This is a genomic window from Orbaceae bacterium lpD04 (genome assembly GCA_036251935.1).
Lineage (GTDB): Bacteria > Pseudomonadota > Gammaproteobacteria > Enterobacterales > Orbaceae > Orbus > Orbus wheelerorum.
The window spans coordinates 2,593,972-2,651,642 of sequence record CP133967.1 but is presented as its reverse complement, the minus strand read 5'-3'; the positions used below and the strand labels follow the sequence as shown (position 1 = coordinate 2,651,642).

Here is a 57,671-nt window from a genome sequence, read left to right as displayed (position 1 = left end):
ATACGATAGTGGTAACTGCTTCTGGATTTGAACAACAAATAAAAAATGCACCAGCAACAATTTCAGTGATTACTAAAAAAGAGATTGATAATAAGCCGTATCGAGATGTGACTGATGCCTTAAAAGATATCCCAGGCGTCAATATTTCAGGCGGCGGTGATGGTACAGATATTAGTATCCGAGGTATGGACGCTAAATATACTTTAATTCTAATTGATGGGAAAAAAGTTAATACTCGGGAAACAAGGCCAAATAGTGATGGATCTGGTTTTGAGCAAGGCTGGTTACCGCCACTATCAGCAATTGAGCGTATCGAGGTGGTTAGAGGGCCAATGTCTTCTTTGTATGGCTCTGATGCAATGGGCGGCGTTATTAATGTTATCACTAAAAAAGTGTTAGACAAATGGCAAGGTAGTGTTCGATTAGAGTCAGTTTTTCAAGAAGATTCTGACGCTAAGAATTATTACAATAGTAATTTTGCATTAGCCGGGCCATTAGTTGCCGATATGTTAGGGTTACAACTTTATGGGCAGTACTCGGATCGCGGAGAAGATGAGTTTGTAAATGGCCATGCAGAGCAAAAATTACGCAGTTTAAACGGTAAATTATTCTTACAAGCGACCGATAATCAACTATTTCAATTAGATTTTGGCCGTTCATTGCAAAATACTTCAGCAACAAGAGGTAAAACGAGAGCACTTACTCGCAAAGATGATTTTGATCGTGATAACCGCCGTAATTCGTATGCTTTAACTCATGAAGGGCATTGGAACGGATTTACCTCAAAAACGTTTTTCTCTTACGAAGGTAATGATAACCCAAAAAGAGATATGAAAGTGGAAAACAGTGATTTTGATAGCCAGTTTTTAATTCCACTCGAAAACCATATGTTAACCGTTGGCGGTCATTACACTTATCAAGAGCTTAATGATAAAGGTAATCAATTTAGTCCCTCAGTAAATAAAATCGATCGCTGGAATTATGCATTATATGCCGAAGATGAGTGGCAAATACTTGATAATTTTGCCCTAACGGGTGGTATTCGGTTTAATAAAGATGAAAATTATGGTACGAACTGGAATCCGCGTATTTATGCCGTATGGGACATTACTGAAAACTATACCTTAAAAGGCGGGTATTCATCGGGTTATGCAACGCCATTATTACGTTATGTGGTTGCTGACTGGGGGCAAGTCACGGGCGGAGACTCTCGGGATGGCGTTATTATTGGTAATCCTAATTTGAAGCCGGAAAAATCGGATAATATTGAATTAGGTTTAGATTATAGTAACGAAAGTGGACTAAATGCCAGTGCGACTGTTTTTTATACAAAGTTTAAAGACAAAATTCAATCTTATTACCTCTGTGATGATGCCACAAACAACGGTTTATGCTCAATAGGAGCCCGCCGCTTTGATTTTGTTCAATCGCGTGAAAATGTGGATAAAGCTGATATTAAAGGAATTGAGCTATCGTTGAAAACGCCTTTATTTGATAAACTCTTATTAAACACAAGTTATACATGGACAAAGTCCGAACAAAAAAGTGGTATTAATAAGGGATTATCATTAAATCGTACGCCAAGGCAAAAATTTAACTCTCAGCTAGATTGGTTTGTTACCGAGCAATGGGACTTGTGGGCAAAAGTCGCTTATTATGGCGAGGAAACCGCCGCGGGCAGTAAAGGCGTGCAAGGTAAAAAATACCCAGGTTATACTTTTTGGGATTTAGGGGCTTCTTATTCTGTTAATAAGCAAACTAAATTATTTACCGGCATTTATAATTTATTTGATAAAAAGGTTGAAAATACTGATTTTGGTAAGACGCTTGAAGGTCGCCGTTATTGGGTTGGGACTGAAATCAGTTTTTAGTGTTTAATTCCCTTCGTTTTTTATTATTGCCTATTCAAATAGATAGAATAGGCATTTTCATTTTAATCCTCTATAATTTAGCTAACACTTTCTTATATGATGATTTATGTTCACAATTTACCATTCTAACCAACTAGATCTATTAAAATCATTGACAGCGCAACTGATCAAACGACAGCCTTTGAGCTCGGTTTTTGATAAAGAGGTGATTTTAGTTCAAAGCCAAGGAATGGGGCAGTGGTTACAAATTCAGTTAGCCGAAGAACTGGGGATCTGTGCCAATATTGATTATCCTTTCCCGACTCAATTTGTATGGGATATCTATCGGATCTTTTATCCTGATTTACCTAAAAAAAATAATTTCAGTGCTGATTTCATGTTTTGGGTATTATTTGCCATTTTACCTGATCTCGTTAAAACCCCCAATTTTATTGCTCTTAAACACTATTTTAAGCAACATAATGAACAGAAATATTACCAGCTTGCCAGCTGCATTGCCGACTTGTTTGACCAATATTTGGTCTATCGGCCTGATTGGATCAAAGCATGGCAAGAAGGTAAGCAAGTTGCTGAGCTTGGTAATGAGCAAGAATGGCAAGCAATATTATGGCGCGAGCTTGTAAATTATAGCGGTAGACTGGCAGATATATCATCACATCGTGCAGATATTCATCAAGACGTTATCGATAAGCTAAATGCAAAAAAATTAACCCGATCACAAAAAAATCAGCTACCTCGGCGTATTTTTATTTTTGGTATTGTCTCCATTCCGCCGTTATATCTAGAGTTATTTAATGCGTTAAGTCAGCATATTGATGTGCATTTTATGTTTATGAATCCTTGCCGGCAATACTGGGGCGATATTGTTGATCATTCATTTATCAACAAATATGTCGATAATGAACAAATGGCAAGTATGATGTTACAAGAATCTCATCCATTGTTAGCATCTTGGGGTAAGCTGGGTCGCGATCATTTAATCTTATTACAAAATTATAATAAACAAGATGTTGATGCTTTTTTTGATTATGAAGAGACATCATTGCTCGGGCTTGTGCAGCAGTCCATTTTAGATATGCAAAATAATAACATCGCCCAGACTGATATTAAAACGTTAACTACAAATAAAGATAAACAACTAATTTTCGCTAATGATAACTCTATTTCTTTACAGGCTTGTCACAGTGAGCAACGAGAAGTGGAAGTGCTTTATGATTATTTGCTGACTATTTTAGATGATAATCCAACCATTACGTTAAATGATTGCGTTGTGATGGTTGCAGATATTGATCACTATGCACCTTATATTCAAGCCGTATTTGATAATGCACCGAAAAATCGACAATTACCTTATACTATTTCTGATCAAAAATTTCGTTATATTGATCCCATTATTCAAGGTTTTTTCTTACTACTAGAATTGCCACAAAGCCGATTAGATATTGAGTATATTTTCGATTTACTTGAAATTCCAGCTATTAGTAAACATTTTAATCTAAATGAAGATAGCTTAAAGCAGCTTCAACGCTGGATTGTCGATTCAGGTATTCGATTTGGATTAGAATCGGCTGTTGATGAACCTCATAGTTGGCTATCAGGCTTAAGTCGGATGTTACTTGGCTACAGTATGGAAAGTAAGCTCGATAGTTGGCAAGATGTATTGCCTTACGACGGGGCAACCGGGCTTGACGCTGAGTTGATAGGTTACTTATCTGATTTTATTATGGCAATTGCCAAATGGCGCGATTTATTAACTCAGTCTTATCTAATTGAGCAGTGGCAAAGCCTTTGTGGGCAGTTGTTAGAGACCTTTTTTACTCTAGATGCGCAAACTGAACCCTTATTATTAATGGTACAAGAGCAGTGGCAAAAAATTATTGAGCAAGCCGTATTATCCGATTATTGCGCTGAAATTAGTAGTAAAGTGTTAAGCGATCTATTACAGGAAAAATTTGAACAGCAATCCATATCTCATCGGTTTTTGATTGGCAAAATTAACTTTTGTACCATGATGCCAATGCGCTCAGTACCATTCAAACTTGTTTGTTTGCTCGGTATGAATGACGGCATATACCCGCGAAGTATTTCACCCATCGGTTTTGATTTGATAGCTAAACATAGCAGAATTGGTGATCGAAGTCGAAGAAGCGACGATCGGTATCTATTTTTAGAAGCATTATTATCCGCTCAACAAAAACTCTATATTAGCTATATTGGCTATGATATACAGACGAATGATGTTAGGTATCCTTCTATTTTAGTTGATGAATTATTAGATTATTTAAAACAAAACTATCTATTAGCAACAGATGAAGATTTAGCCGATGAATTAAGTGCTAGCCGCCTGCTATCACATTTAATTACAACCCATACCCGAACGCCCTTTAATATTAAAAACTATTTAAGTGATGCAGCAAAAAGAGCAAGCTACGCCGATGAATGGTTACCTGCCGCAAAATATCAAGGTCAACAAGCTTCTTTTATTAAGCCATTAACTAAAAAAGAAATTGAGACTATTCGTATTGATGAGCTAAAACAATTTTATTTTCATCCAATAAAGGCTTTGGCAAAATACCGACTCGGCTATTTACTTAACTATATTGACGATCAATTGCCTAATAGTGAAAACTTTAATCTTAATAGTTTAGATCGCTATAATATCAATAATCAAATTATCGATATTCTTTTACCTCATAATGATACTGGTAGTGATTTAAATGCGCGTCTCTATCAAAAAATGCTTAGAAGCAATCAATTACCTTATGGCGCTTTTGGGCAAATATTATATAGTGAGCAGCAGTTATTAATGCAGCCATTAATAGCCACAGTGAATAGCGAAAAGATTGGCGATTTTTCATCGTTAGATGTGAATTTGAATATCGGAAATACGACGTTAATTGGGCGAATAAAAAATATTCAAGCCGATGGTATATTACATTGGCGAAGTGCAAAACTGACGATTAAAGATGGTGTCTCGCTCTGGATTGAACATTTGATTATATCGCACATACAATCAGATAGCACCGATAGCCGTAATCGAATTTATGGCCGCGATGGCAGCGAATGGTGTTTTCAATATTTATCAAAAGATCAAGCATTCGAATTTTTATCTGTGTGGGTCAAGGGTTTCTTAGCCGGAGTCAATCAGCCACTGTTTATGCCACTAAATAGCTCATGGTACTGGCTTGAAACTGCCTATGATACAAATTCACAAAATATCACTAATGATGATGCGGTATTAATGAAAGCCAAAAATAATTTTATCACCCGCTGGCAAGGAAGTATTGGTATCTCGGCTGAATGTGATGATTATTATTTAAGGTTGTACCCACAATTAACGGACCAATTAATTGATAGTGCAATTGAGGCAACAAAAACCTATTTATTACCGATTATGCAATACAGGATGATTGATGATGCTAATTGATACTCATTGTCACTTTGATGCACCGCCCTTTATTGATGAATTGGCAAGTTCAGTGCAGCGCTTTGAGCAAGCTGGTGTGTCGAGCATTATTGTTCCAGCCGTTGCAAGTCAAAATTTTAGTATTGTGCTGGAATTAGCCAAACTGTATCCCTCAATTTATTGCGCATTAGGCTTACATCCTATCTATACTCATCAAAAAAATGATCTTGAATTATTAGCAATACAGCTTAATGCGCATCATGACAAGGTTGTTGCTATCGGCGAAATAGGACTTGATGGTTATATTGATCACATCGACATTCGCGAGCAAACATTTTTTTTAACCGCGCAACTCGATTTAGCAAAGCAATATCATTTTCCGGTCATTCTTCACTCTCGTAGGGCTAACGCTTTGTTACACAAAGCGTTGAAAAAAGCAAAGTTGCCAGCGGTTGGCGTTATTCATGGTTTTGCTGGTAGCTATGAAGAGGCGATGCAATTTGTTCGCTTAGGGTATTATATTGGGGTTGGTGGCGTTATCACTTATCCTCGGGCTAATAAAACGCGTCAAGCGATTAGTCGTATTCCTTTATCATCAATTTTGCTTGAAACCGATGCGCCAGATATGCCATTAAATGGCCTGCAAGGTCAAGCAAATAGACCTGAAAATATTATAAAAGTATTTGAAGAACTTACAAAACTAAGAGTTGAAGCACCATCACAAATTCTTAACACAATCTTAACGAATACCTTGACGCTATTTTCTAGAATCAATACAATGAAAGTTGTCTAATATTTTACATGTAATTAAGCTATTTCACATATCGATAAAGACTTCATATTAATCGTTTAATCGATACTTATTTTAACTATTACCGTGGATAGCCTTGATTGATTTTCATTGATTCTTAAATGCGAGTATTACTATGCCAAAGCGATTTAGCCAGCTATTTGTTCAAACTATTATTTGTTTAACTAAAATGTTCCCGCTCTGGGCTATTTTATGTGCCGGCTTGGCTTATTTATCCCCAGGTGTTTTTACGCCGATAAAATCTTATACTCCCGAATTATTAATGTTTGTTATGTTTACGATGGGGGTAACATTAAGTATTGATGATTTTAAACGGGTAATTGTGAAGCCTAAAGCCGTTATTGTCTGTACTTTACTGCATTATATTGTGATGCCTCTTACCGCATTAATCTTAGCTAAACTATTTATGATGCGAGTTGAACTTTTGGTTGGAATGGTATTAGTTGGTAGCGTGGCAAGTGGCACGGCGTCAAATGTTATGATCTATTTAGCCAAAGGTGATGTGGCGTTATCCATTACCATCTCTTCTATATCAACATTAGTTGGTATTATTGTAACGCCACTACTGACGTTAATGTTACTCGGTGCTAATGTTGAAGTTCCATTTATGGGAATGTTTCTTTCAATAATCAAAATCGTTTTCATTCCGATTGTTGCTGGGTTAATCGTTCATCACTTATTTATTAAAATAGTTAAAAAATGTGAGTGGTTTTTCCCTATTTTATCGATGCTGTGTATTCTTGCGATATTAAGTATTGTGGTCGCTGAAAGTCGCGATCAGATTTCGCAAGTTGGGCTGACTGTTATTTGTGCGGTGATCCTTCATAACGGTATCGGTTTACTTGGTGGGTATTGGGGCGGTCGATTACTTGGTTTTGATGAAGCAACATGCCGCACCATGTCGCTTGAGGTTGGTATGCAAAATTCAGCGTTAGCAGCGACCCTTGGCACAACTTATTTCACCGCATTAACTGCATTACCAGCTGCTGTATTTTCAGTATGGCATAATATTTCAGGGTCATTATTGGCTGGATATTGGCAAGGAAAACCAATTAAGAATAAAAAAATAGTAAAAAATTAGCACCAAATTTAAATCTTAAGTTTAATAGTCGTATTTGTTACGACTATTAAATTTGCATATTGATAAAAAGTAAATTTGTCGTATATCAAGATCATTCCTTTAATTTAACATAAATTGATAATTATATTTTGCTCAAAGCAAAATATAATAACAGCAATATATTATTTTATAGAATCACAATTATGACTGATAATATTTCTATTTCGCCTTTAATGTATAAAATGATGCCGTGGATAGCGGCAGTTGCCTTTTTTATGCAAACGCTTGATACTTCGATTCTAAATACGGCGCTTCCTTCCATTGCAAAAGATCTTAATGAATCACCATTAAATATGCAATCTGCGGTAATTAGCTATGCATTAGCTGTTGCATTATTTATTCCAGTGAGCGGCTTTTTTTCAGATCGCTTTGGTACGCGTAATGTGTTTGTCATGGCGGTATTTTTATTTTCCTCAGGCTCATTATTATGTGCATTATCATCATCTTTAATTATGTTAGATATCTCTCGAGTAATTCAAGGTGTGGGCGGCGCGATGATGGTTCCGGTATCGAGGCTGGCGCTAATTAAATCATTTAAACGTAGTGACTTTTTAGCGGCACTAAATGCCTCAACCATTCCAGGTTTAATTGGCCCTGTCATTGGGCCCGTTTTAGGTGGCTATCTGGTTGAATATTCAAGTTGGCATTGGATTTTTCTTATTAATATTCCAATTGGTATTATTGGCATGATCAGTGGCTGGAAATTTATGCCAAATATTAAAGGCGGTTTATCTCGTTTTGATCTTTCTGGGGTATTCTTTATTGCTATTGCAGTTATCAGTGCAACATTAGGGCTTGAGTTTATAAATGAAGGGCTCAATATCTATTTTTCCTTAAGTTTAATTTTGTTGTGCTTTATGTTGTTAAGTCTGTATGTTCTTCATGCTAAAAAATCATCATCGCCAATTTTTCCTTTAAGCTTATTTAATATCCACACCTTTCGAATCGGAATTATCGGCAATCTAATTAGCCGTTTAGGAATATCTGCCACACCATTTTTGATCCCACTATTATTGCAAGTGGCTTTTGGCTATTCGGCTATCTATGCTGGCTGTATGTTAATCCCTATGGCGATAGCATCATTAACTATGAAAACATTTGTTCCGCCTATTTTACGACGCTTTGGTTACCGGCGGGTTTTGATGACTAACACGATAATTGTTGGCTTAATCATTATGGCAATGTCTTTACTTAATAAAGATTCATCAATGATACTATTTGGCGTATTATTGTTTTGTTTAGGTGCGACCAATTCGCTACAATTCACATCAATGAATAGTATTACATTGGCTGATTTACCCAATGAATTAACCAGTAGTGGTAATAGTCTAATGGCGGTTAATCAGCAGCTTGCTATTAGTTTTGGGATCGCATGTGGGGCAGTTTTAGTACGCATTTTTAGTTATCAAGCAGAAATGGTAACTCAAGACATTACTCATGCATTTAAAATGAGCTTTATTATATTAGGTACATTCACGTGCTTTTCAAGTCTCATTTTTAGGTGCCTTTATCCGCAAGATGGTCAAAATTTGACGGTTAAAAATAAATCCAATTAAAGGAAGATAATAATGCAATATCAAATTATTCCTGTTACTGAATTTCAAGAAAATTGCTCTATTATATGGTGCGAATCCACCAATGAGGCAGCAATTGTCGATCCTGGCGGAGAGGCTGAATTATTAAAAAAAGCGGTTGAAAAATTAGCCCTTAAGGTGACGAAAATCCTTTTAACACATGGTCACCTTGACCATGTTGGTGCAGCTAAGGAATTAGCTGATTTTTATCAAGTTAACATTTATGGTCCACAGCAAGAAGATAAATTTTTATTAGATATCTTACCTCAGCAATGTGTTCAGTTTGGATTTCCATTTACTGCGGCATTTGAACCTGATACTTGGTTAAAAGATGAAGAAATTGTAAAAGTAGGTGATATCGTTTTTGATGTTATTCATTGTCCAGGTCATACACCTGGGCATGTAGTATTTATCAATAAAGCCGATAAAATAGCCTTTGTTGGTGATGTACTATTTAATAATAGTATTGGCCGAACTGATTTTCCACGAGGTAACCACCTTGATTTAATTACGTCAATTAAGAACAAATTATTTCCTTTAGGTGATGATATTCGGTTTGTTCCTGGGCATGGGCCCATGTCAACTTTTGGCTATGAACGAATGAATAATCCATATTTAGTTTAATTTAGCTATTGACATTAGCGCAATAAATTTATATTATGCGCGCTACTTCTGTTCCTCCATAGTTCAGTCGGTAGAACGGCGGACTGTTAATCCGTATGTCACAGGTTCAAGTCCTGTTGGGGGAGCCACTTATTTTAAGAGCCTGCTTTTTAGCAGGCTTTTTTTATGGACAATGCTAAGCGATTAATCCTCCTATTTGATATTTATGAATTTATTCATCACGCTAACTAGCTGAATATTCGATTAAAACTATACTCTCGCAATACCGACCATTTTTTACAATAAAATAGATGGTTACAACAATATTTTAACGAATGTTTCATTAAGTCGTTCTATTATTGCGATATCGCGCTCAATATGCTAAAAATTGATGATATTGTAATTATTTTAAGAGCATTATATAAAAATAACTTGATACTGTATAATAATACAGTATAATTATTACTATTATTTATGATTAATAAATTATTAGGATCCGATTATATGAATGAGAATAAACAACGCGCATTGACAGCAGCTTTAAGTCAGATCGAAAAACAATTTGGTAAAGGTTCTATCATGCGTTTGGGCGATACCCAAACCTTAGATGTTGATGCGATTTCTACTGGTTCATTAGGACTTGATATCGCACTTGGTATTGGTGGTTTACCAATGGGCCGTATTGTTGAAATATTTGGGCCTGAATCATCGGGTAAAACAACATTAACACTATCGGTTATTGCTCAAGCACAAAAAGAAGGTAAAACCTGTGCATTTATTGATGCAGAGCACGCATTAGATCCAATTTATGCGGCTAAATTAGGTGTCCAAGTTGATGATTTATTAGTATCACAGCCAGACACGGGTGAACAAGCACTTGAAATTTGTGATGCTTTAGTCCGCTCAGGCGCGGTTGACGTCGTTATTGTTGACTCGGTTGCTGCATTAACACCAAGAGCAGAAATCGAAGGTGAAATGGGTGATTCTCATATGGGATTACAAGCCCGTCTGATGTCTCAAGCATTACGTAAATTGACCGCAAATATTAAAAATGCGAACTGTTTAGTGGTGTTTATTAACCAAATTCGTATGAAAATTGGTGTTATGTTTGGTAATCCTGAAACGACTACTGGTGGTAATGCGCTTAAATTTTACGCTTCCGTTCGCCTTGATATTCGCCGCATCGGCGCCGTAAAAGAAGGCGAAGATGTGATCGGTAGTGATACGCGCGTTAAAGTAGTGAAAAATAAAGTCGCAGCACCATTTAGGCAAGCTGAATTCCAAATTTTATATGGTTGTGGGATTTCTAAAGAAGGTGAACTTATTGATCTAGGCGTCAAACATAAGTTAGTCGATAAAGCTGGTGCTTGGTATAGTTATAATGGTGATAAAATTGGCCAAGGTAAAGCGAATTCTATCAAGTATTTACAAGAGCATACCGAAATTTCTAAAGAGCTAGAAGCTAAATTGAGAGAGCTGTTACTGAGTAATCCGGCTGTTTTTAATGCTGATGAAGCTGCTTCTGCTGCTGATGATGGACTCTAATTCCCTCCACAAAAATCTATTGAATAAAGCTGTGCAACTACTTGCACAGCGCAATCATTCTTCGGTTGAGTTAAAACAAAAATTATCACTTTTTTATGTTAAAAAATATGCTGATGATTTAACTATTGATAATAATGCCCTGAGTAGCTTAATTGATACAATTATTCAATACTGCATTTCGCAAAGCTGGATTGATGATATCCATTATATTGGGCAATATATTGATATGCGCTCACGTAAAGGATATGGTCCAAATCGAGTGATTGGAGAATTAAAACAGCGAGGACTCGATTCAACCTTAATTAAAGAGGTATTTAGTCATAAAAATATAAATTGGTGTGAGATTGGCTTAATACAAGCACAAAAAAAATTTCAACAATTTGATAAAAAAAATTTTCAACAAAAAGCAAAATTATTTCAATTTCTTGCTTATCGTGGTTTCCAACAAGATGAAATTAATCAGATTTATTCCCTATTATAGTCATTATTTTCTAATTAACATTTAATAAAGTATTTTAAACAGGTATACTAAGTTATTAGTATATTATTAGATATCAAGTGTCCTTCTTAGAAATGTGATCGTTTGTGATCTCATTTTTTTGTTTGAATAATGATTAATTTTATCCGTCTAAACAATAACAAATCGATAGCGATAAAATTTATAAAATGATTTCAATTTGGATACTTGAATACTCGTGATGTCATAAACTATATTAACTAAATTATGGATAATAATCGGAAGTATATATGAAAAGTACCGCAGAAATTCGCCAAATGTTTCTCGATTTTTTTCATGGCAAAGGTCATGAAGTCGTCGAAAGTAGTTCACTTGTTCCGCATAATGACCCGACATTACTCTTTACTAATGCTGGAATGAATCAATTTAAAGATGTTTTTCTTGGTATGGATAAAAGACCATATTCAAGAGCAACAACTTCACAGCGCTGCGTTCGAGCCGGTGGTAAGCATAATGACCTTGATAATGTCGGTTATACTGCGCGTCACCATACTTTTTTCGAAATGTTGGGTAACTTTAGTTTTGGTGACTATTTTAAACGTGATGCGATTCATTTTGCGTGGGAATTATTAACCGGTGAAGGTTGGTTTAATCTACCGAAAGAAAAATTACTTGTTACAGTTTATGCAACTGATGATGAAGCTTTTAATATCTGGGCTGACGAGATAGGAATTCCTAAAGATCGTATAATTCGTATTGGTGACAATAAAGGTGCACCTTATGCATCAGACAACTTCTGGCAAATGGGCGATACAGGGCCTTGTGGTCCGTGTAGTGAAATTTTCTATGATCATGGCGATCATATTTGGGGTGGCCCTCCAGGAAGCGCACAAGAAGATGGTGATCGATTTATTGAAATCTGGAATATTGTCTTTATGCAGTTTAACCGCTTGTCAGATGGGACAATGGAAGCATTACCAAAGCCGTCAGTAGATACTGGGATGGGGTTAGAGCGAATTTCAGCGGTGCTTCAGCATGTTAATTCAAACTATGATATCGATCTATTTAAAAAATTAATTAAAGATACCGCACAAATTATTGGCGCTAACGATCTTGAAAATAAATCATTGCGAGTCATTGCCGATCATATTCGTTCATGTGCATTTTTAATTGCTGATGGCGTTATGCCATCAAATGAAGGTCGAGGTTATGTTTTAAGACGTATTATTCGTCGGGCGGTAAGGCATGGTAATATGCTTGGCGCAAAAGAGATATTTTTCTATAAGTTAGTTTCATCATTAATCGAGGTTATGGGTGATGCGGCAAATCATTTAGCAAAGACACAAAAACTTGTTGAAGATACCTTAAAGGCGGAAGAAGAACAATTCTTAAAAACCTTAGAAAGAGGTTTGTTGCTCCTTGATCAAGAATTAGCAAAAGTAACAAATCATCAATTATCTGGTGAGGTTGCCTTTAAACTTTATGATACTTTCGGTTTTCCATTAGATTTAACGGCTGATGTTTGCCGAGAAAGAGATATTACTATTGATGAAGCGGGTTTTAATCGATGTATGGATGCTCAGCGCCAACGTTCGCGTGAATCAGATAGTTTTACTGTCGACTATAGCAGCGCCATTAAGCTTGATGGTAAAACAGAGTTTTTAGGCTATGAGATGAGTGAATCCGTTGCAACTGTCATTGCTATTTTCCAGCATGGTAAAAAAGTTGATGCCATTAAGCAAGGCGAAGATGCTGTCGTTATTTTAGATAAAACCCCTTTTTATGGTGAATCGGGCGGACAGATAGGTGATAAAGGGCGATTAACTTCACCAGCAAGTATTTTTGATGTCAAAGATAGTCAAAAATATGGTCAGAGTATTGGTCATGTTGGCTCTTTATCTAAAGGCCAATTGAGTGTTGGTGATAAAATTACAGCGGCAATCGATACCGAATTACGTGAACGTATTCGTCGTAACCATTCAGCAACGCATTTATTACAAGCTGCGCTGCAACGAGTATTAGGTGAACATGTTGCTCAAAAAGGCTCACTTGTTAATGATGGTTATTTACGTTTTGACTTTTCTCATATGCAGGCAATTAGTTCAGCACAAATTCAAGAAATCGAAAATGTGGTAAATCAACAAATTCGTCGTAATCTCGATGTTTCAATTGAGCTAATGCCAATAGAGCAAGCTAAAAATAACGGCGCAATGGCCCTTTTTGGTGAAAAGTACGATGATATCGTACGCGTTTTAACGATGGGTGATTTTTCAATAGAATTATGTGGTGGTACTCACGTTGAAAGAACCGGCGATATTGGCTTATTTAAGATTATTTCAGAGTCAAGTATCGCATCTGGTGTAAGACGAATTGAGGCGACAACCGGTCAAATGGCAATTGATTTAGTTCATAGTGATGATAATAGTCTTAACGAGATTATGTCGTTATTGAAAGTGGATAAGATGAATATTGTATCGCGCTTATCAGTGCTAGTTGAACAGACAAAACAATTAGAGAAAGCGATAGAGCAATTAAAATCAAGCCAAGCGGCTCAAGAAAGTGCCCAGTTAGTTAATCAAGTTGAAATTGTTAATAACAGAAAATTACTGATTGCAAAAATTGATAATACGGAAGCGAAAGTTTTACGTGAAATGATTGATGATTTAAAGAATCAGTTAAAATCAGCTGTTATTGTTTTAGCATCAGTTAATGGGGATAAAATTAGCTTAGCTGTTGGCGTAACCAAGGATTTGACAGAACAGGTTAAAGCTGGCATTTTAGTGGCTAAGTTAGCTGATAAAGTAGGTGGAAAAGGCGGTGGACGCCCCGATTTTGCACAAGCAGGTGGTACGGATATTACGGCATTGCCTGGTGCATTATTGTATATCAAGGACGAGCTAGTCGACGAATTGAAAGCAATATAAGCTGAATCATAGAAGAATAGGAGGTCTAATGTTAATTTTAACCAGGAGAGTAGGTGAAACCCTTATTATAGGCGATGATGTTGTCATTACCGTATTAGGTGTTAAAGGAAATCAAGTCAGGATCGGAATTAACGCACCTAAAGATGTTTCTATTCATCGTGAGGAAATTTATAATCGGATCCATCAAAATCAAGATGATCAGCTTGATGATTTAGAGAAAGAAAAATAGACAATTGAGTAGGAAATACACAACTAAACGGCTTAAATGCAAAAACTGATTGACATATTTTCTGTAAAACGTAATATGTGCGCCACACATTGTGTATTTATACTTGTGTTTTATAAAACGGTGAGATGGCCGAGCGGCTGAAGGCGCTCCCCTGCTAAGGGAGTATAGGGTCAAAAGCTCTATCGAGGGTTCGAATCCCTCTCTCACCGCCATTTTATATATTGTGCATCCGTAGCTCAGCTGGATAGAGTACCCGGCTACGAACCGGGCGGTCAGGGGTTCGAATCCCTTCGGATGCACCACTTTTTTATCGTTTTATGTGCATCCGTAGCTCAGCTGGATAGAGTACCCGGCTACGAACCGGGCGGTCAGGGGTTCGAATCCCTTCGGGTGCACCATTTTCATATTTAAACCTGCATCCGTAGCTCAGCTGGATAGAGCACTCGGCTTCGAACCGAGCGGTCAGGGGTTCGAATCCCTTCGGGTGCACCAAGTTTAATATTGCTATTTAAGTCATTAGTCTCTTCTTCTATTTTATTCTTATCTATCCATATACCTTCTATCATAATCATTAACTCCCTTATGTAGTTGTTACCTTCTTGCTGTAAACTTTAATATATCATCAATCCTGCGTCTAACACTAAAGTTGACTTTTCAGTTAATTAAAGTTAACATTATATAACTTTACTAATAAAAATAAATTAAGTTATCACACTTTTCGAAATGGCTATTTTATAAAGTGTAAAAAATATCATAATACAATAAGGGCTAGTTAATGATCGCGGAAGAATTATATCAAGAAGTATTTGAAGACGATAATCAAATCGAATTAACTCAAGTAGAGATAAACGCATTCGTTGCAAATCGTGATATTACCTATATTCTAAATTTATGGGGGGCTTATAATCGTTCAGAGCTTGAACATTTAGGTTTTTCAGGGACATCAGCTGGATTTCGTCATTTATTAGTTGCAAGAAAACAATCTGCAAAGTGTAGTGAAGATGATGCAATTATCATTGATTCAATTGTATCGCGATTACAAAACAGCCAAGATAATGAGAAGAAAATAATGGCAACAATCATTAAATATTTTTATGTTGGCGTAACAACGAAAGAAATGGCAAATCCAATACCATTGCGAAATATTAAGATGATCGGTGAGCTCGTTGGCTATGGTGAAACTAAAGTGAAAAAATTAAAAGAATCGGCAGAAAACTATATTTGTGGTGGTTTAGATTCTTTAGATAAGGTTTTAGATTGTGAGCTTTATAGAGTGAATTACCATTTTTAATAAAATATAAATTAGTTGTTGACTTGGCGCCGAAAAAAGAGTAATATAAATCCAGAGTCAATAATTGAACAAAAAAGCCCCAGATAAATCTGGGGCTTTTTTGTTTCTGCATTATACTAACCATATTGTTAAGGCTCAGTTGCTATATCTCAAATACCCAAGCCATTGATAATTTTATTTTTTATCGTCACGGCATTTCAATGCTATTTACATCTGCATCAGTTATCTGCTGATCGCTATAGCCAAAATATATTAATAAATAAAACAACTAAGCATAAAGCCATTTATTTAATTATAAATTGGCGCTTCTTATCTATCTAAAAATCACTAAAGGAAATAACAATGGATGATGTTATCACAATAGGGCGATTATTATGAAAATAACGACGGTCAGTCAATTTGATATCAATAAAATCAGGCAATTAATTGCTGATATTTTATCTCTTCCTAATTACCAAGTTATTGATATTAGTCAGCCTCATGATCTAACCACTTATTCACAATTTATCACCGTGTTAGTTAAATCTCAATATGAGATTGGTTGTGAAGTTGATTATGACCCCAGTAAAGAAATAGAAACTATTAGCAGCTTAAATGAATTGACGTTATCGGTTAATGCTTATGGCTCTAATGGTTATGATGAAATTAATAGATTAGTTTCATCCATGAATTTAACGTCAGTTTGGGAGCGCCTAAAAACGATGAAGGTCGGTTATTTGCGATCATCCCAAATTCAAACTCTGTCGACTGATACATCTGACGTTAAAGAGCCTTGTGCTCAAGTCGACTTAATCTTTTCCATCAACAACGTGACTCAAGCTGACGTCAAACGTGGCGAAAGCGTTCAAATTATTACAGAGGTAAATTAATGAGTTTATCAATTAATCAAGTCGTTAATGTGTCGGTCGAACAATCATCTAGTGGAGCAAGCAAACGTGATATGAGCGTTATTGCTATCTTTACCGATGAAATGTGTGATGACTTTTACGATATGAATTCTCGCTATGTTATTGTTTCAAGTGCTGATGATGTAGCAAATTTATTTGGTACAAAATCAAGAGCATATAAAGCCGCTCAAGGACTATTTTCTGCTAGACCAAAATTAAAATCGGCTTTAATTGCTAAATATGTCAAAGCAGATCTAGAGGTTACAGCGACACCTTATAAAGTAGCGGGATCAGCTGTTTCAACTAGTTATGTGAGTTATAAGCAAATTACCGATGGCTATTTTAGCTTTATGTTAGGTGAGCAGATGGTAACTATCGATAAGTTATCATTTAAAACGGTATCATCACTTAATGATGTAAAAACAATTATTAATGCAGCATTGAAAACAAAAACCAATGACAAAATCACTGTTGCATTTGATGAAATTGGCAACCGTTTTATTCTACAAGCAATTGCCCTTGGAAGTGATAGCAGTGTAAAACTCGGTTATGTTAATGACCAATCATTAGACGGTACTTATATCGGTCAATTATTAAATTTGACTGATGGCAAAGCGACCATTTATAACGGTACAGATGCTACAACGTATAAAGCTGAAAGTGTTGCTGATGCAATGACCGCACTTGAAAACCAATATCAAAACTGGTACGGCGCATACTTTGCAAGTGTTATCACCGACAGTGAGCTATTAGAAGCTCATGATTGGGTGGTTAGTGCTGATTTAAAAGTTCTTGGTTATACGGAAACACGCAGCGCCAATATTGAATACCTTGATGCAAATATCCTCAAAAAACTGGCGAAAAAAAATAGCGGTCGCTTGATGGTGCAATATAACAATACGGGTGATGAATTTGCTGGAATTGAGATGATGGCAATCGCATTATCAACAGTTTGGGCTGGTAATAACACAGCAAAAACCGTTAAATTTAAGCAACAAGCGAGTGTGACAAGTGATGATAAAATCACCCTAAATGAAGCGACTAAATGTAAACGTTTAGGTATTAATTATTACACCGACTATTCTGGTGTCAATATGCTTGCTGAAGGCACAATGGTTGGCGGTACTTTTATTGATGTAACAACTGGCCTTGATGCATTTACTAATGCGCTACAAGTTCAATTGTTCAACAAATTACAAGGTGCATCATCTAAAATTCCACAAACCGATCGTGGTCAAGAAATCTTAATTGCTTCTGCCAAAGTGATTGGTGAGCAATTTAGAAATAACGGCTTTATTGCAAGTGGTAAATGGACTGGAGATGACCTTGGTAATCTTACCTATGGTGATACATTAGAGTCTGGATACTATTTTTATTCAGACAGCTTTGATACGCAAGATAGTGCTGATCGAAACTCACGCAAAATGATGCCAATAATGACTGCATTGAAACTCGCTGGTGCAGGCCATAGTGTTGACGTTGTTGTTAAATATAATATTTAGGAGAACATATGAGTAATGCTTTCGCTTTAAGAGATGCCGTACTAACGATTAACGGTATTGAAATTACAGGTTTTGAAAATGCACAAGATGCGATCTCTATCGCGCCAATTGGCGATGATGGCGATATTACTTACGGTATCGATGGCAATGGTGTATTTGTTCACTCTTGTAACCAAGGCGCTACTGTATCAATTAAAATTTTACAACATGCGCAGGCCAATAAAATGTTTATGGATCTACGCAATTATCAGGTGAAAAATTCTTTAAGAGCGGTAAGTAATACGATTGCATTTAAAGATTTACGTAATGGCGATGAGTTTTTACTAACTGACTGCTGGTTTACAACACCACCAACTCATGCTCGTGGAACGAGTCATAATGGTTATACATGGACGTTAAAAGCTGTGCTATCTAACTTTAACTTAACAGAGGGCAAATAATGCAACCAGAAGATAAAATTATCGGTGAATGTACTTATCATTTACGCAAAGCAAATTTTATCGAAGCGAAAGCTGAAGCCTTCAAATTAACAACCCTTTTAAAGGGTTGTTTTACTAATGATGGTAAAGCAGGCTTTGATATTGGCCAATTTTTAGCAAATTTAAATTCGCAAGAAATGGAAGGCGTTGAGCGATTTATTTGTAAATATGCAACAGTCACTAATGAAGATGGTACGAAAGTCCTTTTACAAAATCCTAAAGAAGCTAATGATTTTTTCAATGAGCACCGTGAACAATACTTTGAATTTATTTTTGAGGGGGTAAAATTCCATTTTTTGGGTTTTTTACCAAATGGGATCGCATCCAAAGTAAATACGCTGGGCTTGGAGACGCTGTCGGATTTAGTGACGTAGATTGGTTCACCTGGACGCCTATTGTTAGGCGTTTTGCTTCACTCCATGAATTAAGGACAGTTTATTCGCTTGATGATGTACTTGATATGCATGAAGTGATTGCTGAACAACTATTGGCCGAAAAGCAAAAGGAATAACAATGTATATAGATAAACTTTTAATTTCAATTGATATTGACACTACACAAGTTGAAAAATTAACTCAGATAGTTGAAAAGTTAAATAAGAGCATTGAAAATTTAGGTAAAGCTGTAAAAAATATAAATACTCATTTAAGCACCATAATTGAGAAAGGAAAAGAATCAACCGATAGTATTAGTAAAAATGCTTTATCAATAGAAGAAAGAATAAATAACTTAAAAAAAACTTTCCTTTCGTTAAATTCAGTTGCCGCAAAAATTGAGAGCTTTTTTGATAGGGCATTTAGGAAAGAAGAGAAAACTTCTTCTAAATCTAATAGCGGGAGTAGTAAAACTTCTTCTAAATCCCATAGGAAAAAAACGGAATCTTCAAAACCATTAGCAAAAGATCTAGATAAAATACAAATTAATGATAAAACACTTACTAATTCAAAAACTAACATTGAAAAGACAATAACTCAAGTTAATAATTTAAAAAAAGCTTTTCTTTCTTTAAGTTCTGTCTCGAAAGTTGTTGGTGATATTTTTTCCAAAATTTTTAATGATGCACTGGAAACTGTAACAAAGTTTTATAAGAAGAAAGATGCATTATTACAGATCTCAGATAAAGAGTTCCAACAAACTCAGCGATATGATAAAGCCATGAAAAAAGCTGGTGAAGCCATTGAAAATATAAGAGCTAAAATTATAGCAGGTCTGGCTCCAGCTATAACTAAAGTAATAAATTTTTTTCTCGATTGGCTTAATACAAATAAGGAACTTGTTACTAACGGCTTAGATAAAACAGTACGAGTGATAAGCAAGATTATTCAAGCGTTTAGCAACACAATACAATTTTTTGATAAAATTATTTCATCAACGATCGGTTGGAAGAACGCATTATTAATATTAGGTTCCATTTGGCTTGCTTTTAATGCTAAGTTCGCAATTAGTCCTATAGGCGCAATGATTGTGGCTATAACTACACTAATGTTTGTAATTGATGATTTTATGGATTCTTTAAGTGGTGGTGATAGTTTATTTGATGGTATGCTTGGCAAATTGCTCAGTATCGGCTTAGCTTTATTATCTTTGATTCAAATATTTAACGCCATCAAAACACAATTATTATTATTTAATGATGTTTTAAAACTGACAAGTACTATTATTACATCTGTTAAGGGGCCAATTTTTGAATTAGCTCAAACATTTTCGTCTGCACTTTTGTCAATGGGAAAGGCTTTAGTTAGATTTTCAATATTAATGATAACTACTCCTGTGGGTCAATTTTTGCTTGCAATAACTGCGATAGCAGCGATCGCTTATCTAATTTATGATAATTGGGATTGGCTTAAAGAGCAGTTTATTGGTATTTGGGATTCAATTACATCAGCTTGTAATGATGCTTGGGACTCCATTGCATCATATTGTAGTAATGCGTGGGATAATATTGTTAATGTCTGTAAATCTGCTGGTAAAACATTATATGATTATATCATTAAACCATTCAAAGATGGTATAGCATGGATTAATACTAAAATTACAGAGTCAATTGGGTGGTTGGGCAAGAAAGCTAAAGGTTTTTTATCTTTTTTTGGTATTGGTAAGGATAATGATGAAAAGGATAAAGGTTTTGATGATAAATTTAATCCAGAGAGTATTAATAATGCCACTAAAACTGGTGCTAACATAAATCAAAATAAAACTATAAATCTAGGGGATACGGTTAATAATATCTCTATTAATTCCTCAGATACTGCTTTATCAGCTAAACAAGTGGGTGATACTTATCATAATCAACTGATCAATGCTCGTAATAATGCGACTTCGGCGATGGGGGCTTAATCATGGAACTAACAAGTCTTTTAAGTTTGCAACAAAATAATTCAGTTAGTCTTATTTCCAATTCTTTTGGTTCCTTTTACTTTGATGCGGTAACTAGCGAGCAACATTCATCGAAGTTAAAGATAGTTGAAAATCCGATCGAAAGTGGCGCTAATGTCGCCGACCATTCACTTTTAGAACCTAAAGAGATTAGTCTTAGTGGTTTAATGGTGGGGTATACACCTGCTTATAATCCATTATCTCGTCAGTTACAAAATTGCCCTATAGTTGATTATGTGCTGCCATTTGAGGTGAAAACGATGACAGCTCAAACGGAGCAATTAGCGAATAGAATTATGTCGGGTTATGAAGCAACGCGTAGTCAGGCGAGTAGTATTATCGCCGATTTTTTACCTGATTATTCTGATGTTCTGTTTGATAATACCTCGGTAGATCGCATTGCTAATGCATATGAACAGTTACTCGCGCTACAAAAAAGTGGTGAGGTGTTAACCGTGCAAACGAGCGCAAAGCAATATAGTAATATGCTACTGGTTTCAGTGCAGATGAGCCAAAAAACGAAAATGACTGGTGAGTTTTCATTAGCATTTAGGGAGGTTTTTATTGTTTATACTCAAGTTGCTGAGTCGGGAAGTAAAGCTAATTTGGGTAAGACACAACCAGAAGAAAAAAAAACTAATCAGATACCAATAGAGGCTGAGGCTAAAATAAATAAATTCTTGGGTTTTTAACCGATTATATAATATTTTTAAAAAAGGTAATTTATGTACAAGATACAAACCACATCAAATGATATCCAAGAACAATCATTTACCTTATACGGGATAAATTTAAAGCTTACGCTATATTATAATAAAGTGTTAAAAGGCTATCAATTTGATTTGTTTAATCTTGATACCAATCGTTATATCACCAAAATGAAAGGGCTATCAGTAAATAGCCCATCATTAATTGAGTTTAATTTACCTTTTGTATTTGTCCTTTATGATAAATCAGCATTAGGTATTGGTTCGATTAGTAAAATAGATTTTGCAAGTCGGTTTGAACTTTTAATTATGACTAAGGATGAATATCGTGAGGCAATTTGGCAGGGTTATACAGCTTAATATTGGTAATGCACAACAGAGCTTAGTATATAATAACTTAAAAATTACATTCGATGTGACTAAAACGATTTCATCAGAGCCTAATGACGCGAATATTACCATTTATAATCTAAATCAAAATAGCCGCAATCTGATCACCAGCAAAGTTTATGATCTTGTGGAGTTGTTTGTTAGTTACCGTGATGATGATCTAAGAATGATTTTTAAAGGCGAAATTAAAACGGTTGAAAATGAGTACTCTGGTTTAGATATCATTACAAAACTAAAATGCTCAGATGGCGGCCAAGCCTATACCGAAAAAGTCTTAATTAAGACTGTCGCTGCTGGGCAAAAAGATTCTGATGCGTTAAATGATTCGGCTAAAAGCTTTGGTATTTTAAAAAGCGATGTTGATTTACCCAATGATAAAGTGCTTCCACGGGGTCGTGTATTTTTTAGCGATGTTCGTGATGTGATGGATAAGATTGGCCTTAACAATGATGCTGATTGGTCAATTCAAGATAATCAATTAGTCGTTGTGCCCAAAAATAAGGCGATTCGCAATGATGAAGGCTATGTTATCTCGAGTAATACCGGCATGATTGGTAGCCCACAAAAAACTGATCAGGGATTAGAAGTCATCACATTATGTAATCCTCGCTTTAAAATCGGTTCACTCATTCGAGTTGAATCAAAATTTAACGAATATAATGGTGATTATAAAATCCAGTCGATCAATCATAGTGGTGATTTAACCGGTAATGATTGGAAAAGCAAACTTGTTTGTACTGGTGGTGCATATGAAGTGATAGGTGAAAAATAATCGCTTAAATCGCCAAATAAATGTCAAATTAAAGCTCCTAAATGGGAGCTTTTTTATTGCCTAAAATTAGGAGTTTAAATGAATGAATCATTAACAACGGTAATCAAAAAAAGCATAAAACAAGATCGCTCAAATGTTTATACCGCATTACCAGCTCGAGTGATTAATTTCAACGGCCATACCGTTACGTGTGAAATCATGATCACCCGAATTATGACAAATGGACAAGAGATTGAAATTCCGCCTTTAGTAGATGTGCCTGCACAATTTCCTCATGCTGGTGGTTTTTGCTTTACCGTTCCAATTAAAAAGGGCGATGAAGGGCTGGTTATCTTTTCAAGTCGTTGTATTGATGGTTGGTATATCAGTGGCGATAAGTCAAAGCCGCTTGATAATCGTATGCATGATTTAAGCGATGGCATTTTTATTGTTGGCGTAAATAGCGTTCCGAAAAAAATCACAGATTTTTATCATGATGGTGCCTCAATGCAAACGGATAATGGGTCAACGTATATTCGGCTTACAGATGGCAAGATATTGATCAAAGGTGATATCGAGCATACTGGTAATAGTAAGCAAACAGGTAATTTAGCGTTAATGGGCAATTACCAACAAGTTGGCTCATGGGCGCAGCAAGGTGGAGACGCCGCATCAAAAGGGACATTATCAGCAAGTAAAATTGTTGGTGGTGGTATTGATTTAGAAAATCATGTCCATGTTGAGACCGGCTCAATAACAAGGAAACCAAGTTAATGATTGTTCGAGAATTAGATAAAAATCATGATTGGACATTTGGACGAGGTAAGGCCAATTATTTAAGCCAATCAGATGCCATTAAACAATGTATTAAAACCAAACTTTTAGCCCTAAAAGGTAACTGGATATTAAATGCTGATGAGGGTATTGCGTGGTTTGATTATTTAACTAAAAACCCTAATGTGGCTCAATTAGAACGTGATGTTAAAAATGCGATCGCCAGTATTGATGGTGTAACAGAAATCATCAGTTTTGATATTGGGCTTGATAGCGTGACACGAGTTTTTTTAATTCAAATAACCTATTCCGATAATTACAACAATACAAACGAGGTAGAGTTTAATGTTACAAGTAACAGATAAAGGGATAACAGTTGATAGCTTTAATACGATTTATGCTCGTTTAGTTGATAAGTTTAAGCTGATATACGGCAATGATGTCAATCTTGATAGTGATACGCCAGATGGCCAATTATTGGCACTATTTTCACAAGAAATAGAGACAATACATCAAAACGTGGCTTTTATTGTACAAATGCTTGATCCATATCAGGCAACCGGGCAATGGTTAGATCAAAGAGCATTGTATGCGGGGATTATTCGAAATATGGCATCTTATTCATATATTGATGAGGCGATTATTACCGGAATTCCTAAAACAAATATCCCAATAAACTCGGTCATTATTGATTCAAATAAAAATAAATGGATTATTACTGAACAAGCTGTATTAAACGATCTTGGGAGTGCTCGAGTTAAATTACGTTCTGATGAACTTGGTGATTTTACGGTAAATTCTGGCGAAGCGTTTTCACTGGCAACAATTATTATTGGTGTTGAAAAAGTGATTGCTAATAGTGATAGCTACGGCGGGGCGGATGAAGAATCGGATGCAAGGCTACTTAGGCGATTTATGTTATCACATTCGATTAATAACTATGATGATAAATCAGGTATTAAGGCTGCACTATATAATATAACTGGCGTTACAAAATGCGAAGTATATGAAAATTACACGGGTGATATTGATGAGAAAGGTGTCCCTGCTCATACTCTTAATGCCGTTATACTCGGTGGTGATGATAGCGCTATTGCTGATGTGATTGGTAAGAAAAAAATCGGCGGGTGTGGATTATTTGGTAATATTAAAACCAGTACTAATTTAAGAGGCGCAGATCGAATTATCTATTTTGATCGCCCAGCTAAAATTGAAGTTGCTGTCTCCATGGTGCTTGGGCGTTATAAATCATTTGAAGATATTGATACTAAGGCGATTAAAGATAATTTAATGTCGCTTGGATTTGAAATCGGTGAAAATATTTATGCAACTAGGCTTATCTCAAGTATTAATCTAACTAATGGTTTTTATATTAAATCATTAACTGTCAACAAATCAAATATTGCTGAGATTGGCTATCGAGAGTATGGAGATATAACCTCGGTTGAGGTGCTTATTGATGAGTAGAAATTATTTAATCTGGCAATATCATGATAAGCCTAAAGCACTTTCAACTATCAAAGCGATTTATGCTATAACCGATGACTCATTTAAAACAGTATTAAATATTGCCGATATTTTAGATATTGACACTGCGAGCGGTTATGCACTCGATTTAGTTGGTCGTCATGTCGGAATAAAGCGGGTTTTAAGTCAAGCTATTGCCAAAGAGTTCTTTGGTTTTTTAGAGAGCGATTCTTCACTAGCCTTCGATGTCGGGGAATTTTATCAGTATGGTGATTCGTTAAATGCAACGGTAAGACTTAACGATGATGATTATCGTTTTTTTATTAAAGCGAAAATCTTAAAAAATTACCAAAATGGTACAAGCGAATTTATTGTTGATTCGATTCGATATTTGTTAGGTGGCACAGGTAATGCTATTGATAATTTAGATATGACCATGCACGTTATCGTTAATCGAGAACAATTAAATTCAATCAAACTTTATGCCATCAAAAATCTCGATATTTTAGCCCGCCCAGTTGGCGTTTTATATCGATTTTTAGTGATCACCAACAACACACCCTTTGGCTTTTATCGAGCTAACCGTTCTTATGGTTTTGGTATAGGCAAATTTGTTAGATTACAAGAAATAGGAAAATTTAATGAAAGTACAAAATAAACCTGATTATTTAATTTTTGCCAGTGACGCAAAAACTGGCGAGCTTCAAGCTTTCCCTAATATTTCTCGAGGTTGGGGATTAACCACTGATCAAACACAATCAAAGCCGCCGCTTAGTTGGATGAATGGTGCATTTAATCGTATCGATGAAAATATGTTGTATTTATTACAACAAGGCGTGCCACAGTGGGATAGCGCTGTTTTATATCCTATTGATGCAATAATTAAATATCAAAGCCAGTTATATGTTGCCATTACCGAGAATGATAATGTTATTCCATCAAGTAATACCGAAAAATGGCAAAAATTAATTAAAGATGCAAGTATTGAACAAAAGGGCATTGTACAGTTAAGTTCTGCAATTGATAGTGATTGTGAAATAACAGCTGCAACCTCTAAAGCAGTTAAGAATGTTATTGATGATTTGAAAAATAATATTAAGTGGTATTCAAAAGCAATTGGTGAGCTTTGTATGTTTAATAATATTGATAATCCGCCAACTAATTTATCTGATTGCAGGTATGTCCGTTTAACAGCTAATGATAATTATAATGATGGTATCTTAATAAATCAAAGTGTCAGCGGTATTGAGCCTTTAATTAATGCAACAGCTATGATCAACTTACCTAATAGCCCGTTGCATGGTAAGACAATTAATCTTCTTAATACTGAAGGTCGAGCAATTGTTGCTGGTACAACTAATGGCATACTGCGAGATGATGCAATACAGAATATACACGGATATATCGATGGTGTTTTTAACTTTGCAGACGCGGGTGGTGCATTTCAAGTCGGTAATTATTGTCCAACTGCTCATGCAGAAGTTTTTAAAAATGGTAATCATGGAATTGATTTTAATATATCAAGAGTTGCGCGGACAGATACCTCTACGCATCCTCGTGATATTTCAAAAATATTTTATATGAGAATTTTATAATCTGCAGTATCGATTACAACAGAAGTCTATTAGGTCTAGCATTATTATATGTAGTCTTAAAAATTAATTAAACCATAAATCATAAACAGTAAATAAATTGAATAGATTTTTAAGTAATAAAAAATAATATCAAGTTTAATCTAAATTATTTAATACATTTTAGTATTTAGTATTGTGCTAATTATCGTTCTGATTGAATTGGATATATTGTTATAGAAAATAAGGATCACTTATAATGAAAGTACAAGATAAACCCGATTATTTAATTTTTGCCAGTGATGCTCAAACTGGTGAGTTAGAGCCTTTTCCAAATATTGCAAGGGGTTGGGGCATTACAATTGAGCAAACAGAATCCAAGCCACCAATGGAGTGGATGAACGATGCCTTTAACCGCGTGGATAAAAATACGCTATATTTATTACAACAAGGTGTACCTGAGTGGGATAGTGCTGTTGTCTATCCAGTTGATGCCATAATTAAATATCAAAGTGTGTTATATATTGCCCTTACTGAAAATGATAACTCGACACCGTCAACAAGTACCACAAAATGGAAAAAAGTTGTTACTGATGTTCAAGACGGAACTATAGCTCAAAAAGGTGTCGTTCAGCTGGATTCTTCTGTCTCAAGCAATTCAGAAACGACAGCAGCAACATCTAAAGCTGTTAAGACTGCTTATGATTTAGCAGTGTTGGCAAAAGGAAATGCTAACGATGCATTACTTAAAACCGGCGGCACTGTAACTGGAGATACGAATTTTACTAAAAAGCTACAGCAGGCTGGTAGTGATGTTTTAACTATAGATGATTTAAACAATGTAGCAATAAAATACATTTATCCAAATGGTTCGGCATCATCACCAGCCCAGCTATCAAACAATAGTAGAGTAGTTGCTGTGAATACTACAGGGTCTAAAAATATTGAGCCATATATTGAGTTAAAAATCAATAATATCTGGTGCAAAGCGCCTGAGTTTGCATTTTATGCTACCACTGATTCAGCTTTGTTTGGTTTCGGGGCGTCTGTTGCGTTAAATAGTAATAATGAGATTGTAATTATTACTGGAAAATTGGGCATAGTGCCAGCCACATCGTCATGTCCGAACTTTTGGAACACAACAACAGTAGTGGCTAAGGCACCATACCGGATTGCTTATAAATAGCGAGGGATAAACATGAAAATCTTTGCAAAGATTAATGATGATTTTTACGAGGTTAACTACAATAATGATGCAGTACTTCCTGCTGGGTTTGTCGAAATGAAGGAAGAGAGACCAGATATAAAATATATTGCTAGTGAAAAAGGAGAGTGGATAAAACAACCAGATAACAACGAAAGCTTTAACATGGTTTAATTACTATTAATTATAACTCTGTTTTTCTTCTCAGTATAAATGTTGCAATTGTCTGGTATATCTTTATTGACAAAAGACATTGCACTAATTATTACATTATTTCCAATACTAATTTCACCACCAATTATTGTAGATCCAGCCCCAATTTTGGTGGTAAAGATAACTTGATTATCACAATAGCTAAGCAATTTGACTTATCAAGCGATGATATTGATAATTTATTTATCGAGGCAATAAAGTTATAATGGTCAGTAAGATCCCCTGTTAGCAGGGGATTTATTTTATAAAACTATCGCATTGTCACAAATTCTTCAGCGGCAGTTGGGTGAATGGCCATGGTGTTATCAAAGTCTTTTTTGGTTGCGCCCATTTTTAATGCAACGGCAAAGCCTTGTAGAATTTCATCCATACCAAAACCGATGCCGTGTATACCAACAATCTTTTCATCTTTACCGGCGCAGACTAACTTCATTTTACAAGGCTGCCTATGCTGAGTAACAGCAGTATACATCGCGGTAAATGATGATTGATAAACTTTGATATTATCTTTACCATAGCTTTCAATCGCTTCAGGCTCAGTTAAACCAACCGTGCCAATTGGTGGATGGGTAAAAATAACCGTTGGTACATTACTGTAATCTAAATGTTCATCAGGCTTATTATTAAATAACCGCTCAGATAGGCGACGACCGGCCGCAACAGCAACAGGCGTTAAGGCTATCGCACCAGTATCATCACCAACAGAATAAATACCTGCAATATTGCTATTTTGGTATTTATCAACTTCAATAAAGCCTGCATTATTTAGTTTTAACCCAGTTACTTCAATATTCATTTTTTCAGTAGCGGGTTTGCGTCCAACTGCCCAAATAAGGCAATCAACTTCATATTTTTCGCCATTTTCAAGTTGTAAACAGAGCGAACCATCACTATTTTTTTCAACTGATTTTGGGATAGCATTGGTATGAAGCTGCTGACCTTCTTCCTTAATAACGTCCATTAAGGTGTTAATAAGCATTGGATCAAAACTACGCAAAGGGGTATCTTTACGAATAAACTGGTGAACTTCGCTACCTAATGCATGAAGTACGCCTGCAATTTCACAGGCTACATAGCCAGCACCAACAATGGCAACACGCTTTGGTTGCTCGGTTAACGCAAAAAAGCCGTCAGAGTTAATGCCATACTCAGCGCCTGGAATATTGGGTATAGATGGTACGCCACCAACTGCGATTAAAATATGGTCGGCGGTATACTGTTCTCCATTAACTTCAATCGTTTTTTGGTCAACAAACTTAGCATACCCTTTAATAACATCAACGTTATTATTGGTTAGTACACGATCATAAGATTGGTGTATTCTCTCAATATAAGCGTTTCTACTTTCAATAAGCTTTTCCCAGCTAAATTGATTGATGGTTGTATCAAAACCGTAATCAGGACCGTAATTCTTAATTGCTTCTGCGATTTGTGCGCCATACCACATTATTTTTTTTGGTACACAGCCCACATTGACGCAGGTTCCACCAAGCTCTTTAGCTTCAATAATCGCGCATTTTTTACCATAAGATGCCGCTCGATTGGCCGAAGCGATCCCCCCACTTCCCCCACCAATTGCAATATAATCATAGTGTTTTGTTGTCATTTTGTTTATACCTTGAAATTAAGATCACATATTATTAGCTTGCCATAAAATAACAGATAAAAAAAGTCATATTAAAACAATTAAACAATAGGTTAAAACTATTGAAAATTAGTTGGATTTTATGAAATCATTCAGAGACTAATTCTTTTACTAATATGTGGCCCATATCTTGAGGGTCAAGTATGTTTTTTAACCAAGGAAGAATCTCTTGCATCTGCTGTTTTAGTTTCCAGGGTGGATTTACAACAATCATTCCAGAGGCTGTCATTCCTTTTTGATTATTATCCGGCCTTATTGCGAGTTCAATTTGTAAGATACGCTTAATACCTGTATTAATAATCCCATCTATCATGCCTTGAGTTTGTCTGCGGTTGACTACTGGGTACCAAATTAGATAAGTACCAGTTGCAAAACGTTTATAACCTTCTTTTAGCTCATCGGGTATTTTTTGGTAATCATCTTTTATTTCATAAGATGGATCAATTAAAATAAGCCCACGACGTGACTCAGGTGGTAGCTTTGATTTTAGTTGTAAAAAACCATCTGCACGGCTAACTTGAGCTCGGTCGTCTTTACTAAATTCTTGCCTTAAAAGTGGGTAATCCGACGAGTGTATTTCAGTTAATTGTAACTTATCTTGTGGGCGCAATAACTGCTTTGCAATTAAAGGCGAGCCCGGATAATATTTTAACGTTTCACTGCGATTATAATATTTTAAAACGGAAAGGTAAGAGCTTAAAATTTCTGGTATTTGTGGTTGTTCCCAAACTTTGGCTATTCCAGATAAGTATTCGCCGGTTTTCGCGGAATGTTCGCTTTGTAATAAATAGCGACCAGCTCCCGAGTGTGTATCTAAGTATAAAAAAGGTTTATCTTTCTCTTTTAGTGATTCAAGGCATAAGCTTAGTACGCAATGTTTTAATACATCGGCGTGGTTTCCTGCATGATAGCTGTGTCGATAACTTAACATTTTATTCTCTATATAAATTACATTTTTTTAGTATATACGAATTCATCAAAACGTAATGTGTTTAATTTCGTTAAAATTTTGTTGTAAGATGCCATTTTAGCATAAAAATCATGTTCAACTTATTTTAGGTCTTTGCCGTAGTAATGTTGCGCACTTTTTACAATAGTATTGGGCACATTTATTTTGAATTTTTTGATGTCGAATATTTGTGAGTAAATGGCTTTGGCATTCACAGTAATACTGATGGCGATTTGTTATTAAAGGTTGTGGCAGATTAAAATTATGGGTTCGTTTGGCATCTTGATGAAATATTTGTTCCATAATCCCTTGCCACTCTTTACCGTGCGGTTTCACAAGACCAAATTTTTTATAAGCAATTAAGTGAGCAAGCTCATGTGGGATAACTTCGTTAATAAATTGTTCTTTATTTTCAAGTAACATATTTAGGTTGAGTTGAATTTGCCATTTTTGTAATAGTGCACTACCTGCAATACTGCCTTTTTTTCGATAGATTAATTCTGGTTCATCAAATACTTGATTAAAGAACTGATTCGCGATAGATATATAATGCCTTAAACTGGCGATAACATTATTATGAAGTTGAATTGGGACTCTTTGTTTATTCATCAGTTAATCTATCTATCGCCACGGCACAGTGTGTACCGCGGCGATTAAGTACTATTTTAAATTAGCTGCATCGCGTAATAATTCAGCTTTATCTGTTTTTTCCCATGGAAAAATATCACGTCCAAAATGACCATAGGTTGCTGTTTGCTGATAAATTGGCTGAATAAGATCTAACATTTGAATAAGCCCGTAAGGTCTTAGGTCAAAAAATTGCTTAATTAAGGCAATTATTTGATGATGAGCAATTTTCTCTGTACCAAAAGTATTCACATAAATCGATGTCGGCTCGGCAACGCCAATAGCATAAGATACTTGTAGTTCGCATTTATCGGCAAGTCCTGCTGCCACAATATTTTTTGCAACATATCTGGCCGCGTAGGCAGCTGATCTATCTACTTTAGAAGGATCTTTACCTGAAAACGCGCCGCCACCATGATGCGCAGCTCCGCCGTAAGTATCGACAATAATTTTTCGGCCCGTTAAGCCACAATCGCCCATTGGGCCACCAATAACAAAGCGTCCTGTTGGGTTAATAAAATATTTAGTACGCCCCGTTAACCACTCTTTTGGTAAGATTGGTTTGATAATCTCTTCCATAATCGCTTCTTTTAAAGCTGATTGGCTAATATCTTCTGCGTGCTGAGTTGAAAGAACGACTGCATCGACACCTTTAATTTGATTATCTTCATAAATCAATGTTATTTGGCTTTTAGCATCAGGTCGTAACCACGGTAGTGTGCCATTTTTTCTTACTTCAGCCTGTTTTTTCATTAATTCATGGGCATAAGTAATTGCAGCTGGCATTAAATTCGGCATTTCATTGGTCGCATAGCCGAACATAATACCTTGATCGCCAGCACCTTGTTCTAAAGGATCACCGCGATCAACCCCCTGATTAATGTCCGATGATTGTTTACCTATTGCATTAAGTACGGCGCAAGAATTAGCATCAAATCCCATTTCAGAGCTGGTATATCCGATATTTCTAATTGTTTGGCGCGTTAATTCTTCAATATCTACCCAAGCTGATGTCGTTATTTCACCACCAACTAATGCCATACCCGTTTTTACATAGGTTTCACAAGCAACGCGTGCTTTAGGATCTTGTTTTAAAATCGCATCAAGTACCGCATCTGAAATTTGATCCGCAATTTTATCAGGATGACCTTCTGAAACTGATTCAGAAGTAAATAAAAATTCTGACATTGATATACCTTCTTTATTCTATGATTACTATATAAGATACATTACAGCTATCTATTTAGCAGTTTGACCATCTAGACGGCTATTCTAATCAACAAATTAATAAAAAGCTAGTTGTTACGAATATAAATACTATTTCTGCTTAGTTTCATATTATTTGTTTAATATTGTATTTAAATAGAGAGAAGCATGTTGCATTAAATAAAAATTCTCTTAGCATATACATATAGTTTTATATCCTTATAAGATAAAGCCGTCATGAAAAGCATTCCCAATATATTAGTCTTTGATTCTGGTATCGGTGGGATCTCAGTTTATAATGAGATTCGACAAAAAATACCGAGAGCAAATTATATTTACATATTTGATAACCAAGCCTTTCCTTATGGCGATAAATCAAATGAATTTTTAATTAAGCGAGTTAAGGACGTTATTAATAAAGCTATTTTAATGTTTGCGGTTGATATCGTTGTCATTGCCTGTAACACTGCAAGTACAATTTGTTTGCCAATACTTCGATCATCATTTTCTATTCCAATAGTTGGGGTTGTTCCTGCTATTAAGCCTGCAATAAAGATAACTAAGAATAAATGCATTGGTTTACTTGCTACAAAAGCAACGATACAGCGCGAATATACGCATAATTTAATTCGTGACTTTGCAAGCGGATACAAAATTGAATTATTGGGTTTATCTGAATTAGCTTTGATAGCAGAGCAAAAGCTACAGGGTGTGGCGGTTAACATTGATGTCTTAACTAAACTAATGAGCCCATGGTTAGAACTCAAAATTGTGCCAGATACTATTGTTTTAGGTTGTACTCATTATCCTTTCATTCAGCCAGAATTGGCATTAGTGCTACCTAATGCAACATTTATTGATTCTGGATATGCGATTGCTGCCCGAGTATATGAGCTATTAAAAGAAGAATTTAATCTTACAAGCATTAACCCTTTGTCACAAGTCACAAGTAATGTTGTCTGTAGTACTCTATATAATGAACAAGTTGAGAAATTAATTGGAACGCTCCAAAGATTTAATCTTATTAATTATCAATGCATTAAAATTTAGTGTGTTTAAGTATTGTGCACTCGATAAAATAAATGCATTTTTTTGCTTGATCAAATAAAAAAGATGTCTATAATGCGCACCACTGATTCGTTGAAGCAGAAAACAAAACGGATCGGGCAATATGATGAAAAAAATAACAAGTGTTAAGACGAAGTAAAAAAAAGTTAAAATTAGTCTTGACGAATTAAAAAGGAAAGCGTAGTATACGCAACCCTTGAGACAGCAAAAGCAACACGCTGTCAGCTCTTTAAAAATTAAGAACAGACAATCTGTGTGGGCACTGTCAGGACGAAGAAATTAAAGTCTACGGACTTAAAAAAATCAAGTCTTGATAAGTGACACTGAAGATTCATTTGAATATGTCAGAAACAGTTATTGAGCATCAAACTTTAAAATTGAAGAGTTTGATCATGGCTCAGATTGAACGCTGGCGGCAGGCTTAACACATGCAAGTCGAACGGTAACAGAAGAGCTTGCTCTTGCTGACGAGTGGCGGACGGGTGAGTAATGTATGGGGATCTGCCAAATGGAAGGGGACAACAGTTGGAAACGACTGCTAATACCGTATAATGTCGCGAGACCAAAGTGTGGGACCTTAGGGCCACATGCCATTTGATGAACCCATATGGGATTAGCTAGTAGGTAGGGTAAAGGCCTACCTAGGCGACGATCTCTAGCTGGTCTGAGAGGATGACCAGCCACACTGGAACTGAGACACGGTCCAGACTCCTACGGGAGGCAGCAGTGGGGAATATTGCACAATGGGGGAAACCCTGATGCAGCCATGCCGCGTGTATGAAGAAGGCCTTAGGGTTGTAAAGTACTTTCGGTAATGAGGAAGGTAACTATTCTAACAGGATAGTTAATTGACGTTAATTACAGAAGAAGCACCGGCTAACTCCGTGCCAGCAGCCGCGGTAATACGGAGGGTGCGAGCGTTAATCGGAATGACTGGGCGTAAAGGGCATGTAGGCGGATGATTAAGTTAGGTGTGAAAGCCCCGGGCTCAACCTGGGAATTGCACTTAAAACTGGTTATCTAGAGTATTGTAGAGGAAGGTAGAATTCCACGTGTAGCGGTGAAATGCGTAGAGATGTGGAGGAATACCGGTGGCGAAGGCGGCCTTCTGGACAAATACTGACGCTGAGATGCGAAAGCGTGGGGAGCAAACAGGATTAGATACCCTGGTAGTCCACGCTGTAAACGATGTCGATTTGGAGTTTGGGGGCATGACCCTTGGGCTCCGGAGCTAACGCGTTAAATCGACCGCCTGGGGAGTACGGCCGCAAGGTTAAAACTCAAATGAATTGACGGGGGCCCGCACAAGCGGTGGAGCATGTGGTTTAATTCGATGCAACGCGAAGAACCTTACCTGGTCTTGACATCCATAGAATCTTTCAGAGATGAGAGAGTGCCTTCGGGAGCTATGAGACAGGTGCTGCATGGCTGTCGTCAGCTCGTGTTGTGAAATGTTGGGTTAAGTCCCGCAACGAGCGCAACCCCTATCCTTTGTTGCCAGCACGTAATGGTGGGAACTCAAAGGAGACTGCCGTTGATAAAGCGGAGGAAGGTGGGGACGACGTCAAGTCATCATGGCCCTTACGACCAGGGCTACACACGTGCTACAATGGCGTATACAAAGGGATGCGAAGGTGCGAACTGGAGCGGACCTCACAAAGTACGTCTAAGTCCGGATTGGAGTCTGCAACTCGACTCCATGAAGTCGGAATCGCTAGTAATCGTGAATCAGAATGTCACGGTGAATACGTTCCCGGGCCTTGTACACACCGCCCGTCACACCATGGGAGTGGGTTGCACCAGAAGTAGATAGCTTAACCTTCGGGAGGGCGTTTACCACGGTGTGGTTCATGACTGGGGTGAAGTCGTAACAAGGTAACCGTAGGGGAACCTGCGGTTGGATCACCTCCTTACGAAGTGCCTGACAGTGTTCACATAGATTGTTTGTTTGAAAGTAAATCGTTTACGTCCCCTTCGTCTAGAGGCCTAGGACATCGCCCTTTCACGGCGGTAACAGGGGTTCGAATCCCCTAGGGGACGCCATTATAAAGACGGACGATTTACATTAATTTTTATTTTTGTATTTACTGTAAAGTAGATAGAAAAATAATGCTCTTTAACAATATGGAACAAGCTGAAAGAAACGAGTTCTCGTTTTATTTGAAGTTTGATGTAGATGAAAGTCTAGATTGATATTTTGGATAAGATAGAGAAAAAAGCGAAATTGAGAAAACTGAGACAACTGTAAGTTGTAAGGTTAAGAAATTAAGCGTACACGGTGGATGCCTAGGCAATCAGAGGCGAAGAAGGACGTGTTAATCTGCGAAAAGCGACGGTGAGCTGGTAAAAAGCGCTATAGCCGTCGATATCCGAATGGGGAAACCCAGTATAGGTAACTATACTATCCTTAACTGAATAAAATAGGTTAAGGAGGCAAACCGGGAGAACTGAAACATCTCAGTACCCCGAGGAAAAGAAATCAACCGAGATTCCCAAAGTAGCGGCGAGCGAAATGGGAGGAGCCCAAAGCGGGTAGCTTAGTGTGTAAATGGAAGCGTCTGGAAAGTCGCACGACAGAGGGTGATAGTCCCGTACATGAATATGCATTAAGTGGAAGCTTGAAGAGTAGGGCGGGACACGTGGTATCCTGTCTGAATATGGGGGGACCATCCTCCAAGGCTAAATACTCCTGATTGACCGATAGTGAACTAGTACCGTGAGGGAAAGGCGAAAAGAACCCCGGCGAGGGGAGTGAAATAGAACCTGAAACCGTGTACGTACAATCAGTGGGAGCATCTATATGGTGTGACTGCGTACCTTTTGTATAATGGGTCAGCGACTTATATTCTGTAGCGAGGTTAACCGAATAGGGGAGCCGTAGGGAAACCGAGTCTTAACTGGGCGAATGAGTTGCAGGGTATAGACCCGAAACCCGGTGATCTAGCCATGGGCAGGTTGAAGGTTGGTTAACACTAACTGGAGGACCGAACCGACTAATGTTGAAAAATTAGCGGATGACCTGTGGCTGGGGGTGAAAGGCCAATCAAACCGGGAGATAGCTGGTTCTCCCCGAAAGCTATTTAGGTAGCGCCTCATGTATAACTGTTGGGGGTAGAGCACTGTTTCGGCTAGGGGGCCATCCCGGCTTACCAACCCGATGCAAACTCCGAATACCGACAAGTTGAGCATGGGAGACACACGGCGGGTGCTAACGTTCGTCGTGAAGAGGGAAACAACCCAGACCGCCAGCTAAGGTCCCAAAGTCATAGTTAAGTGGGAAACGAAGTGGGAAGGCTTAGACAGCTAGGATGTTGGCTTAGAAGCAGCCATCATTTAAAGAAAGCGTAATAGCTCACTAGTCGAGTCGGCCTGCGCGGAAGATGTAACGGGGCTAAACTATGCACCGAAGCTGCGGCAGTGTGTGAATAACATATTGGGTAGGGGAGCGTTCTGTAAGCCGTCGAAGGTGAACTGTGAGGTTTGCTGGAGGTATCAGAAGTGCGAATGCTGACATAAGTAACGATAATGCGGGTGAAAAGCCCGCACGCCGGAAGACCAAGGGTTCCTGTCCAACGTTAATCGGGGCAGGGTGAGTCGACCCCTAAGGCGAGGCAGAGATGCGTAGCTAATGGGAAACGGGTTAATATTCCCGTACTGAATGTGACTGCGATGGGGTGACGGAGAAGGCTAGGTTTACCGGGATAGGTCCGCAAGGAGCCCGGGTTAAGCATGTAGGGGTGTGATTAGGCAAATCCGGTCACTAAAACTCTGAGATGTGATGACGAGGCACTAAGGTGCTGAAGTAATTGATGCCCTGCTTCCAGGAAAAGCCTCTAAGCTTCAGGTCATATTTAATCGTACCCGAAACCGACACAGGTGGTCAGGTAGAGAATACTCAGGCGCTTGAGAGAACTCGGGTGAAGGAACTAGGCAAAATGGTGCCGTAACTTCGGGAGAAGGCACGCTGATGGTAATTGAAATCCCGCGCGGACGTAGGTGAAATCAGTCGAAGATACCAGCTGGCTGCAACTGTTTAATAAAAACACAGCACTGTGCAAACACGAAAGTGGACGTATACGGTGTGACGCCTGCCCGGTGCTGGAAGGTTAATTGATGGGGTTATCAGTAATGAGAAGCTCTTGATCGAAGCCCCAGTAAACGGCGGCCGTAACTATAACGGTCCTAAGGTAGCGAAATTCCTTGTCGGGTAAGTTCCGACCTGCACGAATGGCGTAATGATGGCCAGGCTGTCTCCACCCGAGACTCAGTGAAATTGAATTTGCCGTGAAGATGCGGTGTACCCGTGGCAAGACGGAAAGACCCCGTGAACCTTTACTATAGCTTGACAGTGAACATTGAGCCTTAATGTGTAGGATAGGTGGGAGACAATGAATTGTGGACGCTAGTCTGCATGGAGTCGACCTTGAAATACCACCCTTTAATGTTTGATGTTCTAACGTAGAGCCCTGAATCGGGCTTGCGGACACTGTCTGGTGGGTAGTTTGACTGGGGCGGTCTCCTCCCAAAGAGTAACGGAGGAGCACGAAGGTTAGCTAATCCTGGTCGGACATCAGGAGGTTAGTGCAATGGCATAAGCTAGCTTGACTGCGAGAGTGACGGCTCGAGCAGGTACGAAAGTAGGTCATAGTGATCCGGTGGTTCTGAATGGAAGGGCCATCGCTCAACGGATAAAAGGTACTCCGGGGATAACAGGCTGATACCGCCCAAGAGTTCATATCGACGGCGGTGTTTGGCACCTCGATGTCGGCTCATCACATCCTGGGGCTGAAGTAGGTCCCAAGGGTACGGCTGTTCGCCGTTTAAAGTGGTACGCGAGCTGGGTTTAGAACGTCGTGAGACAGTTCGGTCCCTATCTGCCATGGGCGTAGGAGGATTGAGGGGGTTTGCTTCTAGTACGAGAGGACCGAAGTGAACGCACCGCTGGTGTTCGGGTTGTAATGCCAATTGCATTGCCCGGTAGCTACGTGCGGAATAGATAAGTGCTGAAAGCATATAAGCACGAAACTAGCCCCGAGATGAGTCCTCCCAGAGTTTACTCTGTAAGGTCCGTTTGAGACTAAGACGTAGATAGGTCAGGTGTGTAAGTGTAGCGATACATTGAGCTAACTGATACTAATGAACCGAGAGTCTTAACCTTACAACTTAGAGTTGTTTCAAATCTCAAAGAGAATTTCGGCTTGAACTGTATTGAGTATATGGTGATGATGTAGAGTGGGTATAAAGATATTTTATTATATAGAAATATTTATATTTATGATTAACTCATCGTTATATAAGAGAAAACGAGTTATGTCTGGCGGCAATGTTGCGGTGGTCCCACCTGATCCATGCCGAACTCAGAAGTGAAACGCCGTGAAGCCGATGGTAGTGTGGGGGTTACCCCATGTGAGAGTAGGTCACCGCCAGACTTTTAATATTTAAAATGAATAAATGAATATTTATTCAGATGTGTTTGTACCTTATTCGGTGGAGCGGTAGTTCAGTTGGTTAGAATACCTGCCTGTCACGCAGGGGGTCGCGGGTTCGAGCCCCGTCCGTTCCGCCAATCTTATTAGGGGCGTAGTTCAATTGGTAGAGCACCGGTCTCCAAAACCGGGTGTTGGGAGTTCGAGCCTCTCCGCCCCTGCCATTTTAGCCTTTATTGTCTTATTTTTAATCAATCAAACTGTAAAACAATCATAAATCAAAGATTTTTATTTACAGAATTCTGCACTTAATTATAATCCGCAAATCGTTACATTAAATTTAGTTATAAGGGATTAAAAATGGCCGAAAGCTTTTCTTCACAACAACGTTTTTTTGATAATAAAAATTATCCTAGAGGTTTTTCTCGTCACGGTGATTTTACTATTAAAGAGTCACAACTTTTGGAAAAATACGGTACTGCATTTAAAGAATTAGATAGCGAGACTCGTAAGCCATTAACAGCTGAAGAAAAATCATTTGTTTCAGTATGCCGAGGTAAAAAAGAAGCATCGAATGAATATGAAAAAATTTGGCTTAAATACCTTAACTGTGTTAATAAGGCTAAAAAGTTTCATACTTTATCTGGTGGAAAACCTCAAGTAGATGTTACAGATGATTTTATTGATAATGATGATTAACTACTAACCTATATTCTTATGTAGCTGTATTAGTAACTTATCCATAGAACGATAACTTAATGCTTCGGTCAAATGTTTTCGTTCTATGTCTATTTCCCCTTCCAAATCGGCTATCGTTCTAGCGACTTTTAAAATCCTATGCCATGCCCTTACTGATAATCCTAATTTAATTAAAGCTTGTTCTAAAAAAATATGATCTTCTTTACTCAAAGCGCAATATTGACTTATTTCTTGGGTTGAAAGCATACTATTAATTTTACCACCCCGCTTAATTTGTTTATCCCTTGCATACATTACTCGTTTTTTAACGTCAACACTTGTTTCACCTTGGCTTATAGCATGTATTAACGACCCTTTAGGTAATAAAGGCACTTCTATCGAAATATCAAATCTATCAAGAAAAGGTCCTGATAAACGATTAAGATATCGGATTGTTTGTTGTGGTGTCGTACGATTATGTATACCTTGATAATGTCCTGTTGGGCTAGGGTTCATTGCTGCTATCAGTTGTACTTTCGCCGGAAAGGTAATTTTAGCATTTGCCCGTGAAATAATGATTTCGCCAGATTCAAGAGGCTCTCTTAGCGCATCTAATACTTTACGATTAAATTCGGGTAATTCGTCCAAAAAAAGAATACCATTATGTGCAAGCGAAATCTCGCCAGGTTTTGGGATTGAACCTCCACCAACTAATGCCGCGCAAGAAGCACTATGATGAGGTGCTCTAAAAGGCCGCTTACGCCAATTAGTAATAAGACTATGTTGATTAGATAGGCTTGCTATTGCGGCTGTCTCTAAAGACTCTTGGTCATTCAAATTTGGCAGTAAATCAACTAATCGACTTGCTAGCATTGTTTTTCCGGTACCAGGCGGACCTATCAGTAATAAATTATGCCCACCTGTAGCAGATATTTCTAGTGCGCGCTTTGCATGGTGTTGCCCGATAATATCTTGTAGATCATTCTTAGGTTGTTCATTTTCTATCGGAATAAGGTAGTTAACGCCAGATAACGCGGATTCCTCTGAAAAATGTTGTTGTAGCTGAACGAGATTATTACACACAAGCGTATTACTGTGATTAATTAATGCAATTTCAGAACTGTTCTCGGTTGAGAGAATTAATATTCTGGAATCATTTTGAACTGAAATTGCAGCAGGAATAGCCCCTTTTACTGCTCTTATTTCTCCAGCTAGGGATAATTCGCCTAAAAACTCATACAAATGTAGCGTATCGATTTTTATTTGCTCTGTCGCTGCTAATATTGCAATGGCTATCGGTAAGTCAAAGCGACTACCTTCTTTAGGCAGATCTGCTGGCGAAAGATTAATCGTAATTTTTTTAGATGGAAAACTAAAACCACTATTAATTAAGGCACTTCTAACGCGGTCTTTAGCTTCCTTTACTGATGCTTCAGGTAATCCGACTAATGTAAAGCATGGCATACCATTACTAATATGCACTTCTACATCAATTTTGGGGGCTTGAATACCAATACAAGCACGAGTATAAATAGTAAAAAGAGACATATAGATTAAATTAAATCCAATATTTTTAGAATGAGAATAATGTATTGGTTAATTTATCTTAAGCTCTTTTTAATAATTATTTATTCGATGAGGGTCTCATATTGATGTTTCATTTTTTCGTTAGAAATTTTAAGCTATGATATTCATCACACAATGCTCAATTGACCTGTATTTTCCCCATCTTTGTTAATAATAATGAGAAGATAAATAGTATGGCATTAACGACAACAACGGAAGGGCCTGTTGGCGTATCATAATAAGCGGAAAACATTAATCCCCCTATTACCGAAACAATACCCATTAAGATGGCTAAAATTGCCATTTTTTCAGGTGTTTTAGCGTAAAATCGAGCGGTTGCTGCAGGTATAATAAGTAAAGAGGTTATTATCAGAGCGCCGACGAACTTCATTGATAAGCCAATTGTTAAGGCTAATATTAATGTTAACATTAATTTAGTTTTAACAATATTGATTCCATAACTAAAGGCAAGTTCTTCATTCACAGTGACGAAAAGGAATTTGTTCCAATTAAAAAATAAAATTATACCAACAATAATAATACCCGTAACAATAAAATATACGTCAGTAAAGGTAATCGATAATAGATCACCAAATAGATAGCCCATCAAATCAACTCTAATATTTTTCATTAAACTAATTACGATAACTCCGAGTGATAAAGAGCTATGGGCTAAAATTCCTAATAGCGTATCAATAGCGAGTTTTTGTTGTGATTCTAAGTAGACAAGGGCAACTGCTAAAATGATGGTTATAAATATTACTGCATAAAAAGGGTTAATATTGAGTAAAAAACCGAAAGCAATCCCTAATAAAGCTGCATGTGATAATGTATCACCAAAATAAGACATCTTACGCCAAACAACAAATGAACCTAGTGGGCCGGTAATAAAAGACAAAGCGATCCCAACGATTAAAGGTGGTAGTAATAATTCAAACATGGCGGATAGCTCCAAGTGTTGGTAACTTTATTCGTCCCTGATAATGCTGTTGATGAGAATGCTGGTAAAGATGATGGTGTCGATATACAGCAAGCTGATTTGCAGCACTACGCCCAAATAGTGCAATAAATTCGGGATCATTCGATACTAGGGCCGGTGTACCTACACAACAAATATGTTTATTTAAACAAATCACTTCATCAGTTTTTGCCATAACAAGATGTAAATCATGTGATACCATTAATACCGCGCAATTGAATTCATTTTTAGCATTTGCGATTAAATTATATAGTGACATTTGACCATTTACATCAACCCCTTGGGTGGGTTCATCTAAAATCAATAACTCTGGTTTTTTTATTAAGGCTTGAGCCAATAAGACACGTTGCATCTCACCGCCTGATAATTGATGCATGGTTTTATTTAGCAAATGTGAACCATTAACTCGCTGAAGTATATTTTCAATATCATTACTAGTAATATTTCTATTTAATTCAATGAATCGCTTAACCGTAAGAGGGAGAGTTGGGTCTAGTTTTAATTTTTGCGGGACGTAGCCAATTGTTAGATTTGCTTTTCTAACTATTTGTCCTTTTGTTGGTTGTAATAAACCTAATACCAGCTTAACTAACGTTGATTTTCCAGCGCCATTTGGGCCTAATAATGTGATGATTTTACCCATTTCAATTGAGAAAGAAATATTCTCCAGCACTTTTTGATGGTTAAATTCAACTGCAACATTTTTAATAGAAACGAGCGATTGCATGATATTTTAAAATTCTTGTTTTAGTTAATGTTATAATATAACATAACCTTTCTTTATTACATAAGAGTATTATATATGTTTAAATATAATTTAATAAAAAAATTTATTTTATTCTTCTTTAGCATTAGCTTATCGATAAATTTTGTGCAAGCTAAAGTTCTTACCTCCGTTAAGCCTCTTGGGTTTATTACGGCAGCCATTGCAGATGGCGTTACTGACACCGATATTTTATTACCTGATGGCGCGTCACCTCATACTTATTCATTAAAACCATCAGATCTAATCAAAATAAAATCGGCAGATTTAATTATTTGGGTTGGTGATGACATGGAGGCTTTTTTACCTAATTTTTTGAAAAGTATTGATAATTCTAAACAGTTAGAACTTGCAGCTAATCCTAATATAAAAGCACTGCTTCGCGCTGGGCATTCACATGAAGAAGAAAGTGATGAACATGACCATGATGAGCATTCTAGCGATGACCACCATCACGAGCATCACCATGGACAGTTTGATATGCATATTTGGCTCTCACCTCAAATTGCAAGAGCCGCAGCACAGAGTATTCACGATAAATTGGTTGTAATTTATCCAGATAAAGCGAGTTTATTAGATGAAAATTTAAGTAAATTTACGTCGAAATTAAAAGATACTGAACAAATCATTGCAAAAAAATTGAATAGCGTACAAAATAAAGGTTATTTTGTTTTTCATGATGGATATGGTTATTTCGAAAGCGAATTTAATCTAAATCATTTAGGGAGTTTTACCGTTAATCCAGCTATTCAGCCTGGGGTAAAAAAAATCTATGAAATTCAAAGCGAATTAAGCCATAAAAATGCAGTTTGTGTGTTTAAAGAGCCTCAGTTTAGTCCTGCAATTATTAATAAACTAGTTGATGGTACTCGTGTGAAAGTGGGTGAAATTGACCCATTGGGCATGGATATTGAGTTATCTACAGATGCATACTGTAAATTTTTATTAAAAATAGCACAACAATTTCTAAATTGTTTAGAATAGGCTAAAATTTTTAACGATAAAAAGGTTATTTTGAGTGCAACAGACTGATCCATCTACTACCATAAGTAATGGAATTAAAATTCCTTATTTTGCCGTATTAGGTGCTTTGATTCTTATTATTCTATTTTTTGTGTTGTGGCGTCCCCTCAATCCAAATCGTACCGTATATATTCCGCTTACAGAACAAGTGCAAACAACTGTGCTTGAAAATGAGCGATTACCTGCAATTGTCGGCAATGCGACAATTGAGATTGTCGAAGATAGAAATCCTGCTCAATCTCAATTATCGGAATCGTTAGATCAGCCCAAACCAGAAGATGACGTTGTTAAAGACGAACTTGATACCGCAATTGCACAAGATGATAACCTAGTTCAATATACGGTTGGGCGAGGTGACTCTTTATACGGCATATTGGCACAATATGGCGTTAATCGAGCTGATATCTACTTGCTAACTAAAGAATATAAGCAGTTAGCTAATTTACGTATTGGGCAGCAGATCAGTTGGACTACAGATAGCGAGCATAATTTAAAAACGTTTAACTGGATTATATCTAATAATAATATTCGAATTTATGAACGTAATGGTGATGATTTTATAGAGAGGACTGAAACCCGTGAAGGGGTTTGGCAACCATTTAGTATCACTGGTGATATCGATTCTAATTTTGTTATTGATGCTAAGAATTCAGGATTAACAAGTAATGAAATTTCAATAATTACTAAGGCGCTACAATGGCAACTTGATTTTAGACGCTTACAAAAAGGTGATAAATTTTCAGTACTATTATCTCGTGAAATGCTTGATGATATTCATGAAAATAGTCAACTTTTAGCGGTTAGAATTAGAAATGGTAGTAAAGATTATTATGCAATCCTAGCGGAAGATGGTTCTTATTATGATATTAATGGTGATGGTTTGTCACAAAGCTTTTTACGTTATCCTCTAGATAAGCCTGCACGTATCTCATCGCCATTTAACCCAAGGCGATTACATCCTGTTACTAAAAAAATTGCACCTCATAATGGGGCTGATTTTGCCGTTTCGCGCGGTACACCGGTTTTATCTGTCGGTGAAGGAGAGGTTGTTATTGCTAAATATAGTGGTTCAGCAGGTAATTTTATTGCTATCCGTCATGGACGACAATATATGACCAAATATATGCATCTTGATAAGATTTTAGTTAAGCCAGGTCAGCAAGTTAAAAAAGGCGATAAAATAGCCTTATCTGGTAATACGGGGCGTTCAACGGGGCCTCATTTACATTATGAGCTACATATTAATGGTCAAGCAGTTAATCCTTTAACCGCTAATTTACCGGTTTCATCTGGATTAACTGGTAAATCTAAAACTACATTTTTAGAGCAGCTCAAGGATATTAAACCTAAGCTTGCTTTTTCGTCTGATAAAAATAACGTAAACGCAGAAGAAGCTAATCCAGCATAATTGGAATAGCTTGCTTGAGCGTGATTTCTGTTGTTGAAATATTGGTGTTATAACACAATATTTCAACTCCATTTTCTACCGCATCTTTTAATAATTGGCAGTATAATGGGTCAATTTGTGCCGCTGGTGAAAAGTATTTAACACCAGAATGAAGCACCAGAAAAAAGATCACAGCTCTATGTCCTTGGCTAGCCATTAATTTTAATTCTCGTAAATGCTTTTGTCCACGCGCAGTCACTGCATCCGGAAAATAGCCAAATTTATTGCGATCATTAAATAATGTTGTTGATTTGACTTCCACATAGCACTGGCTATTTTGAGGATCTTCTAACAATAAATCTATTCGGCTATTTTCATCACCGTATTTTATTTCAGAAAATATCTGTTCATATGAGGTAAATTCTTTTATTTTTTGCTGTAAAAAGGCTTCTTTAACAATCTGATTTGCTCTGATTGTATTAACGCAAATACGGTAGTTATCTTTGGTATAAGTCAATTCCCAACTAAAGGGTAATTTTCGTTTAGGGTTTGTTGATGTTGAATACCAAACAGTATCGCCGACAGCTGCGCATCCAGTCATTGCACCCGTATTTGCACAATGAATCGTAATAATTTCATTATTGGGTAATAAAATATCAGCTAAAAAGCGTTTGTAGCGTTTAATGAAAATGCCTGATTGAAGAGGGGATAGAAAAACCATACAAATACTCAAATGCTAAGAATTTGTGCTATTATACACCACTCAACTAGAGTTGCGTATGGAATGGAATAGCATTGGTCAAGAACGCTAAAAAAACAGAAAATAAAATAAAAAAGATTAGTTTGAAAAAACGACTGGGTATTTTATTGCTAAAAATTTTTTTGGTGATAATTGCAATAACTGCCGTGTATTGTATTTACTTAGATCAACAAATTCGAGATCGCATTGATGGTACTGTTTGGGAATTACCCGCTGCTGTTTATGGGCAAATTATTGAATTAGAGCCTGATGAAAATATAAGTAAAGATGATATCGCATCAATTCTTAATGGCGTGCAATATCGGCAAGTTTTAGTGGCAACAAGGCCTGGTGAGTTTGTTGTTAATGATGATAATATTGAAATATATCGCAGACCATTTAATTTTCCAGATGCACAAGAGCCTGCATTTCGTACTAAAATAACATTTAGTCAAAATCGTATTTCGCGAATCACGAATATTGAAACTGGGCGAAATTTTGGCTTGCTACGAATTGATCCTAAATTGATTACAATGATCCATTCTCCAAATAATGAGCAGCGTTTATTTGTACCGTTAAAAGATTTTCCTGACTCGTTGATTCAAACATTAGTATCGACAGAAGATAAACGATTTTATCAACATGATGGTATTAGTGTTTATTCTATTTTTCGCGCGGTTTATTCTAATTTAATTTCTGGGCGCACAGTGCAAGGCGGTAGCACCTTGACTCAGCAATTGGTTAAAAATTTATTTTTAACCAATGAGCGTTCGTATTTACGTAAAATTCGTGAAGCCTACATGGCAATTATTTTAGACTCTCGATATAGTAAAGAACGAATTTTAGAGCTATATCTCAATGAGGTTTTTCTTGGTCAAAATGCAGATCAAGAGATCCACGGTTTTCCTTTAGCAAGTCTTTATTATTTTGGCCGTCCAGTTAACGAGTTAACCCTTGACCAGCAAGCATTGTTAGTTGGAATGGTTAAAGGCGCTTCAGTTTATAATCCATGGACTAAGCCGAATAATACATTAGAAAGACGCAACGTTGTACTTAAGCTCATAGAAGAGCAGGGAATTATTGATGATGAGCTTTACCAGCTACTGATCCAGCGTCCATTATCGGTATTGCCAAAAGGTGGCGTTATTTCCCCTCAGCCAGCTTTTATGCAGCTTGTTCGGCAGTCATTAAGGGAACAGCTCGGTGACCAAGCTAATTATCTCTCTGGCATGAAGATTTTTACTACTTTCGATCCTGTTACACAAAATGCAGCTGAGAACGCCGTAACTGAAGAAATAGAGCGCTTAAGAGTATTAACTAAAAAGAGTGATTTACAAACAGCCGTTACAATTATCGATAGGAAAACGGGAGAGGTAAGAGCATTAATTGGTAGCGCCGATCCCCATTATGCAGGATTTAATCGTGCTTTATATGGTAGGCGCCCAATTGGCTCACTAGCAAAGCCGCCAACTTATTTAACCGCCCTAAGTTTACCTGAGCGCTATCAACTTAACACATGGCTTGATGATAAACCATTAACGGTAAAAATGGATAGCCGAACAGTTTGGCAACCTCAAAATTTTGATAAACAATATCGAAATAAAGTGATGTTGGTTGATGCATTAGCGAAATCACTTAATATTCCCTCAGTTAATTTAGGCATGGCAGTCGGCCTTGATGCAACAGAAAAGACCCTATTATCGCTAGGCGTACCTAAGCGTGAAATTAAAGCGGTACCTTCACGATTTTTAGGTACATTAGAACTGACAGCTTTAGAAACGGCTCAAATGTACCAAATAATTGGTAATACCGGCAAAAAATCATCATTGAGTGCTTTAAGATATGTGTTATCAGATAAAGGGCAATTAATTTATCAAAGCTACCCTAATTCACAACACGTTGTATCTGCTCAAGCAAGCTATTTAACGACATTTGCTATGCAGCAAGTGGTCAATTACGGCACAGCTAGATCGTTAAATAATAACTATAGCAGCGCTCATCTAGCAGCTAAAACAGGTACAACTAATGATTTAAGAGATAGTTGGTTTATCGGTATCGATGGTAAAGATGTCACTGTTATATGGGTCGGCCTTGATGATCATAAACCGATGGCACTAACAGGTTCATCTGGGGCCCTAAAAATTTATCAAACATACTTATCACAACACGCACCTCAACCGCTCGTACAAGCTAAACCATCCAATATTAATATGGTTGAAATTGATGCTCAGGGAAATTGGCAATGTAATGGTATTGGTGTTAGAACTTTACCAGCATGGACTGCCGATAAGGCATTACTTTGCGCTGGTTTTAACCAAGTGCCAAGGGAAAACGTACCAGAAAATGATGCGCCAAGTTGGCTAAAAGAGATGTTTAGCTTATAGCAATATGTTCGTTATTTTTTTGTTGTAAGGTATCATTATAGTGAAAAATTAATTATTATTAGCGAGTAACTTAATACGCGTAATAATATTATTTAAGCCTAATTGTCTTGATTGGCTAAGTTCATCAATAATGTAGAGTTCTTTAAGTATCGCTAAAAAATCAGTTTGTGCTATTTGTTCGACAGTTTTGTTATTTGCTAAAATAATTAAAATTGTCAACAAACCTTTTACTATTCGCCCTTCGCTATCACCACTAAAAGTGAGTGTTTGCTCACTATTTTTTTTGCAAGTAAGCCAAACTTTGTTTTCACACCCTTCAATTTGATTATCGACAACGCGTTGTTCTTCGGGAAAATCTTTTAGCATTTTTGCTAATTGAATAATTTGACGGTAACGATCTTGCCAGTTAGTTAAGTGTTCAAAAATGGCGAGAAGCTCAGTTGAATTTAATTCCATCATGTTAACCATATCTCATATTATTTTAATATTTGCACCGCAGATTTTACTGCGTTAATGAACCGGTCCACATCATCACGGTTATTATAGGGCATAAATGATGCTCTGATAACTCCGTTACAATTTAATGCTTTGATTAGGGGCTGCGCGCATAATTCGCCATTACGAATCGAAATATTTTGCTCTGCTAATAAAATAGCGAGATCATCATGATAGAATTGTTTTGATGATAATGTTAATAATGGACTATTTTCGACACTGTTAACGGTTATTTCGGGTAACGATCTCAGCTTTGACTTTGCATAATCAACTAACTTGCAAGTATATATTTCAGCGCTTGCTGCATCAAATGAGCGAAGCCAATTTAGCGTTGCATGAAAGCCAATCACCGCAGCAATATTTGCTGTACCTGCTTCAAATTTATAAGGCAACTCAGCAACTTCAAAATCAGTGAATGAGGTGGCTTTTAACATTTTCCCACCACCTTGCCAACAGTCCATTTTATTTAGCAAGTCTGATTTACCGTATAAAATGCCTAAACCAGTTGGCCCATATAATTTATGCGCTGAAAAAGCATAAAAATCAATATCAAGCTTTTGTACATCAAGGCGGTTATGTACTATTCCTTGTGCTCCATCAACAACAATAACGGCATTTTTTTGATGAGCAATATTACTTATTGCTTCAATATCTGGCTGTTGCCCTGTTACATTAGACATTTGCGTTATGGCAATGATTCGAGTTTTATCAGTAATAAGCGAAGGCAAACGGTCGATTGATAATAAGCCATCTGTTTCAATTGGCCATTTAATTACTTTCGCGCCAATTTTTTTAGCCACTTGTAACCAAGGGATTAGATTACTATGATGCTCAAGTTCACTGACAATAATTTCATCATCTGCCTTTAATAGGTACCTTGCGTAGCTTTGAGCAACTAAATTTATCGATTCTGTTGCACCTTTAGTCCATATGATTTCATGGCTTTTTCCGGCATTGATTAATTGACTTACAAGCGTTCTTGCATGCTCAAATTGTTCTGTTAATGCAATTGCTTGTGAATGTTTACTTCTTAAAATTGTTGCGGTGTTAGTTGTATAATAGTTGGTTATTGCATCAATCATCACCTTAGGTTTGAGTGATGTTGATGCTGAATCAAGATAAATAGTATCTGAATTTAGCGTTGGAAATTGAGATCTAAATATCGCAAAATCAAATGCCATTATCTTAGCTCAAGTCCTGCTATACCATTCCAATAACCATTGCAATCGCGACTATTAATGGTTGTTAATGGTGCTTGCCCCAATTCGTTAGCTTTAAATTGGCTTACAATATCAAGCGTCTCTATACCTAAAGGTGATATTCGAACAATATCAACTAAGCCATGCATCTCATTAAGATTATTACCTAAGTTATAACAATAACCACTTTGGGTTTGAATCCCATTAAGGACAAATACTTTTTGTTGCTCTTGCGAAAAGACTTCTCGGCCAACTGGATATTTTATGCAGCAAGTTTCGCATTTATCTTTAGGTTTATCTTCTGAGCGAGCAGTAAAGCAACGAGCAGAATATGCTAGCGGTAGATAGCCGTAACTAAAAACTTCGATATCAAATTTACGTTCAATCTTTAGATCATCAAATTGAGCTAATACATTGACTAACCAATCCCTTGATAACTCGACAGGCATACACCAACGGATCATACCTTGTTTTTGCAATAATTTTAAGGTGTAAGCATTGTAGCAATTTATAGCAGGCCCAACGACAAAGGGTAGGTGGTGCTCTTGGGCTAAATTGATTGCCGCGAGATCATTTGCTTCGACTAAAAAATCGCCATTATTAACTAATTGACGCATTTCATTAATTTCTGACGGCGCTTCAAGTAAAGCAAGTGTTGATAGTACGACTTGTTTACCAGATTTTGCAACTTCTTTGGCTAATGCTATCCAGTCAGCGACTTTCATATCGCGTCGCTTTGTACAAACGGTTTCACCCATATAAATGATATCAGCATCACTTTGCATTGCTGCTTGATAAAATCTTTCAGTTTCAATCTTAGGCCAATAATATAGCACGGGACCTAGGGCATATTTCATAGTGTATTCCTAAACTTGCTCACATTTTTATTATAAATAAATTACTGCCATTTACGGTGGTAAGCGCCAAGCGTTGTTTGGCTTCCTTCCGACACTGCACCTAAAGTATCCATCCATTGCTTTTGAGCACGATAAGCCTCAGGGTTTGCAAGGTAGCTATCAATAGCTTGTCGCCAAACCTTAGTAACTTGCGCGACATAAGCTGGGCTACGTTGGCGGCCTTCAATTTTAACCGAGGCAACATTAGCTGCAAATAGCTCTGGTAATAATTCTAATGTATTTAAACTAGTTGGCTCTTCAATTGGATGATATAGGGTGTTATCAACAAAATAACGACCTTTACATAACGTCGGGTAACCCGCATTCTCGCCTTTTTTATGACAGTCAATGAGTACGTTATTTAGTCTTGATTCAAGCCCTTTTTCTGTCTCTTCCCAGCGAACAAATTTTGCTGGTGAACATGCCCCAACCGTATTAGGAGATTCGCCAGTTAAGTAAGACGATAGATAGCATCGACCTTCAGCCATAATGCATAAGCTACCAAAAGCAAATACTTCAAGGGGAATTGGCGATACCTGAGAGAGCTGTTTTACCTGATGCATTGATAATACTCTTGGTAGCACAATGCGATGAGGTTTAAAGTTATTATGATAAAATTTAATCGATTCAATGTTGGTAGATGATGCTTGTACCGATACGTGACGCTCGATATTTGGATATTTTTCAGCAGCATAATCAAGCATAGCAAGATCGGCAATAATGAGCGCATCTGCCCCAATTTTGGCTGCCATATCTACGGCATTTTGCCAGCGAACAAAGTTATCTGGATGGGCAAAAGTATTGATCGCAATATGCAGTTTTTTTCCTTTATTATGGACATAATCAGACGCTTCATATAAGCGCTGCTCATTAAAATTAAGTCCAGCAAAATGACGTGCATTAGTATCATCTTTCAGACCGATGTAGACGGCATCGGCGCCGTTATCAATAGCTGTTTTTAAAGCTGGTAGCGATCCAGCAGGACACAATAATTCCATAATTTTTACCTAAAAAATATTACCTAACTATTATGCAGTAAATTGTAAACCATTGCGAATATTAAATGATGTAGCTATCACAGCGATAAAAATAATCGATTAATAATAAATTTGCGAGCTAACTCGTTAAATTTACCTAAGCTTATGGCAAATAGCTAGATTAGCGGTAAATTATTAATAAATTTTATCCGATGGTTAATATTATGGCGAAATCAAAAGTAACTTTAACAAAAATAGCTAAACATGCTGGCGTATCAATAACCTCTGTATCAAGAGTTGTTCATTCTCCTCATTTAACATCTCGTCATACACAAGAACGGGTAAATCTAGCGATTGAGGCATTAGGGTTTAATGCTTCGATCTTAAAACCGTATAATCAGTTTAATCCAAATCAAAAAATACTTATTATTGATAATCAATTAATTACTGATAGTTTAATTAATAAAGGAATTGAATCTAAGGCAAAAGAGCTTGGGTATAAGCTACTTTATTTACGATTTTTTTATTTTAGTGAACAAGAGATTCAGCAAATTATTAGCTATACGACTGATTACCATGTTGATGCTATTTTAATTATTAATGATGCCCCTTATTTACAAGCATTACAACAATATCAACACGCATTACCGCCAATTGTATTAGTTAATCAGTTTTCATTAGTCTTCTCTTGTGTCTATTTTGATCATCTATCAAATGGCTACCAAGCAACAAAATATCTCGTTGATCAAGGGCATAAACGGATAGCGATATTACTTGGAGATAGTAATAAAGAGGAAACTAATTATCTTAAACAAGGATATCAACAAGCTTTGATTCGAGTTAATATTGCTATCTCACAAGATTATATCGCTCATCATTGCGTTAATTATTCTGCTAGTTATAAGGTTATTAAAAAACTAATGACATCTGCTTTACCGCCAACAGCGATTATTTGTAGTGATCATATCAATCTTAGTTATGCTGATCGTGAAAAATTTGTATTTGATGATAAATTTGATCAAGCAATTTCTGCCGAAAGTGCTATTTGTGGGGTGATAGATCAATGCCTTGCAATGAGGATTGATATTCCTTCTCATTTGTCATTGTTACAATTTATTCATCATAAAGGGCATAAACAATACAGTCCTTTAAATCATATTTGTGCGTTATATCGTCCCTTGTTTGAAATGGGGGAAAAGGCGATGATGCAACTAATTTCCTTATTAAATTGTTCTTCGCCAAGCAGAAGTAGCTCAATTATTGATGTGGAATTAGTGGCTAGGAATTCTACCTGTAAAAACGCTAAAATATGAATTTGAAGGTGGCAATTGTTATGGTATTAATAAACAAGAACCGATTGTTTTTCTACTTTGTATCATTTTATGTGCAAGAGCCGCATCTTTTAGTGCAAATTTTTGTTGTTCTCGAATCGTAATTTTTATTGCTCCCGTTGCAACATAGTTAAAAAATTGATTAGCTGCAATATCAAGTTCCACTTTATTGGTAATATAACTTCCCAATGAAGGCCTTGTTACATATAAACTGCCTTTTTGGTTTAAAATAGCTAAATTCACATCAGTTACTGGCCCAGATGAATTCCCAAAGCTCACCATAAGCCCACGACGTTTTAAGCAATCGAGTGATCTAAGCCACATATCTTTACCAATAGAATCATATACGACATTTACTTTTTGTTGCTTAGTTAGCGTTAAAACTCGTTCTACTACATTTTCAGTATTATAGTTGATCCCTTGCCAAGCGCCATTATGTTTAGCAATAGCAATTTTTTCATCTGATCCTGCCGTCGCAATCATTTTAGCACCAATAATCTTAGACCATTGGCAAGCAATTGAACCTACGCCGCCTGCAGCGGCATGAAATAGAAATATTTCATCTTTTTTTAGGGCATAAGTTTGCGTTAATAAATAGTAAACAGTTAGCCCTTTGAGCATCGATGCAGCAGCTTGTTCAAATGTTACCGCATCGGGTAATTTGGCAAGTAAATCCTTATTTACTATGTGATACTGGGAATAAGCCCCTAATGGTGCTTGAGCATAAGCAACGCGCTCACCAATCTTAAAATCAGTCACTTTACTACCAATGTCGCTGATAATTCCAGCCCCCTCAGTACCAATGCCAGATGGTAATGCTTTTACTGGATAAAGCCCACTACGGATATAAGTATCAATATAATTAATACCAATCGCCTTATTTTCGACTACAACTTCATGTTCATTTGGTTTATTGACATTAAAATCTAAATATTCTAAAACATCACTATCACCATAGCATGGAAAGACTATTCTTTTTGCCATAAGTTAACTCTCCTTAATTGATGTAATAGTACTTGTTATAATGCCGGTTGAAATTTTTGTAGCAATAATATCGCCTGGCTTTATTTGCTTAAGCGATCGAATTACTTGATTGTCACTATTACTTGTAACTGAGTATCCTCGTTCCAATGTCGCAAGTGGGCTTACTGTATTAAGTTGAGATGCTTGAAGGGCAATTTGATGTTTAGCTTGGGTAAAATATCGTTGAGTTAAGGTCGCGATTTGTTGTTGCTTTTGGATGACAATTTGACGATAAAACTGAATTTTATTATCTGGTGAGATTCGATATAGCTTATTCATGATGTGGTTCAATTTACCACTTTGAGTAAAGATAATTTGTTCCATTGCGGCATTTAATGAGCGACTTTGTGCCAATAAGCTTGTCTGTTGTTTTGCAAGTTTAACTTGCGGATGCTGCGTTTGTAATTGATGGCGTAGCCTTTGTAGCTTATCTTGTTTTTTTAAGATGAAGTTATCTATTGCCATCGACATTTGTTGCTCAACCATTTTAAGATCTTTTACTTGATCTTGCATATCACGGCTAATTATTTCTGCCGCCGCCGATGGCGTTGCGGCGCGTAAATCTGCAACGAAATCGGCGATAGTAAAATCAACTTCATGACCCACAGCACTAATAATTGGTAACTTGCTATTAAAGATCGCTCTAGCAACTATTTCTTCATTAAAGGGCCAAAGATCTTCAAGTGAGCCTCCGCCTCGACCAACGATTAAAACATCGCACTCATTACGAGCATTAGCAAGCCCGATCATTTTGGCGATTTTTTCTGCCGCGAGATCTCCTTGTACTAAGGTTGGATAAATAATGATTTTTAAGTTTGGTTCACGGCGCTTTAATATTTGACAAATATCGTGCAGTGCAGCGCCCGTTGAAGAGGTAATAATACCAACGCTATTAATGTGTTTAGGTATTATTTTTTTATGGGTACTCTCAAAGAGTCCTTCTTCTTGTAATTTCTTTTTTAATTGATCAAATTTTTGTTGTAGAAGACCAGCACCAGCAAGTTGTAATTTATCAATAACAAGTTGATATTCTCCTCTTGCTTCATAAAGCGTTACTGACGCGCTAACTAAAACTTGTTGGCCATCTTTGGGAATAAAGCCTGTTTTGAAGTTACTGTTTCTAAACATAGCACAGCGTACCTGTGCTTTATCATCTTTTAATGTGAAGTACCAGTGGCCAGATGTTGGTTTGGAAAAATTCGAAATTTCGCCGACTAACCAAATCTGTCCGATTGCATCAGCAAGGAGATCTTTCACCATTTGATTCAGATCTTTAACTGAAAGAATGGCGTTATTTTCTAACATATTCTCTCCTATTTCATGGCTACTTATAATTTAAATTCAGCCCAAATTGGCGCGTGATCGGAAGGTTTATCCATCGCTCTTATCTCTAAATCAATACCGGTAGCGACACACTTCGGTGCGAGTAATTGGCTTGCTAGTATTAAATCAATCCTTAATCCTGTATTGGTATCAAAGCCGTGCGAGCGATAATCAAACCATGAATACATTGATTTAGCTGGGTTAGCCTGGCGATATGTATCGATAAAACCTAAGGAGATAACTTTATTCATCCACTCTCTTTCTTCTGGCAAAAATGAACATTTTCCTGTTCTTAGCCAGCGTTTAACACTATCTGGCGTTAAACCTATATCTAAATCAGTGTGGCTAATATTCATATCACCCATAATAATTGTTAATTCCTGATTAAGATTTTCATCTTCAATATAACGAATTAAATCTTGGTAGAACTTTTGTTTAGCAGGAAATTTTATTTGGTTATCTCGGCTATCTCCTTGAGGAAAGTAGCCATTAATTACGGTAATAATCCCTTTTTCACTAGGCAATTTGGCGCTAATTAGTCGGCATTGTGCACCTTCTTCATCTGTTTTGAAACCACAAGTTACAGATAAAGGCTTTTGTTTTGTTAATAGCGCAACGCCATAGTGACCTTTCTGACCGTGATAATTTAAATAATAACCTAGATGCGCAAGATCTGCGATTGGGAACTGATCATTATGGACTTTTGTTTCTTGTAATCCAATTACATCAGGTTGATATTTATTTATAATCGCTTCAAGCTGATGGATCCTTGCTCGTAGACTGTTAATGTTAAATGAGATAACTTTCATAAAATAGAATTCAATTTGTTTAAAGTTGTACATTATCGTATCAAAAATCCGCTATACTGTTAAGTGTATTCAAAACTAACCCCTAATTGAGGAATTTATGGAGTTGCAAATTTACGTTAAGTTTCTGGTCGGTCTATTTGCAATAGTCAATCCAGTTGGTTTATTACCGGTGTTTATTAGCTTAACGGATAATCTTGATAGCGAATCTCGTAATCAAACTAATCGTACGGCAAATATTGCTGTTGCCGTGATCTTAATTATTTCTTTATTAGCTGGAAGCCTTGTTCTTGATATTTTTAGTATCTCGATAAATTCTTTTAGGATAGCAGGGGGGTTACTTGTTGTCATGATCGGTATGACAATGATTAACGGCAAACTCGGTGAAAATAAGCAAAATAAAGAAGAGCTTAGCGAATCAATTAGAAAAACGAGTGTTGCCTTAGTACCATTAGCTTTACCATTAATGGGCGGGCCGGGAGCCATTACTTCGATGATAGTTTGGAGCACAAACTACCCTTCATTTGGTAATTTAGTCGGTTTTATTCTCTGCATTTTAATTTTTTGTAGTTGTTGTTGGCTACTTTTTCGTTCCGCGCCTTATATTATTCGCGCTTTAGGTACAACAGGATTAAATGTCGTTACACGTATTATGGGATTGTTATTGATGGCATTAGGTGTTGAGATTATGGTTGGTGGCATTAGAAATATTTTCCCTGGATTATTATAATCTAGATGCAACTAGTCTAGTTGTTAAGCTCGTTTGTTAGATTGGCAACCGATATGACATATTAAAAATATAAATAGTGATAATTTAAATTAGGAATTTTGAGGTTTTTATGGCAACGGAATTAAAAGTATTGCGCGATAAGATTGATGAGGTTGATAAATCTATTTTATCATTAATAACCAAGCGTCTAGCATTAGTTGCAGAAGTTGGTGAAGTTAAAAGTCAATATGGTATTCCGATTTATGATCCGAAACGTGAAAGTGAAATGCTTGCACTGCGTAGAAGTGAAGCCGAACTTG

General features: G+C 36.8%; 49 protein-coding genes, 8 tRNA genes and 3 rRNA genes (2 of these 60 only partly in view). 45 read left to right on the top strand and 15 right to left on the bottom strand.

All coding sequences use genetic code 11. The annotated features are described in order from the left end of the window. The 31 genes from RHO14_11725 to RHO14_11575 all read left to right on the top strand — a co-directional run. On the top strand, positions 1–1,871 hold the 3' portion of the coding sequence (locus RHO14_11725; GenBank protein WVD71003.1) for a TonB-dependent receptor. The gene continues 103 nt to the left of window position 1, outside the view; the window shows 1,871 of its 1,974 coding nt (coding positions 104–1,974); its start codon lies beyond the left edge, outside the window; it ends in the stop codon at positions 1,869–1,871. 106 nt (positions 1,872–1,977) lie between these two features. Then, positions 1,978–5,298 (top strand): exodeoxyribonuclease V subunit gamma, encoded by a 3,321-nt coding sequence (gene recC / locus RHO14_11720; GenBank protein WVD71002.1) that lies wholly within the window; start codon positions 1,978–1,980, stop codon positions 5,296–5,298. Further along, positions 5,285–6,070 carry a TatD family hydrolase gene (locus RHO14_11715; protein WVD71001.1) on the top strand — a complete coding sequence of 262 codons (786 nt, stop codon included), beginning with the start codon at positions 5,285–5,287 and terminating at the stop codon, positions 6,068–6,070. The genes recC and RHO14_11715 overlap by 14 nt, the downstream gene beginning before the upstream one ends. Positions 6,071–6,203: 133 nt before the next feature. Continuing rightward, positions 6,204–7,169: a bile acid:sodium symporter family protein gene (locus RHO14_11710; GenBank protein ID WVD71000.1), complete on the top strand. Its 966-nt coding sequence runs from the start codon at positions 6,204–6,206 to the stop codon at positions 7,167–7,169. A 182-nt stretch (positions 7,170–7,351) separates the two neighbouring features. Further along, entirely contained in the window at positions 7,352–8,764 is a 1,413-nt protein-coding gene (gene mdtD / locus RHO14_11705) for a multidrug transporter subunit MdtD (GenBank protein ID WVD70999.1), read from the top strand. Between the two features lie 9 nt (positions 8,765–8,773). After that, positions 8,774–9,406, top strand: a complete 633-nt coding sequence (locus tag RHO14_11700; protein ID WVD72510.1) for an MBL fold metallo-hydrolase — start codon at positions 8,774–8,776, stop codon at positions 9,404–9,406. A 52-nt stretch (positions 9,407–9,458) separates the two neighbouring features. Continuing rightward, positions 9,459–9,534: transfer RNA gene (locus RHO14_11695), tRNA-Asn, on the top strand. Positions 9,535–9,889: 355 nt separating this feature from the next. Then, entirely contained in the window at positions 9,890–10,930 is a 1,041-nt protein-coding gene (gene recA, locus RHO14_11690) for a recombinase RecA (GenBank protein ID WVD70998.1), read from the top strand. A gap of 31 nt (positions 10,931–10,961) precedes the next feature. Then, a complete protein-coding gene (locus RHO14_11685; protein ID WVD70997.1) occupies positions 10,962–11,411 on the top strand; it encodes a regulatory protein RecX in 450 nt (149 codons plus the stop codon). Between the two features lie 266 nt (positions 11,412–11,677). Then, on the top strand, positions 11,678–14,311 hold the full coding sequence (gene alaS, locus RHO14_11680) for an alanine--tRNA ligase (GenBank protein WVD70996.1): 2,634 nt from the start codon (positions 11,678–11,680) through the stop codon (positions 14,309–14,311). A gap of 28 nt (positions 14,312–14,339) precedes the next feature. Then, on the top strand, positions 14,340–14,540 hold the full coding sequence (gene csrA, locus RHO14_11675; GenBank protein ID WVD70995.1) for a carbon storage regulator CsrA: 201 nt from the start codon (positions 14,340–14,342) through the stop codon (positions 14,538–14,540). Between the two features lie 119 nt (positions 14,541–14,659). Continuing rightward, positions 14,660–14,752, top strand: a tRNA-Ser gene (locus RHO14_11670). Positions 14,753–14,765: 13 nt separating this feature from the next. Next, positions 14,766–14,842 (top strand) — tRNA-Arg (locus RHO14_11665). 19 nt (positions 14,843–14,861) lie between these two features. Further along, positions 14,862–14,938 (top strand) — tRNA-Arg (locus tag RHO14_11660). Positions 14,939–14,955: 17 nt separating this feature from the next. Further along, a tRNA-Arg gene (locus RHO14_11655) sits at positions 14,956–15,032 on the top strand. Between the two features lie 283 nt (positions 15,033–15,315). Then, positions 15,316–15,831, top strand: coding sequence for an antiterminator Q family protein (locus tag RHO14_11650; GenBank protein ID WVD70994.1), 516 nt, complete (start codon positions 15,316–15,318; stop codon positions 15,829–15,831). A 374-nt stretch (positions 15,832–16,205) separates the two neighbouring features. Then, on the top strand, positions 16,206–16,700 hold the full coding sequence (locus tag RHO14_11645; GenBank protein WVD70993.1) for a hypothetical protein: 495 nt from the start codon (positions 16,206–16,208) through the stop codon (positions 16,698–16,700). Beyond that, on the top strand, positions 16,700–18,220 hold the full coding sequence (locus RHO14_11640) for a DUF3383 family protein (GenBank protein ID WVD70992.1): 1,521 nt from the start codon (positions 16,700–16,702) through the stop codon (positions 18,218–18,220). The genes RHO14_11645 and RHO14_11640 overlap by 1 nt, the downstream gene beginning before the upstream one ends. Positions 18,221–18,228: 8 nt before the next feature. Further along, the gene (locus tag RHO14_11635) at positions 18,229–18,660 is read left to right on the top strand and encodes a DUF3277 family protein (GenBank protein WVD70991.1); all 432 of its coding nucleotides are present in this window, start codon (positions 18,229–18,231) and stop codon (positions 18,658–18,660) included. Next, positions 18,660–19,073 (top strand): putative phage tail assembly chaperone, encoded by a 414-nt coding sequence (locus tag RHO14_11630; protein ID WVD70990.1) that lies wholly within the window; start codon positions 18,660–18,662, stop codon positions 19,071–19,073. The genes RHO14_11635 and RHO14_11630 overlap by 1 nt, the downstream gene beginning before the upstream one ends. A gap of 139 nt (positions 19,074–19,212) precedes the next feature. After that, positions 19,213–21,036: a hypothetical protein gene (locus RHO14_11625; protein WVD70989.1), complete on the top strand. Its 1,824-nt coding sequence runs from the start codon at positions 19,213–19,215 to the stop codon at positions 21,034–21,036. 2 nt (positions 21,037–21,038) lie between these two features. After that, complete coding sequence (locus RHO14_11620) at positions 21,039–21,767, top strand: hypothetical protein (protein ID WVD70988.1); 729 nt, start codon at positions 21,039–21,041, stop codon at positions 21,765–21,767. Between the two features lie 33 nt (positions 21,768–21,800). Next, complete coding sequence (locus RHO14_11615; GenBank protein ID WVD70987.1) at positions 21,801–22,142, top strand: hypothetical protein; 342 nt, start codon at positions 21,801–21,803, stop codon at positions 22,140–22,142. After that, entirely contained in the window at positions 22,111–22,944 is an 834-nt protein-coding gene (locus RHO14_11610) for a hypothetical protein (protein WVD70986.1), read from the top strand. The genes RHO14_11615 and RHO14_11610 overlap by 32 nt, the downstream gene beginning before the upstream one ends. Positions 22,945–23,022: 78 nt before the next feature. Then, a complete protein-coding gene (locus RHO14_11605) occupies positions 23,023–23,697 on the top strand; it encodes a Gp138 family membrane-puncturing spike protein (GenBank protein WVD70985.1) in 675 nt (224 codons plus the stop codon). Further along, entirely contained in the window at positions 23,697–24,062 is a 366-nt protein-coding gene (locus RHO14_11600) for a hypothetical protein (protein ID WVD70984.1), read from the top strand. The genes RHO14_11605 and RHO14_11600 overlap by 1 nt, the downstream gene beginning before the upstream one ends. Beyond that, complete coding sequence (locus tag RHO14_11595; GenBank protein ID WVD70983.1) at positions 24,043–25,164, top strand: baseplate J/gp47 family protein; 1,122 nt, start codon at positions 24,043–24,045, stop codon at positions 25,162–25,164. The genes RHO14_11600 and RHO14_11595 overlap by 20 nt, the downstream gene beginning before the upstream one ends. Then, positions 25,157–25,822, top strand: a complete 666-nt coding sequence (locus RHO14_11590) for a DUF2612 domain-containing protein (protein WVD70982.1) — start codon at positions 25,157–25,159, stop codon at positions 25,820–25,822. The genes RHO14_11595 and RHO14_11590 overlap by 8 nt, the downstream gene beginning before the upstream one ends. After that, a complete protein-coding gene (locus tag RHO14_11585; GenBank protein WVD70981.1) occupies positions 25,806–26,759 on the top strand; it encodes a phage tail protein in 954 nt (317 codons plus the stop codon). The genes RHO14_11590 and RHO14_11585 overlap by 17 nt, the downstream gene beginning before the upstream one ends. 235 nt (positions 26,760–26,994) lie before the next feature. Then, positions 26,995–27,921, top strand: coding sequence for a phage tail protein (locus RHO14_11580; GenBank protein WVD70980.1), 927 nt, complete (start codon positions 26,995–26,997; stop codon positions 27,919–27,921). A 12-nt stretch (positions 27,922–27,933) separates the two neighbouring features. Beyond that, positions 27,934–28,113, top strand: coding sequence for a hypothetical protein (locus tag RHO14_11575; protein WVD70979.1), 180 nt, complete (start codon positions 27,934–27,936; stop codon positions 28,111–28,113). 289 nt (positions 28,114–28,402) lie between these two features. Here the strand turns inward: RHO14_11575 and gorA are convergent, their stop codons facing one another. The 4 genes from gorA to metK form a co-directional block, all read right to left on the bottom strand. Beyond that, positions 28,403–29,758: a glutathione-disulfide reductase gene (gene gorA, locus RHO14_11570; protein WVD70978.1), complete on the bottom strand. Its 1,356-nt coding sequence runs from the start codon at positions 29,756–29,758 to the stop codon at positions 28,403–28,405. A gap of 127 nt (positions 29,759–29,885) precedes the next feature. Further along, entirely contained in the window at positions 29,886–30,728 is an 843-nt protein-coding gene (locus tag RHO14_11565; protein WVD70977.1) for a 23S rRNA (adenine(2030)-N(6))-methyltransferase RlmJ, read from the bottom strand. A 114-nt stretch (positions 30,729–30,842) separates the two neighbouring features. After that, positions 30,843–31,355 carry a SprT family zinc-dependent metalloprotease gene (locus RHO14_11560; GenBank protein ID WVD70976.1) on the bottom strand — a complete coding sequence of 171 codons (513 nt, stop codon included), beginning with the start codon at positions 31,353–31,355 and terminating at the stop codon, positions 30,843–30,845. 51 nt (positions 31,356–31,406) lie between these two features. Then, a complete protein-coding gene (gene metK / locus RHO14_11555; GenBank protein WVD70975.1) occupies positions 31,407–32,561 on the bottom strand; it encodes a methionine adenosyltransferase in 1,155 nt (384 codons plus the stop codon). 255 nt (positions 32,562–32,816) lie between these two features. Here metK and murI point away from each other — a divergent pair, with 255 nt between their 5' ends. The 8 genes from murI (at position 32,817) to RHO14_11515 (ending at position 39,772) form a co-directional block, all read left to right on the top strand. Then, positions 32,817–33,629: a glutamate racemase gene (gene murI / locus RHO14_11550; protein ID WVD70974.1), complete on the top strand. Its 813-nt coding sequence runs from the start codon at positions 32,817–32,819 to the stop codon at positions 33,627–33,629. Positions 33,630–34,021: 392 nt separating this feature from the next. Next, positions 34,022–35,560: ribosomal RNA gene (locus RHO14_11545) — 16S ribosomal RNA — on the top strand. A gap of 54 nt (positions 35,561–35,614) precedes the next feature. After that, a tRNA-Glu gene (locus RHO14_11540) sits at positions 35,615–35,690 on the top strand. Between the two features lie 212 nt (positions 35,691–35,902). Then, positions 35,903–38,805: ribosomal RNA gene (locus RHO14_11535) — 23S ribosomal RNA — on the top strand. Between the two features lie 155 nt (positions 38,806–38,960). Beyond that, a 5S ribosomal RNA gene (gene rrf, locus RHO14_11530) occupies positions 38,961–39,076 on the top strand. The 16S, 23S and 5S rRNA genes sit together here with 3 tRNA genes alongside, the layout of an rRNA operon. 60 nt (positions 39,077–39,136) lie before the next feature. After that, positions 39,137–39,213: transfer RNA gene (locus tag RHO14_11525), tRNA-Asp, on the top strand. 8 nt (positions 39,214–39,221) lie between these two features. Beyond that, positions 39,222–39,297 (top strand) — tRNA-Trp (locus RHO14_11520). A gap of 136 nt (positions 39,298–39,433) precedes the next feature. Further along, complete coding sequence (locus RHO14_11515; protein ID WVD70973.1) at positions 39,434–39,772, top strand: DUF413 domain-containing protein; 339 nt, start codon at positions 39,434–39,436, stop codon at positions 39,770–39,772. 3 nt (positions 39,773–39,775) lie between these two features. On the opposite strand, the gene RHO14_11510 is transcribed toward RHO14_11515, so the two are convergent. From RHO14_11510 to znuC, 3 genes are all read right to left on the bottom strand, one after another. After that, positions 39,776–41,299 carry a YifB family Mg chelatase-like AAA ATPase gene (locus RHO14_11510; GenBank protein ID WVD70972.1) on the bottom strand — a complete coding sequence of 508 codons (1,524 nt, stop codon included), beginning with the start codon at positions 41,297–41,299 and terminating at the stop codon, positions 39,776–39,778. A 157-nt stretch (positions 41,300–41,456) separates the two neighbouring features. Then, on the bottom strand, positions 41,457–42,257 hold the full coding sequence (znuB, locus tag RHO14_11505; GenBank protein ID WVD70971.1) for a zinc ABC transporter permease subunit ZnuB: 801 nt from the start codon (positions 42,255–42,257) through the stop codon (positions 41,457–41,459). Further along, positions 42,250–43,023 carry a zinc ABC transporter ATP-binding protein ZnuC gene (gene znuC / locus RHO14_11500; GenBank protein WVD70970.1) on the bottom strand — a complete coding sequence of 258 codons (774 nt, stop codon included), beginning with the start codon at positions 43,021–43,023 and terminating at the stop codon, positions 42,250–42,252. The genes znuB and znuC overlap by 8 nt, the downstream gene beginning before the upstream one ends. Positions 43,024–43,098: 75 nt before the next feature. Here znuC and znuA point away from each other — a divergent pair, with 75 nt between their 5' ends. Beyond that, positions 43,099–44,043: a zinc ABC transporter substrate-binding protein ZnuA gene (gene znuA, locus RHO14_11495; GenBank protein WVD70969.1), complete on the top strand. Its 945-nt coding sequence runs from the start codon at positions 43,099–43,101 to the stop codon at positions 44,041–44,043. Between the two features lie 34 nt (positions 44,044–44,077). Beyond that, on the top strand, positions 44,078–45,490 hold the full coding sequence (mepM, locus tag RHO14_11490; GenBank protein WVD70968.1) for a murein DD-endopeptidase MepM: 1,413 nt from the start codon (positions 44,078–44,080) through the stop codon (positions 45,488–45,490). Here mepM and sfsA read toward each other — a convergent pair. Then, on the bottom strand, positions 45,477–46,190 hold the full coding sequence (sfsA, locus tag RHO14_11485) for a DNA/RNA nuclease SfsA (GenBank protein WVD70967.1): 714 nt from the start codon (positions 46,188–46,190) through the stop codon (positions 45,477–45,479). The two genes, mepM and sfsA, sit on opposite strands and share 14 nt — an antisense overlap. Positions 46,191–46,264: 74 nt before the next feature. Between sfsA and mrcB the strand changes: the two genes are divergently transcribed. After that, positions 46,265–48,592 (top strand): bifunctional glycosyl transferase/transpeptidase, encoded by a 2,328-nt coding sequence (mrcB, locus tag RHO14_11480; GenBank protein WVD70966.1) that lies wholly within the window; start codon positions 46,265–46,267, stop codon positions 48,590–48,592. 48 nt (positions 48,593–48,640) lie between these two features. On the opposite strand, the gene RHO14_11475 is transcribed toward mrcB, so the two are convergent. The 4 genes from RHO14_11475 to RHO14_11460 are packed head-to-tail and all read right to left on the bottom strand — an operon-like array spanning position 48,641 to position 52,180. After that, positions 48,641–49,051, bottom strand: coding sequence for a SufE family protein (locus tag RHO14_11475; GenBank protein WVD70965.1), 411 nt, complete (start codon positions 49,049–49,051; stop codon positions 48,641–48,643). 17 nt (positions 49,052–49,068) lie between these two features. Continuing rightward, a complete protein-coding gene (gene csdA / locus RHO14_11470) occupies positions 49,069–50,268 on the bottom strand; it encodes a cysteine desulfurase CsdA (GenBank protein ID WVD70964.1) in 1,200 nt (399 codons plus the stop codon). Continuing rightward, a complete protein-coding gene (locus RHO14_11465; GenBank protein WVD70963.1) occupies positions 50,268–51,143 on the bottom strand; it encodes a U32 family peptidase in 876 nt (291 codons plus the stop codon). Before RHO14_11465 ends, csdA begins: the two co-directional genes overlap by 1 nt. 41 nt (positions 51,144–51,184) lie before the next feature. Next, positions 51,185–52,180 (bottom strand): peptidase U32 family protein, encoded by a 996-nt coding sequence (locus tag RHO14_11460; GenBank protein WVD70962.1) that lies wholly within the window; start codon positions 52,178–52,180, stop codon positions 51,185–51,187. A 203-nt stretch (positions 52,181–52,383) separates the two neighbouring features. Here RHO14_11460 and RHO14_11455 point away from each other — a divergent pair, with 203 nt between their 5' ends. After that, on the top strand, positions 52,384–53,472 hold the full coding sequence (locus tag RHO14_11455) for a LacI family DNA-binding transcriptional regulator (protein ID WVD70961.1): 1,089 nt from the start codon (positions 52,384–52,386) through the stop codon (positions 53,470–53,472). Positions 53,473–53,490: 18 nt separating this feature from the next. Here RHO14_11455 and RHO14_11450 read toward each other — a convergent pair whose 3' ends face one another. From RHO14_11450 to xthA, 3 genes are read right to left on the bottom strand one after another with little or no spacing between them, the layout of a single operon-like run. Beyond that, on the bottom strand, positions 53,491–54,474 hold the full coding sequence (locus tag RHO14_11450) for an NADPH:quinone reductase (GenBank protein WVD70960.1): 984 nt from the start codon (positions 54,472–54,474) through the stop codon (positions 53,491–53,493). A gap of 3 nt (positions 54,475–54,477) precedes the next feature. Further along, a complete protein-coding gene (gene xseA, locus RHO14_11445; protein ID WVD70959.1) occupies positions 54,478–55,818 on the bottom strand; it encodes an exodeoxyribonuclease VII large subunit in 1,341 nt (446 codons plus the stop codon). A gap of 23 nt (positions 55,819–55,841) precedes the next feature. Beyond that, the gene (xthA, locus tag RHO14_11440) at positions 55,842–56,678 is read right to left on the bottom strand and encodes an exodeoxyribonuclease III (GenBank protein WVD70958.1); all 837 of its coding nucleotides are present in this window, start codon (positions 56,676–56,678) and stop codon (positions 55,842–55,844) included. A gap of 64 nt (positions 56,679–56,742) precedes the next feature. Here xthA and RHO14_11435 point away from each other — a divergent pair, with 64 nt between their 5' ends. Together RHO14_11435 and tyrA are read left to right on the top strand one after the other, a co-directional pair. Next, complete coding sequence (locus RHO14_11435) at positions 56,743–57,372, top strand: YchE family NAAT transporter (protein WVD70957.1); 630 nt, start codon at positions 56,743–56,745, stop codon at positions 57,370–57,372. 109 nt (positions 57,373–57,481) lie between these two features. Next, positions 57,482–57,671, top strand: partial view of a bifunctional chorismate mutase/prephenate dehydrogenase gene (tyrA, locus tag RHO14_11430; protein WVD70956.1) — the 5' portion only. 932 nt of this gene lie beyond the right edge of the window; the window shows 190 of its 1,122 coding nt (coding positions 1–190); its start codon is at positions 57,482–57,484; its stop codon lies off the right edge, out of view.

What these genes read in the sequence shown, in the direction of transcription:
- recC (WVD71002.1), top strand. Translation starts at nt 1,978, where the DNA reads ATGTTCACAATTTACCATTCTAACCAACTAGATCTATTAAAATCATTG.
- RHO14_11715 (WVD71001.1), top strand. Translation starts at nt 5,285, where the DNA reads ATGATGCTAATTGATACTCATTGTCACTTTGATGCACCGCCCTTTATT.
- RHO14_11710 (WVD71000.1), top strand. Translation starts at nt 6,204, where the DNA reads ATGCCAAAGCGATTTAGCCAGCTATTTGTTCAAACTATTATTTGTTTA.
- mdtD (WVD70999.1), top strand. Translation starts at nt 7,352, where the DNA reads ATGACTGATAATATTTCTATTTCGCCTTTAATGTATAAAATGATGCCG.
- recA (WVD70998.1), top strand. Translation starts at nt 9,890, where the DNA reads ATGAATGAGAATAAACAACGCGCATTGACAGCAGCTTTAAGTCAGATC.
- alaS (WVD70996.1), top strand. Translation starts at nt 11,678, where the DNA reads ATGAAAAGTACCGCAGAAATTCGCCAAATGTTTCTCGATTTTTTTCAT.
- csrA (WVD70995.1), top strand. Translation starts at nt 14,340, where the DNA reads ATGTTAATTTTAACCAGGAGAGTAGGTGAAACCCTTATTATAGGCGAT.
- RHO14_11650 (WVD70994.1), top strand. Translation starts at nt 15,316, where the DNA reads ATGATCGCGGAAGAATTATATCAAGAAGTATTTGAAGACGATAATCAA.
- RHO14_11645 (WVD70993.1), top strand. Translation starts at nt 16,206, where the DNA reads ATGAAAATAACGACGGTCAGTCAATTTGATATCAATAAAATCAGGCAA.
- RHO14_11640 (WVD70992.1), top strand. Translation starts at nt 16,700, where the DNA reads ATGAGTTTATCAATTAATCAAGTCGTTAATGTGTCGGTCGAACAATCA.
- RHO14_11635 (WVD70991.1), top strand. Translation starts at nt 18,229, where the DNA reads ATGAGTAATGCTTTCGCTTTAAGAGATGCCGTACTAACGATTAACGGT.
- RHO14_11630 (WVD70990.1), top strand. Translation starts at nt 18,660, where the DNA reads ATGCAACCAGAAGATAAAATTATCGGTGAATGTACTTATCATTTACGC.
- RHO14_11625 (WVD70989.1), top strand. Translation starts at nt 19,213, where the DNA reads ATGTATATAGATAAACTTTTAATTTCAATTGATATTGACACTACACAA.
- RHO14_11620 (WVD70988.1), top strand. Translation starts at nt 21,039, where the DNA reads ATGGAACTAACAAGTCTTTTAAGTTTGCAACAAAATAATTCAGTTAGT.
- RHO14_11615 (WVD70987.1), top strand. Translation starts at nt 21,801, where the DNA reads ATGTACAAGATACAAACCACATCAAATGATATCCAAGAACAATCATTT.
- RHO14_11605 (WVD70985.1), top strand. Translation starts at nt 23,023, where the DNA reads ATGAATGAATCATTAACAACGGTAATCAAAAAAAGCATAAAACAAGAT.
- RHO14_11600 (WVD70984.1), top strand. Translation starts at nt 23,697, where the DNA reads ATGATTGTTCGAGAATTAGATAAAAATCATGATTGGACATTTGGACGA.
- RHO14_11595 (WVD70983.1), top strand. Translation starts at nt 24,043, where the DNA reads ATGTTACAAGTAACAGATAAAGGGATAACAGTTGATAGCTTTAATACG.
- RHO14_11590 (WVD70982.1), top strand. Translation starts at nt 25,157, where the DNA reads ATGAGTAGAAATTATTTAATCTGGCAATATCATGATAAGCCTAAAGCA.
- RHO14_11585 (WVD70981.1), top strand. Translation starts at nt 25,806, where the DNA reads ATGAAAGTACAAAATAAACCTGATTATTTAATTTTTGCCAGTGACGCA.
- RHO14_11580 (WVD70980.1), top strand. Translation starts at nt 26,995, where the DNA reads ATGAAAGTACAAGATAAACCCGATTATTTAATTTTTGCCAGTGATGCT.
- RHO14_11575 (WVD70979.1), top strand. Translation starts at nt 27,934, where the DNA reads ATGAAAATCTTTGCAAAGATTAATGATGATTTTTACGAGGTTAACTAC.
- gorA (WVD70978.1), bottom strand. Translation starts at nt 29,758, where the DNA reads ATGACAACAAAACACTATGATTATATTGCAATTGGTGGGGGAAGTGGG.
- RHO14_11565 (WVD70977.1), bottom strand. Translation starts at nt 30,728, where the DNA reads ATGTTAAGTTATCGACACAGCTATCATGCAGGAAACCACGCCGATGTA.
- RHO14_11560 (WVD70976.1), bottom strand. Translation starts at nt 31,355, where the DNA reads ATGAATAAACAAAGAGTCCCAATTCAACTTCATAATAATGTTATCGCC.
- metK (WVD70975.1), bottom strand. Translation starts at nt 32,561, where the DNA reads ATGTCAGAATTTTTATTTACTTCTGAATCAGTTTCAGAAGGTCATCCT.
- murI (WVD70974.1), top strand. Translation starts at nt 32,817, where the DNA reads ATGAAAAGCATTCCCAATATATTAGTCTTTGATTCTGGTATCGGTGGG.
- RHO14_11515 (WVD70973.1), top strand. Translation starts at nt 39,434, where the DNA reads ATGGCCGAAAGCTTTTCTTCACAACAACGTTTTTTTGATAATAAAAAT.
- RHO14_11510 (WVD70972.1), bottom strand. Translation starts at nt 41,299, where the DNA reads ATGTCTCTTTTTACTATTTATACTCGTGCTTGTATTGGTATTCAAGCC.
- znuB (WVD70971.1), bottom strand. Translation starts at nt 42,257, where the DNA reads ATGTTTGAATTATTACTACCACCTTTAATCGTTGGGATCGCTTTGTCT.
- znuC (WVD70970.1), bottom strand. Translation starts at nt 43,023, where the DNA reads ATGCAATCGCTCGTTTCTATTAAAAATGTTGCAGTTGAATTTAACCAT.
- znuA (WVD70969.1), top strand. Translation starts at nt 43,099, where the DNA reads ATGTTTAAATATAATTTAATAAAAAAATTTATTTTATTCTTCTTTAGC.
- sfsA (WVD70967.1), bottom strand. Translation starts at nt 46,190, where the DNA reads ATGGTTTTTCTATCCCCTCTTCAATCAGGCATTTTCATTAAACGCTAC.
- RHO14_11475 (WVD70965.1), bottom strand. Translation starts at nt 49,051, where the DNA reads ATGATGGAATTAAATTCAACTGAGCTTCTCGCCATTTTTGAACACTTA.
- csdA (WVD70964.1), bottom strand. Translation starts at nt 50,268, where the DNA reads ATGGCATTTGATTTTGCGATATTTAGATCTCAATTTCCAACGCTAAAT.
- RHO14_11465 (WVD70963.1), bottom strand. Translation starts at nt 51,143, where the DNA reads ATGAAATATGCCCTAGGTCCCGTGCTATATTATTGGCCTAAGATTGAA.
- RHO14_11460 (WVD70962.1), bottom strand. Translation starts at nt 52,180, where the DNA reads ATGGAATTATTGTGTCCTGCTGGATCGCTACCAGCTTTAAAAACAGCT.
- RHO14_11455 (WVD70961.1), top strand. Translation starts at nt 52,384, where the DNA reads ATGGCGAAATCAAAAGTAACTTTAACAAAAATAGCTAAACATGCTGGC.
- RHO14_11450 (WVD70960.1), bottom strand. Translation starts at nt 54,474, where the DNA reads ATGGCAAAAAGAATAGTCTTTCCATGCTATGGTGATAGTGATGTTTTA.
- xseA (WVD70959.1), bottom strand. Translation starts at nt 55,818, where the DNA reads ATGTTAGAAAATAACGCCATTCTTTCAGTTAAAGATCTGAATCAAATG.
- xthA (WVD70958.1), bottom strand. Translation starts at nt 56,678, where the DNA reads ATGTACAACTTTAAACAAATTGAATTCTATTTTATGAAAGTTATCTCA.
- RHO14_11435 (WVD70957.1), top strand. Translation starts at nt 56,743, where the DNA reads ATGGAGTTGCAAATTTACGTTAAGTTTCTGGTCGGTCTATTTGCAATA.